Origin of the sequence: Methanobrevibacter millerae (assembly GCF_900103415.1) — an archaeon.
Classification (GTDB): Archaea; Methanobacteriota; Methanobacteria; order Methanobacteriales; family Methanobacteriaceae; genus Methanocatella; species Methanocatella millerae.
This window is the reverse complement of the sequence record NZ_FMXB01000002.1, coordinates 82257-139927: the sequence shown is the minus strand read 5'-3', so window position 1 is coordinate 139927 and position 57671 is coordinate 82257. Positions and strand designations below refer to the sequence as shown.

62 protein-coding genes (1 of these 62 only partly in view) are annotated in these 57671 nt (G+C 36.7%); 41 read left to right on the top strand and 21 right to left on the bottom strand.

The features are described 5' to 3' along the window. From F3G70_RS01865 to F3G70_RS01835, 7 genes are all read left to right on the top strand, one after another. Positions 1-341, top strand: partial view of an Ig-like domain repeat protein gene (locus F3G70_RS01865; protein WP_149731014.1) — the 3' end only. It extends 1861 nt beyond the left edge of the window; 341 of the gene's 2202 nt are visible here — the last part of the coding sequence; its start codon lies off the left edge, out of view; it ends in the stop codon at positions 339-341. 146 nt (positions 342-487) lie between these two features. Beyond that, on the top strand, positions 488-2137 hold the full coding sequence (gene thsA / locus F3G70_RS01860) for a thermosome subunit alpha (protein WP_149731013.1): 1650 nt from the start codon (positions 488-490) through the stop codon (positions 2135-2137). Positions 2138-2530: 393 nt separating this feature from the next. Beyond that, the gene (locus tag F3G70_RS01855; RefSeq protein WP_149731012.1) at positions 2531-7027 is read left to right on the top strand and encodes a transglutaminase domain-containing protein; all 4497 of its coding nucleotides are present in this window, start codon (positions 2531-2533) and stop codon (positions 7025-7027) included. 152 nt (positions 7028-7179) lie between these two features. After that, positions 7180-7884, top strand: coding sequence for a metal-dependent transcriptional regulator (locus tag F3G70_RS01850; protein WP_149731011.1), 705 nt, complete (start codon positions 7180-7182; stop codon positions 7882-7884). A 94-nt stretch (positions 7885-7978) separates the two neighbouring features. After that, on the top strand, positions 7979-8494 hold the full coding sequence (gene endA / locus F3G70_RS01845) for a tRNA-intron lyase (protein WP_149731010.1): 516 nt from the start codon (positions 7979-7981) through the stop codon (positions 8492-8494). A gap of 106 nt (positions 8495-8600) precedes the next feature. Beyond that, on the top strand, positions 8601-9689 hold the full coding sequence (locus tag F3G70_RS01840; protein WP_149731009.1) for a tryptophan--tRNA ligase: 1089 nt from the start codon (positions 8601-8603) through the stop codon (positions 9687-9689). Positions 9690-9708: 19 nt separating this feature from the next. Then, entirely contained in the window at positions 9709-10284 is a 576-nt protein-coding gene (locus F3G70_RS01835) for a stage II sporulation protein M (RefSeq protein WP_223165980.1), read from the top strand. On the opposite strand, the gene F3G70_RS12215 is transcribed toward F3G70_RS01835, so the two are convergent. Together F3G70_RS12215 and F3G70_RS01825 are read right to left on the bottom strand one after the other, a co-directional pair. Then, the gene (locus F3G70_RS12215; RefSeq protein WP_149731007.1) at positions 10279-10500 is read right to left on the bottom strand and encodes a hypothetical protein; all 222 of its coding nucleotides are present in this window, start codon (positions 10498-10500) and stop codon (positions 10279-10281) included. The genes F3G70_RS01835 and F3G70_RS12215 overlap by 6 nt on opposite strands. 18 nt (positions 10501-10518) lie before the next feature. Beyond that, entirely contained in the window at positions 10519-11277 is a 759-nt protein-coding gene (locus F3G70_RS01825) for a hypothetical protein (protein WP_149731006.1), read from the bottom strand. Positions 11278-11828: 551 nt separating this feature from the next. Here F3G70_RS01825 and thrC point away from each other — a divergent pair. From thrC to argH, 16 genes are all read left to right on the top strand, one after another. Next, positions 11829-13025 (top strand): threonine synthase, encoded by a 1197-nt coding sequence (gene thrC / locus F3G70_RS01820; protein WP_149731005.1) that lies wholly within the window; start codon positions 11829-11831, stop codon positions 13023-13025. A gap of 229 nt (positions 13026-13254) precedes the next feature. Next, on the top strand, positions 13255-13452 hold the full coding sequence (locus tag F3G70_RS01815; RefSeq protein WP_058738942.1) for a histone family protein: 198 nt from the start codon (positions 13255-13257) through the stop codon (positions 13450-13452). 465 nt (positions 13453-13917) lie between these two features. Then, positions 13918-14289 carry a 50S ribosomal protein L7Ae gene (gene rpl7ae / locus F3G70_RS01810; protein WP_149731072.1) on the top strand — a complete coding sequence of 124 codons (372 nt, stop codon included), beginning with the start codon at positions 13918-13920 and terminating at the stop codon, positions 14287-14289. Positions 14290-14323: 34 nt separating this feature from the next. Beyond that, the gene (locus tag F3G70_RS01805) at positions 14324-14530 is read left to right on the top strand and encodes a 30S ribosomal protein S28e (RefSeq protein ID WP_149731071.1); all 207 of its coding nucleotides are present in this window, start codon (positions 14324-14326) and stop codon (positions 14528-14530) included. A 14-nt stretch (positions 14531-14544) separates the two neighbouring features. Beyond that, positions 14545-14706 (top strand): 50S ribosomal protein L24e, encoded by a 162-nt coding sequence (locus tag F3G70_RS01800; RefSeq protein ID WP_149731004.1) that lies wholly within the window; start codon positions 14545-14547, stop codon positions 14704-14706. Next, the gene (gene ndk, locus F3G70_RS01795; protein WP_149731003.1) at positions 14703-15155 is read left to right on the top strand and encodes a nucleoside-diphosphate kinase; all 453 of its coding nucleotides are present in this window, start codon (positions 14703-14705) and stop codon (positions 15153-15155) included. Before F3G70_RS01800 ends, ndk begins: the two co-directional genes overlap by 4 nt. A 30-nt stretch (positions 15156-15185) precedes the next feature. Beyond that, positions 15186-16976, top strand: coding sequence for a translation initiation factor IF-2 (gene infB, locus F3G70_RS01790; protein WP_149731002.1), 1791 nt, complete (start codon positions 15186-15188; stop codon positions 16974-16976). 42 nt (positions 16977-17018) lie between these two features. After that, positions 17019-17402: a 30S ribosomal protein S6e gene (locus F3G70_RS01785; protein ID WP_149731001.1), complete on the top strand. Its 384-nt coding sequence runs from the start codon at positions 17019-17021 to the stop codon at positions 17400-17402. Between the two features lie 65 nt (positions 17403-17467). Next, on the top strand, positions 17468-18682 hold the full coding sequence (locus F3G70_RS01780) for a translation initiation factor IF-2 subunit gamma (protein WP_149731000.1): 1215 nt from the start codon (positions 17468-17470) through the stop codon (positions 18680-18682). 15 nt (positions 18683-18697) lie between these two features. Then, positions 18698-19090 (top strand): type II toxin-antitoxin system VapC family toxin, encoded by a 393-nt coding sequence (locus tag F3G70_RS01775; protein ID WP_149730999.1) that lies wholly within the window; start codon positions 18698-18700, stop codon positions 19088-19090. A 66-nt stretch (positions 19091-19156) separates the two neighbouring features. Next, positions 19157-19717 (top strand): DNA-directed RNA polymerase, encoded by a 561-nt coding sequence (locus F3G70_RS01770; protein ID WP_149730998.1) that lies wholly within the window; start codon positions 19157-19159, stop codon positions 19715-19717. 2 nt (positions 19718-19719) lie between these two features. After that, positions 19720-19896, top strand: a complete 177-nt coding sequence (gene spt4 / locus F3G70_RS01765; RefSeq protein ID WP_149730997.1) for a transcription elongation factor subunit Spt4 — start codon at positions 19720-19722, stop codon at positions 19894-19896. Positions 19897-19903: 7 nt separating this feature from the next. Then, positions 19904-20413 (top strand): GTP-dependent dephospho-CoA kinase family protein, encoded by a 510-nt coding sequence (locus F3G70_RS01760; RefSeq protein WP_149730996.1) that lies wholly within the window; start codon positions 19904-19906, stop codon positions 20411-20413. 20 nt (positions 20414-20433) lie between these two features. Beyond that, entirely contained in the window at positions 20434-20742 is a 309-nt protein-coding gene (locus tag F3G70_RS01755) for a 30S ribosomal protein S24e (protein ID WP_149730995.1), read from the top strand. An 8-nt stretch (positions 20743-20750) separates the two neighbouring features. Continuing rightward, positions 20751-20903, top strand: coding sequence for a 30S ribosomal protein S27ae (locus F3G70_RS01750; protein ID WP_149730994.1), 153 nt, complete (start codon positions 20751-20753; stop codon positions 20901-20903). Positions 20904-20958: 55 nt separating this feature from the next. Then, positions 20959-22380, top strand: coding sequence for an argininosuccinate lyase (argH, locus tag F3G70_RS01745; protein ID WP_223165978.1), 1422 nt, complete (start codon positions 20959-20961; stop codon positions 22378-22380). A gap of 170 nt (positions 22381-22550) precedes the next feature. Here argH and F3G70_RS01740 read toward each other — a convergent pair whose 3' ends face one another. Then, complete coding sequence (locus F3G70_RS01740; RefSeq protein WP_149730993.1) at positions 22551-22778, bottom strand: hypothetical protein; 228 nt, start codon at positions 22776-22778, stop codon at positions 22551-22553. A gap of 1 nt (position 22779) precedes the next feature. After that, positions 22780-23799: an ATPase gene (locus tag F3G70_RS01735; protein WP_149730992.1), complete on the bottom strand. Its 1020-nt coding sequence runs from the start codon at positions 23797-23799 to the stop codon at positions 22780-22782. A gap of 83 nt (positions 23800-23882) precedes the next feature. Here F3G70_RS01735 and F3G70_RS01730 point away from each other — a divergent pair, with 83 nt between their 5' ends. Then, the gene (locus tag F3G70_RS01730) at positions 23883-24452 is read left to right on the top strand and encodes a phosphatase PAP2 family protein (protein WP_149730991.1); all 570 of its coding nucleotides are present in this window, start codon (positions 23883-23885) and stop codon (positions 24450-24452) included. Here F3G70_RS01730 and F3G70_RS01725 read toward each other — a convergent pair. Then, positions 24441-24731: a hypothetical protein gene (locus F3G70_RS01725; RefSeq protein WP_149730990.1), complete on the bottom strand. Its 291-nt coding sequence runs from the start codon at positions 24729-24731 to the stop codon at positions 24441-24443. The two genes, F3G70_RS01730 and F3G70_RS01725, sit on opposite strands and share 12 nt — an antisense overlap. 121 nt (positions 24732-24852) lie before the next feature. On the opposite strand from F3G70_RS01725, the gene F3G70_RS01720 reads away from it, so the two are divergent. The 5 genes from F3G70_RS01720 to F3G70_RS12370 all read left to right on the top strand — a co-directional run bounded on the left by F3G70_RS01720 (position 24853) and on the right by F3G70_RS12370 (position 29769). Next, positions 24853-28317: a DEAD/DEAH box helicase gene (locus tag F3G70_RS01720; RefSeq protein WP_149730989.1), complete on the top strand. Its 3465-nt coding sequence runs from the start codon at positions 24853-24855 to the stop codon at positions 28315-28317. Between the two features lie 287 nt (positions 28318-28604). Continuing rightward, a complete protein-coding gene (locus F3G70_RS01715; protein WP_149731069.1) occupies positions 28605-29195 on the top strand; it encodes an acyltransferase in 591 nt (196 codons plus the stop codon). A 75-nt stretch (positions 29196-29270) separates the two neighbouring features. Then, on the top strand, positions 29271-29432 hold the full coding sequence (locus F3G70_RS01710; protein ID WP_149730988.1) for a rubredoxin: 162 nt from the start codon (positions 29271-29273) through the stop codon (positions 29430-29432). A gap of 76 nt (positions 29433-29508) precedes the next feature. Further along, entirely contained in the window at positions 29509-29646 is a 138-nt protein-coding gene (locus tag F3G70_RS12375) for a rubredoxin (protein WP_149730987.1), read from the top strand. A 12-nt stretch (positions 29647-29658) separates the two neighbouring features. Beyond that, positions 29659-29769 carry a rubredoxin-like domain-containing protein gene (locus F3G70_RS12370; protein WP_149730986.1) on the top strand — a complete coding sequence of 37 codons (111 nt, stop codon included), beginning with the start codon at positions 29659-29661 and terminating at the stop codon, positions 29767-29769. Positions 29770-29799: 30 nt separating this feature from the next. On the opposite strand, the gene F3G70_RS01695 is transcribed toward F3G70_RS12370, so the two are convergent. Then, positions 29800-30396, bottom strand: a complete 597-nt coding sequence (locus F3G70_RS01695) for a YigZ family protein (RefSeq protein WP_149730985.1) — start codon at positions 30394-30396, stop codon at positions 29800-29802. A 71-nt stretch (positions 30397-30467) separates the two neighbouring features. Here F3G70_RS01695 and F3G70_RS01690 point away from each other — a divergent pair, with 71 nt between their 5' ends. Beyond that, complete coding sequence (locus F3G70_RS01690; protein ID WP_149730984.1) at positions 30468-30866, top strand: hypothetical protein; 399 nt, start codon at positions 30468-30470, stop codon at positions 30864-30866. Between the two features lie 5 nt (positions 30867-30871). On the opposite strand, the gene arfB is transcribed toward F3G70_RS01690, so the two are convergent. Genes arfB through F3G70_RS01675 form a run of 3 tightly spaced genes read right to left on the bottom strand, consistent with a single transcriptional unit; the run spans position 30872 to position 32599 of the window. After that, entirely contained in the window at positions 30872-31564 is a 693-nt protein-coding gene (arfB, locus tag F3G70_RS01685; RefSeq protein WP_149730983.1) for a 2-amino-5-formylamino-6-ribosylaminopyrimidin-4(3H)-one 5'-monophosphate deformylase, read from the bottom strand. Between the two features lie 10 nt (positions 31565-31574). Next, the gene (locus F3G70_RS01680) at positions 31575-32057 is read right to left on the bottom strand and encodes an RNA-binding protein (protein ID WP_149730982.1); all 483 of its coding nucleotides are present in this window, start codon (positions 32055-32057) and stop codon (positions 31575-31577) included. A gap of 38 nt (positions 32058-32095) precedes the next feature. Continuing rightward, complete coding sequence (locus tag F3G70_RS01675; RefSeq protein WP_149730981.1) at positions 32096-32599, bottom strand: type II toxin-antitoxin system antitoxin SocA domain-containing protein; 504 nt, start codon at positions 32597-32599, stop codon at positions 32096-32098. Between the two features lie 252 nt (positions 32600-32851). Here F3G70_RS01675 and F3G70_RS01670 point away from each other — a divergent pair, with 252 nt between their 5' ends. The 4 genes from F3G70_RS01670 (at position 32852) to F3G70_RS01655 (ending at position 34269) form a co-directional block, all read left to right on the top strand. Then, complete coding sequence (locus F3G70_RS01670; RefSeq protein WP_149730980.1) at positions 32852-33082, top strand: LSm family protein; 231 nt, start codon at positions 32852-32854, stop codon at positions 33080-33082. Between the two features lie 61 nt (positions 33083-33143). Beyond that, on the top strand, positions 33144-33332 hold the full coding sequence (locus F3G70_RS01665; RefSeq protein WP_149730979.1) for a 50S ribosomal protein L37e: 189 nt from the start codon (positions 33144-33146) through the stop codon (positions 33330-33332). 136 nt (positions 33333-33468) lie between these two features. Further along, a complete protein-coding gene (locus tag F3G70_RS01660) occupies positions 33469-33879 on the top strand; it encodes a hypothetical protein (RefSeq protein WP_149730978.1) in 411 nt (136 codons plus the stop codon). Positions 33880-33894: 15 nt separating this feature from the next. After that, positions 33895-34269 carry a hypothetical protein gene (locus F3G70_RS01655; protein ID WP_149730977.1) on the top strand — a complete coding sequence of 125 codons (375 nt, stop codon included), beginning with the start codon at positions 33895-33897 and terminating at the stop codon, positions 34267-34269. Here F3G70_RS01655 and F3G70_RS01650 read toward each other — a convergent pair. Continuing rightward, positions 34266-34613: a hypothetical protein gene (locus F3G70_RS01650; protein WP_149730976.1), complete on the bottom strand. Its 348-nt coding sequence runs from the start codon at positions 34611-34613 to the stop codon at positions 34266-34268. The two genes, F3G70_RS01655 and F3G70_RS01650, sit on opposite strands and share 4 nt — an antisense overlap. Positions 34614-34777: 164 nt before the next feature. Between F3G70_RS01650 and rnc the strand changes: the two genes are divergently transcribed. After that, the gene (rnc, locus tag F3G70_RS01645) at positions 34778-35446 is read left to right on the top strand and encodes a ribonuclease III (protein ID WP_149730975.1); all 669 of its coding nucleotides are present in this window, start codon (positions 34778-34780) and stop codon (positions 35444-35446) included. Between the two features lie 5 nt (positions 35447-35451). Further along, positions 35452-36927 carry a homoserine O-acetyltransferase MetX gene (gene metX, locus F3G70_RS01640; RefSeq protein WP_149730974.1) on the top strand — a complete coding sequence of 492 codons (1476 nt, stop codon included), beginning with the start codon at positions 35452-35454 and terminating at the stop codon, positions 36925-36927. Positions 36928-36941: 14 nt separating this feature from the next. On the opposite strand, the gene F3G70_RS01635 is transcribed toward metX, so the two are convergent. The 3 genes from F3G70_RS01635 to F3G70_RS01625 form a co-directional block, all read right to left on the bottom strand. Next, positions 36942-38222, bottom strand: coding sequence for an O-acetylhomoserine aminocarboxypropyltransferase/cysteine synthase family protein (locus F3G70_RS01635; RefSeq protein WP_262492204.1), 1281 nt, complete (start codon positions 38220-38222; stop codon positions 36942-36944). 59 nt (positions 38223-38281) lie between these two features. Beyond that, the gene (locus F3G70_RS01630; RefSeq protein ID WP_149730973.1) at positions 38282-38683 is read right to left on the bottom strand and encodes a hypothetical protein; all 402 of its coding nucleotides are present in this window, start codon (positions 38681-38683) and stop codon (positions 38282-38284) included. 198 nt (positions 38684-38881) lie between these two features. Further along, positions 38882-39826 carry a hypothetical protein gene (locus tag F3G70_RS01625; protein WP_149730972.1) on the bottom strand — a complete coding sequence of 315 codons (945 nt, stop codon included), beginning with the start codon at positions 39824-39826 and terminating at the stop codon, positions 38882-38884. A gap of 233 nt (positions 39827-40059) precedes the next feature. Here F3G70_RS01625 and F3G70_RS01620 point away from each other — a divergent pair, with 233 nt between their 5' ends. Further along, complete coding sequence (locus tag F3G70_RS01620) at positions 40060-41505, top strand: DUF7411 family protein (protein ID WP_149730971.1); 1446 nt, start codon at positions 40060-40062, stop codon at positions 41503-41505. Here F3G70_RS01620 and F3G70_RS01615 read toward each other — a convergent pair. Continuing rightward, positions 41498-42280, bottom strand: coding sequence for an NAD(+)/NADH kinase (locus F3G70_RS01615; RefSeq protein ID WP_188118024.1), 783 nt, complete (start codon positions 42278-42280; stop codon positions 41498-41500). The genes F3G70_RS01620 and F3G70_RS01615 overlap by 8 nt on opposite strands. Positions 42281-42395: 115 nt before the next feature. Between F3G70_RS01615 and F3G70_RS01610 the strand changes: the two genes are divergently transcribed. From F3G70_RS01610 to F3G70_RS01600, 3 genes are all read left to right on the top strand, one after another. After that, on the top strand, positions 42396-43151 hold the full coding sequence (locus F3G70_RS01610) for a HesA/MoeB/ThiF family protein (protein ID WP_149730969.1): 756 nt from the start codon (positions 42396-42398) through the stop codon (positions 43149-43151). Between the two features lie 233 nt (positions 43152-43384). Next, positions 43385-46486 (top strand): lectin like domain-containing protein, encoded by a 3102-nt coding sequence (locus F3G70_RS01605; RefSeq protein WP_188118023.1) that lies wholly within the window; start codon positions 43385-43387, stop codon positions 46484-46486. A gap of 373 nt (positions 46487-46859) precedes the next feature. Further along, positions 46860-47474: a class I SAM-dependent methyltransferase gene (locus tag F3G70_RS01600; RefSeq protein ID WP_149730967.1), complete on the top strand. Its 615-nt coding sequence runs from the start codon at positions 46860-46862 to the stop codon at positions 47472-47474. 2 nt (positions 47475-47476) lie between these two features. On the opposite strand, the gene fdhD is transcribed toward F3G70_RS01600, so the two are convergent. The 6 genes from fdhD to F3G70_RS01570 form a co-directional block, all read right to left on the bottom strand. Then, positions 47477-48307, bottom strand: coding sequence for a formate dehydrogenase accessory sulfurtransferase FdhD (fdhD, locus tag F3G70_RS01595; RefSeq protein WP_149730966.1), 831 nt, complete (start codon positions 48305-48307; stop codon positions 47477-47479). Between the two features lies 1 nt (position 48308). Further along, positions 48309-49697, bottom strand: a complete 1389-nt coding sequence (locus F3G70_RS01590) for a glutamate--cysteine ligase (RefSeq protein WP_149730965.1) — start codon at positions 49695-49697, stop codon at positions 48309-48311. Between the two features lie 22 nt (positions 49698-49719). Next, entirely contained in the window at positions 49720-51117 is a 1398-nt protein-coding gene (locus F3G70_RS01585; protein ID WP_149730964.1) for a glutamylcysteine synthetase, read from the bottom strand. Further along, on the bottom strand, positions 51095-51898 hold the full coding sequence (locus tag F3G70_RS01580; RefSeq protein WP_149730963.1) for a class II glutamine amidotransferase: 804 nt from the start codon (positions 51896-51898) through the stop codon (positions 51095-51097). Before F3G70_RS01580 ends, F3G70_RS01585 begins: the two co-directional genes overlap by 23 nt. Positions 51899-51974: 76 nt before the next feature. Continuing rightward, on the bottom strand, positions 51975-52544 hold the full coding sequence (locus F3G70_RS01575) for a class I SAM-dependent methyltransferase (protein WP_188118022.1): 570 nt from the start codon (positions 52542-52544) through the stop codon (positions 51975-51977). Continuing rightward, complete coding sequence (locus F3G70_RS01570; protein ID WP_149730961.1) at positions 52531-54933, bottom strand: DEAD/DEAH box helicase family protein; 2403 nt, start codon at positions 54931-54933, stop codon at positions 52531-52533. Before F3G70_RS01570 ends, F3G70_RS01575 begins: the two co-directional genes overlap by 14 nt. 262 nt (positions 54934-55195) lie before the next feature. On the opposite strand from F3G70_RS01570, the gene F3G70_RS01565 reads away from it, so the two are divergent. After that, a complete protein-coding gene (locus tag F3G70_RS01565) occupies positions 55196-56425 on the top strand; it encodes a restriction endonuclease subunit S (protein ID WP_149730960.1) in 1230 nt (409 codons plus the stop codon). A gap of 155 nt (positions 56426-56580) precedes the next feature. On the opposite strand, the gene xerA is transcribed toward F3G70_RS01565, so the two are convergent. Next, entirely contained in the window at positions 56581-57567 is a 987-nt protein-coding gene (xerA, locus tag F3G70_RS01560) for a site-specific tyrosine recombinase/integron integrase (protein WP_149730959.1), read from the bottom strand. Positions 57568-57671 lie beyond the last annotated feature (104 nt).

Here is a 57671-nt window from a genome sequence, read left to right as displayed (position 1 = left end):
TTATAACTGTCTATAACGGTTTCTGTGCCGGAACCATAAGGGAACTGGCTTCAAGCTATATTCAGAATGTATTGAGGTCTAAAAACTGTGTCTGTGTTCCTGTCTGGGACAGTATCGATTGGACAAATCCTAATGGAATGGGACCGTATCGTTACGGTGACTTCAGCGGATATTCCGCAAAAAGGGCATGGGACGATAACTTCAGCATAACTGATCCTTCAATTTCCAATGTTGCCCAGTATCTGGCAGCAAACAACATTAAATATTGTACTTACCCTACAACTGAAGGAATCATGTATCAGTTTGCAAATGGCGGTTTTTCAACTTCCATGATTAGATAATATCATAAAACAAGCCTTTTTAGGCTTTGTTTATTTTTTTTCTTTTTAGGTAATATTTTTATATTATCACAAATCAATATATTTAATGTATAAAAAATTCTAATTTTTATATCGTATTATAAATTAATTTTAAAGGTGAAAATAGTATGGCAAATCAACCAATATTTATTCTTCCTGAAGGGACTGAAAGATATTCTAAAAGAGATGCTTTAAGAATGAATATTACGGCCGCTAAAGTATTGGCAGGCATTGTAAGAACTACTCTTGGTCCTAAAGGAATGGACAAAATGTTAGTTAGTGGTATGGGAGATATTACCGTAACTAATGATGGTGCAACTATAATGAGAGAAATGGATATTGCACAGCCGGCTGCACGTATGCTTGTAGAAACAGCTAAAAAGCAAGAAGAAATTGTCGGAGACGGAACCACTTCTGTCGTTGTTATTGCTGGTGAATTATTAGCTAAAGCTGAAGAATTATTAGAAGATGGAATCGCAACTTCCGTTGTCGTTAAAGGATTTAGAAACGCAACCGCAAAAGCTGTTGAATTATTGAATGAAATTGCAATCGATGCTGACGATAAGGAAACCCTTCAGCATGTTGCAGTCACTGCAATGAGTGGTAAAGGATCAGATTATGCAAAAGAACATCTTGCAAACCTTGTTGTAGAAGCAGCTTTAAGAATCGAAGAGGACGGTGTATCTGAAATCGACAACATCAACATTCAAAGGGTTTCCGGAGATTCCGTGGAAGATTCATTCTTATGTGAAGGCATTGTCATTGACAAGACTCCGGTTTCAAAAAACATGCCTGAAGTCGTTGAAGATGCAAAAATTGCAATCATGAAATATCCTATTGAGTTAAAAGACCTCAATACCGATACTAAAATCGACATTACCTCTCCTGATCAGTTTGCGGCATTTCTGGACAATGAAGAGCAGATGATTAGGGACTTGGTTGACAAAATCGTCGATTCAGGCGCAAACGTATTCTTCTGTCAGAAAGGAATCGATGACCTGGCTGAACATTATCTTAAAAAGGCAGGCATCATGACCTATAAGAGAGTTAAAAAATCTGATATTGAAAGAATCTCAAAAGCAACCGGTGCAAAACTTGTAACAGACATTGAAGACCTGTCCGAAGACAAGTTAGGTCATGCAGGCAAAGTTTACCTTGAAAAGGTCTTCGACCACAAATTGACTTTCATTGAAGAATGTGAAAATCCGAAAGCATCCTCCATTGTACTTAGGGGAAGTACCCGTTACGTAACCGAGCAAATCGCAAGAGCTCTTGACGATGCTTTAGGAGTAGTTGCTGCCACTATCGAAGAAGGAAAAGTCCTCATCGGCGGAGGAGCATGTGAAATCGATTTGGTAAAACAGTTAAGGGATTATGGTGAATCCGTAAGCGGAAGGGAACAGTTAGCTATCTTAAAATACGCTGAAGCTTTGGAAGTCATTCCAAGAACCCTGATTGAAAACGCAGGTTTGGACACCATTAACTTAATTGCTGATTTGAAGGCTGCTCATGAAGACTCCAACGCAATCGGTATCAACGTATTCACAGGTGAAGTCGTCGACATGAAGGATGCCGGAGTAATTGAACCTTTAAGGGTTAAAGTTCAGGCTCTTCAGTCTGCAGGCGAAGCTGCTGAAATGATTTTACGTATCGATGACATGATTGCAGCAAGAAACGCACTCAACTCAACCGGTGCTGACGAGTCAGGAAATGATGACAGCGGTATGCCTCCAATGCCTGGTATGGGCGGAATGGGCGGTATGCCTCCAATGATGTAAACTCAATCTACATCATTTATTTTTTTATTTTTTAAGTTAACGTTATTAATTTTTATCAAATATTCATCTAAAATTTTTATTTTTGATTTTACTTGATGTTTATCCATCAAATCGCATTTAATAGCTATTATACTCATTTTTTAACATTTCATAAAGTGCCTTATCCTTGATTATAAAATCGATTGTTTTTAGCTTTTTAAGTTAATATTAACATATATTTTTGCTTTATTCATTATTTTCACTTATTTTAAGTATTAATTTTAATGATTCCTCTTGTTTTAGAGGTTTAATTAAATAAATAACTTTATATAAGATATTCTTAATATAGTATAAACATAATGGAAATTTTAATTTCCCTTTGTTGTAAAATACGTTATAAGGAGGTAAAGTATTTTGAAAAAACGAATATTTTTAGCATTGTTATTGCTAATCGCTGTTCTATCGATTGGTTTTGTCAGTGCAGGTGAAATAGATGTTAATGATACCTACGCAGTACAGGATTCAAATACTGATTTCTTGGCTGTTGACCAAGGGGGTGTAGGATCAGATAATTCAAATAATTTATCAATTAACAACGTTGATACAATCTTAGATGAAAGTATTATTGGTGCAAGTGAAGATTCAGCAAAGAAAGCTGTCACGATTGATGCACCTGATGTTAATTTATATTACAGGAATGGAACAAGATTTATAGCTACTTTAAGTGATGTTGATGGAAACAAGTTAGCTAATCAGACTTTATTATTTACAATTTCTGGAGTTGATTATGCGAGAACCACTGACGTGAACGGTTCTGCTTCAATTGCGATTAACTTAATTCCAGGAACTTATGATTTTATTACATATTATAATGGTAGCGACGCTTACTCAAGCAATAAGGTAACTTCAAAAGTTACTGTTTATCCTACCGTTTCCGGTAATGACATAGTTAAATATTATAAGAACGCTACACAATATTATGCAACGTTTTTAAATGCTTCCGGCTCTCCATTGGCCAATGCAAACGTTACTTTTAATATTAATGGTGTTTTCTATACTCGCGTTACAAATGCAAGTGGTGTTGCAAGACTGAATATTAACTTGCCGCCTAATGATTATGTATTGACTGCAATTCACCCGGATACCGGGTACATGTACTCAAATAATGTTACTGTATTATACACCATATATGCCGATAATTTAACTAAGGTATATAGGGATTCAAACCAGTATTATGCAGAGTTTGTGGATGGTACAGGTTCTCCTTTAGCCAATACCAATGTTACATATAACATTAATGGAGTATTTTATAGCCGTATGACTAATGCAAGTGGTGTTGCAAGACTTAATATAAACCTGCTTGAAGGTACTTATGTATTGACTGCATACCATCCTGGTGATGAATCAAGATTATCCAATACTATTAAAGTATTAGGTACATCAGAGACCAGTATTACTACTAGTGACTATAGCTATATGATAGGTGATACTCAGTATATTGAGGCTACATTGTATAATGAACTTGGTTATACTGTTGCTAATCAGACTATTGTGATTAATATTGGCAGTACTTCTAATACTGCTGTTACTGATGCAAATGGTAAGGCTACTATAAAAGCCAATATGCCTGTCGGTGTTTATAATGTAACTTATACTTATAATGGTATTGCTCCATATAAATCATCAAGTGCAACGGGTACCCTTAAGATTAGGGATAAGTATGATACAACATTTGTTGTCAACAATACTGTTATATATTATAACAAGAAGGAAACATTTGACGTTACCGTATTGACTGACAATAATGTTCCTGTTGTCAATCAGCCTGTGTACCTTTCAATCAATGGTGCTTCATATACAAGGATCACTGATGAAACGGGCACTGCAAGGTTGACTATCAACTTATATCCTGGAGTCTATGACATTTCATATAAATTTAATAGCACGAAATTTAAAGAATTAACAGAGTCTTCACTACTTATGGTAATCGACACCAATACATCTATACTAAGTGCTCAAGATACGACAGTTGGTGAAGGTGCAGGTGAAAAATTCCCAATTCTTTTGACAGTCGATGACTTTGGAATGCCGTACAGGGATGTTATAATAAACATCAATGGCGTAAACTATACCCGTACAACAAATGATTTCGGTGTGGCTGAAATCACTATCAACCTTGCAGCAGGAAAGTATCCTGTTAAGTATTATTATCTTGGTGAATCAAGGGTAGAGCCTTCAAGCGGACAGGCTTACATTACCGTAAAGCCAAGAACCGCAACTTCAATGAAATGGCTGTCTTCCACCACATTCATATCAGGCATTACTGCCGATTTGAAAGTCTCTCTGGTTGATTCATCAAATAAGCCGCTTGCATCCAAGGATGTTGTATTTACAATATCTTCAAAAGAATATCCTGTTAAAACTGATTCCTCAGGTATAGCTACCTTATCCAGAAGCCTCTTTTCAGGAACGTATGTGGTTACGGCTTCCTTTGCTGGAGATGGAGATTATATTCAATCTGAAGTATCAACAGTAATTACTGTAGCTTCCGCACATGATTCAAGCGGATACGGCTATTGGGTTTTCGGAAGGGATATGGAAAACGTTAACCTCTCTCAGTTAGCTTCACTTGGAACAACAGACATATTCCTGAACTTCTACTCATTATCCTTACATGGCCAATCTAAAGTCACTTCATGGATTCAGTCTGCTAAATCATACGGCATTAACGTCCATATCTGGATGCAATGTTTCTATGATGGAGAATGGCTTAATCCTGTATCTGGAAGATCCATAAATCAGGCATTATTCAATGAGTTAATCGATGAGGCTAAATCTTATGCTACTATACCTGGCGTTGCAGGTGTTCATCTTGATTACCTGAGATATCCTGGAAATGCATATAAAACCACAGGCGGAACTGAAGCCATTACGGAATTTGTAAAACAGGTTACTGCTGCTTGCCGTGCCGTAAATCCTAGCATTATAATGTCTGCTTCAATCATGCCTGAAACTACCAATGACATTTATTATTACGGTCAGGACATTTCTGCCATCAGCCAGTATCTGGACGTAATCGTTCTGATGCAGTATAAAGGAAATTATAATGCCGGAACAGACTGGCTTGCTTCAACAACCAGATGGTATGTACAGAACTCACAGGGCGCTGAGGTCTGGTCAGGACTGCAGGCATATCTGTCTGATGACAATCCGACCAAATTAACATACACGGAACTTTTCGGTGATGCACAGACTGTTGTTGACAATGGTGCTGATGGAGTAATGTTATTCAGATTCGGCATATCCAACTTCCTGAACTTCAAAGACTTGGAGGATCCATCATATGATGATGTGGTTTCCCTTTCAGATGTCCTGGATGCAGCTTCTGACTTGAAATTGTATATTGAGAAGAATTGGACATTGCCTTCGAAAGTCTATGTCGGCGATGGCGCATACACAGTTCCTCAATTCCTGGCATTAATGAATCAGGCCTTATTGATGATTGAAGGCGTTTATACTGGCGATATCGTTTCATTCCTTGTGGCCGAACCGGAAAAGAATCGCGGTGATGTCATTTATGACGTGCTGTTTGATGAGGAATATCTGGAGATTAACCATGTGGTTTACGCATATTGCGTTTCAAACAATCAGGCTCCGGACAATGCCACATCTTCAGTTGGAGACATCAAGTATGAAACCTTGGTTTACATGTATTCAAGGATTTTAGACTTTTATGCAACAGAATCAGTATTGCCTGCATTCGTACTGGTCAACAATTTCCTTGATAACCCAACATTAACGGTTAACATGCTTCCGAGCTATTCAACTACCGATTATCAGTATGTAAACTACACTACAACCTGGCTCAACTACTGTCCGATTTGTGAACATTACGGTACATTGCTTATTAATCCTAAAGGCACTGTTGAAGGCGAACTGACCTGTTATTATTGTGATGCTGATTTCTGCGGCGTTACAGGTCATGATAAAATTTTAAATTCAACTTATGAATTGGTAAGACTGTCCGAATCCGTTCCTGTAGCTGAAGGAAAAGTCGGCGATAAGATTGCATTGTCAAGCATCATTGCCGGTGCCAGCTATTTGGCAGCATATTTCAAGGAAAATGAGGATTTCCCAGATTATATTGTACTTAAAGAAGGTAAATATTCCTTGCAGGACTTCCTATACATGATGAGCAGAGCTATCGTTCAGATTGATGCGTCAAATACCAATCCGGTAACCCTTATTGAAATCGGCGGTCCTTCCACTCCGTCCGGTGACGTTATTGACGGAACCTTATCAAAAACGGATTATATGGATGTTGTGAATAGGGTTGCAAACTTCATTTCATCAAACAACTGGATTCCGAATTACGCTTCATCAACCTTGGGTAAGATTGCATACTCAGAATTGCTGGATTCATTCTCACGCATTCTGGATTATTATTCCAATCATGGAGCGCTGCCTACTTCAGTCCATATTATCTACAAGAGCGGATCTTCAAAATCAATATCCGAGCTTGCCCAGTCACTTATCAAGGGATTGACTTCCGATAGGGACAAGGCAGTCGCATTGTATAACTATGTGAGAGATTCCATCTCTTATTCATTCTATTACAATACCCAAAAAGGTGCTGAAGGTACCCTGGCTGCCGGAACAGGTAACTGCTGTGACCAGGCACAACTCTTAGTTGCAATGGCAAGGGCGGTCGGATTGACGGCGAGATTTGCAACCGGATACTGTACGTTCTCAAGCGGTTCCACATATGGACACGTATGGGCTCAATTCAATATCGGCGGAAGCTGGATTAATGCAGACCCTACAAGTACAAGAAACTCCTTCGGTGTAATCAACAACTGGAATACAGCGTCATATACTAACAGGGGAACTTTCGACGTCTTGCCTTATTAGGTTCAAAAACGAATTAAACTGGTTAATAATTAATTTTATTAACTATTTTTCTATTTTTTTTAAAAAACCCGCCAAATATTTAGGTTAACCAAAACTTTTTTATACTCTTAAAATAAATATATTATTATTTGTATGTAAAAGGTGGATTTTTCATGGCTGATGATAAAATTAGTGAAAATATTGAAGAATACTTGGAAGTTCTTTATAGAAACGGAAGCAATAAAGAACAGGTATCAACTACTACTCTTTCCAATGAGTTGGGCATTGCGCCTGGAAGCGTTACCCAAATGCTTAAAAAATTGGAAGCTTTAGGTTATATTAATTACACTCCTTACAGAGGTGCTTCTTTAACCGACGAAGGAATGAAAATAGCTCAAAAAATCACAAGAAAGCACAGAATTCTGGAGAAATTCCTCCTGGAGGTCTTGAAGGTAAAGCATGAAAACGTGCATGAACAGGCCTGCGAAATGGAACATACTCTGTCCGATGAAGCGGAAAGGGCACTGTGCAACATGCTCCAGCATCCTGATTTATGTCCCGACGACAACGTCATTCCTGCATGCGATTTGGATTTCGGAAGCTGTCAGGAATGTTTCTCAGTAAAGGATTTTGATGACGTAATCAACAGGCAATTCAATCTGCTTTCAATTTCCGAATTGAATCCCGAATCCGAAGGTATCATTTCATTCATCCGTGGAAATGATGATTTGCTGGACGATATAGCCAATTTGGGAATAGCAGTCGGCGATAAGCTCCATTATTATAATAATGACGGCAATGAATTTTCCCTCAACATTGAAGATGAGGATTTCATCATTTCAAGGGAAATGGCCAACAACATTTTCATTAGGGTCTAAACCCCTAAATCTCTCTTTTTTTAATATAAAACAAATGTTTTATATAACATCAATATCATAATTAATTATAACTCTTTTCTTTTTAGGTGTTTTAATGCGTGGAAATTTATCTAATGAAATAGTATCAGTTAAAATAGAAGAAGGCAGCAAAAGGCCTATAGCCTTGCATGAAAAAAGCTTTTTCGGTAAAATCGAAGAGGACACGTTAAACCTCTCATTAATTGAGGCATGTTATCTTCTGGAAAAGGACCGTTTGGACATTTATGAAGACGATGTTAAATGCAGCCTGTCCTATTTCATTGATTTATTGAAGGAAAGGGAATTATATGGAAAATATGTCGTTTATCGTGATTTAAAAGATAGGGGATATGTCATTAAAACCGGTTTTAAATACGGCTCCGATTTCAGATTATATGATCGTGGAAGGTCTCCGGGAAAAGGCCATTCAGACTTTTTGGTTAAAATCGTTTATGAGAATTTCGACATCAACGTTTTGGATTTTGCAAGCTATGTCCGGGTTTCCCACGGAGTCAACAAGAAGCTTCTTTTGGCGATTGTCGACGATGACTTTGACATAACATACTATAATGTGGAATGGACAAGGCCATAATTTAATCAAAGAAAGCTATTATATTTTGATAAGTTAATGTTATTACTATTATGATTATCAATAGGTTATTTAATTTAATGTAGTTATATGGGATAAGGTGAAGAATATGATTGATCCATGGACATCAACAAGCGTAGATTATGACAAGTTAATCAATGAATTTGGAATAAAGAAAATTTCAGACATTTTGGATGACATTAAGGAACCTCAAAGGCTGATGAAAAGGGGTGTGGTCTTTGGACACAGGGAATTTAATGAAATCAATGATTTAATCAATAAAAAGGAAGACTTTGCAGTCGTCACTGGCATGATGCCGAGCGGCCAGATGCACATAGGCCACAAGATGGTGGTTGACCAATTGATTTGGTATCAGCAGAAGGGAGCCATGTTATCTTTGCCGATAGCAGATCTGGAGTCCTATGCAGCAAGGGACATGAGCTTTGAGAAAGGAAGAAAGATAGCTATTGAAGAATATCTCACAAACTGGATAGCATTAGGGCTTGACCTGGAAAGGGATAATGTCAACGTTTATCTTCAGTCCCAGAACAAGTCACTCTTTGATTTGGAATTCAAGGCTTCCCGTAAAACCAACTTTTCCCAATTGAACGCAATCTACGGATTTGACAAGTCAACCAATATCGCTCACGTTCAGGCGCCATTAATGCAGGTGGCCGATATATTGCTTCCGCAAATCGAGGAATTCGGAGGCCCGAAAAAGGTTGTAGTTCCCGTTGGAGTCGACCAGGATCCTCATATCAGACTTACAAGAGATATTGCCCACAGGTTAAACGAGGAATTGGGCTTTATTCCTCCGGCATCCACCTATCACAGGTTTTTAACCGGCTTGACAGGGGATAAGATGAGCAGTTCAAAGCCGAACACTGCAATCTATTTGAATGAAGCTCCTGAAGTTGCAGCCAAAAAGGTAAAGACCGCCAAAACAGGTGGAAGGGAAACCCTCAAGGAACAGGAGGAACTTGGCGGAGAAGTGGACAAATGCGTAATTTATGAAATGCTTCTCTATCATTTAATTGATGATGACAGCGAACTTGAAAAGATTCGTGAAGAATGCTTAAGCGGTACTTTGCGCTGCGGAGACTGTAAGGCAAAAACTGCAGAGTTGATGCAGGAATACTTTGATGATTTAAAGGATAAACAGGTTGAGGCAGCAGAAATTGCTCAAACAATTCTATAGGGAAGTTAAATTTGCTTTTTTGGAAAACAAATTAGCTATTTATCTTTCTTTAATTATTCTTATTTTATCTTTAATTTCAGGATACATTTTCGAATCTTATTTTTCTAGCTATCTGCAGCCTGCCGTTGACGATTTGACACAAAAGGTCGAAACGGGAGTGGTGCAGCTTACTTTTAAGGATATTTTTCTCAATAACATTGCCATAATTTTCCAGATGTTTATTTATGGGATATTATTTTGCTTATCTGTCTTTCTTCTGGCATATAACGGATTTTTCGTAGGATATTATGTAGCCATTCAGGATGATTTCTTCAGGGTGGTATTAATGCTTCTTCCCCACGGGATATTTGAACTCACGTCATGTTTTCTGGCATGTTCATCAGGTCTGGTTTTATTTAATTTCCTTTTCAACTTCTTTAAAAGCTATCTGATAGTGGATTTGTCATTAACTGATTCATTTCATGATAATTCCATTAAATTAAAGCAGGCAGTTTTGATATTTTTCATTTCCGTAATCCTCATGATAATTGCAGGTTTTGTTGAAGTGTATCTGACTGTTCCCATAGCCCGTTTTGTTTTAGGGTTTTTTTCATAAATAATGAAATAAGATACCAATAATGATAAAAAGGAAATCCAGTCCAAATAACGCTAATGCGCTTTTAAAGTATTTATTTCCTGATTTAACGTATAAATAATAGGTTATGGTGGAAAATATTATTAAAAGAGGAATTGTTATGAAAATTGAAATATATCTTTTTAAGATGAAAATGGCTATTGGCGTAATGAGAATTACTATTTCCTTTGCATTCATTTCAATTCTCCCTTATTTTCACTCGATGAATCCCATCACTTTTACGAAGGGCACCGTAGTGAATTGACTAAGCAATATGAAAAACACGATTAGTGCAATGGCTAGATATAATGCCTCGCCCTTTTTTGTCCTGTTTTCAAAGGGTATGATTTTGTTAAACTTGTCAGGAAATACTATCCAGATAAAACAAAAGGTTGTTGACAATATTAAAGCAATAGTATTTATTTGGGATGTTTCGAAAAATCCCTGTATATAACCCAAATAACAGCAGATGGCGAGCACAGGAAAATAATAATTAGGCTCATAGCCAGCATCAAAGACTATTTCCCCGTTTTCTTCCAGACTGCTGTCATTAAATGTTTTAAATCTAAGGCCAATTGCTAAAAATGGTAATGCAAAGATAATTGCGATTAAAATTGATTTTACAGTATTAATTTCAGCACACAGGCATATTAGAAGTACGGATAAGGATGTTGTTGAATATCCAAGAAAAGTAAACGCTCCAATTTGTCTGGAGTATCCCCTTAAATTATTGAAGTTATAAAGGCCGTATTTTTCGTCAAGTTCATCACTGTAATACTCCACCAGATATATTCCTCCAAATGCAAACAGAAGCAGGAAGAAGAATAAAAATCCAAATAGCGTAAAGCTTGACATGACTATTGCAAGTATCAGCAATATTCCAAATATCTTTATGAACCGCTTTTTCACGGTTTCTTTGTCTTGAAAGTACTTTCCGTCAATATCTAAATCAAATAAACCAAAGATTTTCATTATTTAATCTCCTAAGGTATAGGGACTCCAGTAAAAATGGAAATTATGTTTTTTTTTTGTATTTAATTTTATTTAAATTTTTAATTTAAATTTACATTTGAAATCATACTTTTTTTTATTTATTTATCTAAACTAATAAATTAAACAATTAAAAATTCATTGATTTCTAGCATGTAAGTGTTGGTGATATTATGGATTTCCATTTTGAAGTTAAAGATAAGAGATTAAGATATATGCTTGAAAAAAGGCTAAAGAAAATCATATAACTGTTGATCAGCAAATTTGGGCTTACATTAATCGTGGATTAATGGGTGATGGCTGGAATGAGGATGTTTTCAAGAAATTACATTCCGAAAAATTCTTAAATGATGTTAGTGAAGCATTAGGCTTTGATTAACATTATTTTTTTTACTTTTTTAGCAATTAAATCTAAAATACTAGTAATTTAAAATTTTTAAAAATAAATCTACATTTCTTTTTGTTTTAGGATAATTTTTTATATCATTTAATTTAAATTTATTAATATAGAATTTTAATTTATTTTAGTGATATTTATGATACGTTGTGTTTCATGTGGAGCAGAATATGACGACGACGAAGTAATCTACACCTGTGAGAAATGCGGTAGCGTTCTTGAGCTCGTCTGTGATATTGATGTTTCCAAAGATATATTTGATGGCAGAAGAGATAATTTGTGGAAATTTAAGGAATGCATTCCGGTAGACGATTCAAAAATCGTTTCTCTTGATGAAGGAGGAACTCCATTCTGCAAATGTGACAAGTTAGGCGATGAACTGGGCGTTAACCTATACGTTAAGGTTGAAGGATCAAACCCTACCGGAAGCTTTAAGGACCGTGGAATGACTGTAGGTATGACAAAGGCAATGGAACTGGGCGTCAGTACCGTAGGATGCGCATCAACAGGTAACACCTCAGCATCACTTGCGGCTTATGCTGCCCGTGCCGGACTGCGCTGTATCGTGTTTTTACCTTCAGGAAAGGTTGCACTGGGAAAACTGGCTCAGGCAATGTTTCACGGCGCTGAAGTAATGTCCATTAACGGTAACTTTGATGAAGCACTCGAAGCGATGACTGCCCTTGCTTTGGAAAAGCATCTTTACCTATTGAATTCAATCAACCCTTACAGGCTTGAAGGCCAAAAGACAATCGGTTATGAAATTTTAAGGGACCTTGGCTGGGAGTCTCCGGACAGGATCATCTTGCCTGTCGGCAATGCCGGTAACATCTCAGCAATCTGGAAAGGAATATCTGAGTTTTACAATGCAGGATTTGTTAAGGATGTGCCTATGATGACTGGTATTCAGGCAGAAGGCGCATGTCCTGTTACAAATGCGTTTAAAAAGGGCGAAAGAAGAGTGGTGCCTGTTGAAAACCCTGAAACGATTGCAACAGCTATCCGTATAGGCGCACCTGTAAGTGACATCAAGGCCTTGAATGCAATTTACGATTCAAACGGATACTCTGAAACGGTTACAGACGAAGAGATCCTCGATGCTCAAAAACTTCTTGCAAGAACCGAAGGTATCGGTGTCGAGCCGGCCTCAGCAGCTTCAATTGCCGGTCTTAAGAAACTGGTCGATCAGGGCGTAATCGACAAAGGAGAAACCATTACCTGTGTCGTAACCGGACACTTGCTTAAAGATCCAAATACTGCAATTGATGCATGTACTCAGCCAACGCAGGTCGATGCAGACATTGACACTTTAAGGAAAATATTAATGGGAGAATAATTTTTCATCTCTCATATTTAATCTTTATTCTTTAGTTTTTTGAAATTTTTTTTCTAGTTTTTAGTATAACTTACTTATTGAATAATATATTATGTTTCAATTATTGACTTATGAATGTTTGAAAAGTTTAGTATAGTGGAGTGAATTTATCAAAATTTAGCCATTTTTTACCAATAGATTTATATATGGGAAAGTTTAAAGTATTAGTATAAAAAAATGAGGTGAAAATATGGAATTACCAATTGCTCCTGTCGGAAGAATCTTAAAAAACGCTGGTGCAGCTAGAGTAAGCGACGACGCTAAAGAAGCATTAGCAGAAGCAATCGAAGATTACGGTAACGAAATCGCAGCAAAAGCTGTCGGATTCGCACGCCACGCTGGCAGAAAAACTGTAAAAGCAGAAGATATCAAATTAGCAATTAAATAGATATATTCTGTATTTAAGAGTGGATAGTAATTTTATAATTACTATCTTTTTTCTTAAAATCTTTTTTTTTAAAAACTTTTTTTTAACCATTTTTGACGCTTTTTTTAATAACATTTATATGTAATGAAAACATAAAATAATAAATGTCTAGTTCTCTAGAATATATTTCATTAATTACTAAATTTTTATTTTTAGTTTTGCTAAAAATTATATAAAAATTCAGAAGTATTTGTATTGAAAGTTTAACTCCTCTTGTTTTTTCTAATGGAGTTATATTTAGTGATATATGAATTATTCAAGAATTAGTATTATTAAAACTATTAGATTATTCGTTATTTGAATAATTTGAGTAATTTTATAGTTAAAAAAAAATAATATGACTATATAATTACAATTATTATAATTCAATGAATTATAGTAAGCCGATGGATGGGCTTAATGCCCGATGAAAAAGGAGGTTTATTTATGGCAAAAGCAATTTATGTAAAATTTGATACACCTGAAGAATTAGCTAACCAAGCTGAAGAAGCATTACAAATCGCACAAGAAAGCGGTAAAGTAGCAAAAGGAACTAACGAAGTAACTAAATTTATCGAAAGAGGAGACGCAGCTCTCGTTGTTATCGCAGAAGATGTTGATCCTGCTGAAATCGTTGCTCACATTCCTGTTCTCGCTGAAGAAAAAGAAATTCCATACGTCTACTTACCTACCAAAGAACAAGTCGGTGGAGCTGCAGGTTTAACTGTTGGTACCGCATCCGCTTGTATTGTAGACGCTGGTGATGCTGAAGCTGCTGTTAACGAAATTGTTGAAAAAGTTGCTGAATTAAAAGAATAGATAAATTCTTTTAATCGATCATACGGTGATTTACATGGAAGAAGGAACTCCTGCTGAAGTCATTCAGGTCTTAAAAAGAACCGGTATGACTGGTGAGGTTATGCAAATCAAATGCAGAATCCTCGATGGTAGAGATAAAGGAAGAATTTTAACAAGAAACATTATGGGTCCTGTAAGAGAAGGCGACATTTTAATGTTACTTGATACAATCAGAGAAGCTAAGGAAATTAGAACTCCTTAAGAAGGTGTAAGAACATGAGAACTTGTTCATTCTGTCATAAAGAAATAGAAGAAGGTACTGGAAAGATGTACGTCAAAAGAGACGGTTCAATTTATTTCTTTTGTAGCAGCAAATGTGAAAAGAATATGATTAAACTCGGAAGAGTTCCAAGAAAAGTTAAATGGGTTAAAGAATGATTCAAAAAAGTTTTGTAATGATGAAACCAGACGCTGTCCAAAGACGTCTTATGGGTAAGATAATGTCCCGTTTTGAAGAAAAAGGTCTTCAAATTGTAGCTGTTAAATTAATGCAAATTGATGAAGAATTAGCAAAAACTCATTATGGAGAACATGCTGATAAACCATTTTTCCCAAGTTTAGTGGAATATATCACTTCTTCACCAGCTCTTGCAATGGTAATTGAAGGGGAAGAAGCTATTACTACTATCAGGAAATTAGTTGGCGCAACTAATCCTTTAGAAGCAGATCTTGGAACAATCAGAGGAGATTACGGTATGAATACTGGAAGAAACATTATTCACGCTTCAGACTCTCCGGCTTCTGCAGAAAGAGAAATTGGTCTTTTCTTTAATGAAGATGAAATTTGCGATTATCAGATTGTTGATAACGATTTAATTTACGAATAAATTTAAAATTTTATTGTTTAGAAAGATATTATGAAAATCAGATCCCCTATTGTATCCGTTTTAGGACATGTAGACCATGGAAAAACTACATTGTTAGATTATATCAGAGGCAGTACTATCGCCGATAAGGAAGCGGGCGGTATCACTCAGCATATCGGGGCTACTGAAATTCCGAACGATACAATAGATGAAATTTGTGGAAGCTTCATTTCTGCATTGACAATTAAGGACCTTATTCCAGGTTTGTTTTTCATTGACACTCCAGGACACGCCGCTTTCACCAGCCTGAGAAAACGTGGTGGAGCGCTGGCTGACTTGGCCGTTTTAATTGTCGACATTAATGATGGATTTAAACCACAAACTTATGAGGCTTTAAACATTCTTAAGATGTATAGGACTCCATTCATTGTCGTAGCCAACAAAATCGATATGATTTTTGGATGGGAAACCCATGAAGGCGCTTCATTTAAGGAATCCTTTAATCAGCAGGCGCAAAGCGTCAAGCAGGCTCTGGACACCAAGGTCTATGAGATTGTAGGCACGCTTCACAAGGAAGGTTTCCAGTCCGAAAGGTTTGATAGGATCAGCGATTTCGCTTCACAGATTACGATAATTCCAATCAGTGCGAAATCAGGCGAAGGAATCATTGAGGTTCTGGCCATGCTCTTGGGTCTTGCTCAGGAATACCTGACCGAACAGCTCGAAATAAATGAGGACGCTCCGGCAAAAGGTACCGTTTTAGAGATTAAGGAAGAAACGGGACTAGGATTAACTGTCGACAGCATCATTTATGACGGCGTTTTAAGAACCAATGATGAAATAGCTTTGATGACTTCTTCAAACGAAGTTTTGACTACCAAAATCAGGTCCATTTTAAGACCTCTTCCTTTAGAGGAAATGAGAGACTCCAAAAAGAAATTCCAAAAGTTCGATGAGGTTGTTGCGGCTGCAGGTATCAAGATAGCTGCCCCTAATCTGGACGATGTTGTTTCCGGTTCTCCTTTAAGGGTTTTAAACGATAAGGAAAACGTGGAAGAGGAAATCTTAAAGGAAATTGAGGACATTACAATAAGCACTGATGATGAAGGAATTCTTGTCAAGGCCGATACTCTCGGTTCACTTGAAGCTATCGTCAAACTGCTGAAAGAGTTGGACATTCCTATCAGGGAAGCGGACATCGGTGATGTAAACCGCAGGGATATCATCAATTCTTCAATCGCTTTAAAGGAAGACGACGCACACGGCGCAATCATAGCATTTAATGTGGGCGTTCATCCGAATTCGCTTGAGGATTTGAACAATTCCGAAGTTGAACTCTTTGAAGGTGACGTCATTTATCAAATCATAGAGGATTACGAAGAATGGATCAAAGAGAAAGAGGAAGCCCGTAAGAAAGCGTTTTACGATGCGATTATCAAGCCGGCTAAATTCATGTCCCTTCCTAAGCTTGTTTTCCGTCAAAGCAAACCGGCAATTATCGGTGTTGAAGCTTTAAGCGGAACGGTCAAGCAGGGAAGAAATGTTATCAATAAGAACGGGGATTTCGTTGGCGTTATTGCAAGTATGGAAGACAAGGGCGAAACATTACCTGATATTTCAAGGGGTCAAAGGGTTGCTATGGCAATCGACAATGCCGTAGTCGGAAAGGATTTCGATGAAGGTGACGAACTGTTCATTGACATTCCGGAAAAGCATTACAAGTTCATTGAAAGGGAGTTTAAGGATAAGCTGACCGAAGATGAATTTGAAACCTTATACGAATTTGTGGAAATCAAACGTAAAAAGGACCCTGATTGGGGACGTTTTGGTCTTTTTGAATAATAATTAGGATTATGGAATATATAAAAAATAAGGAGGAATACCATGGCATTCAAAGTAGTTGTTTCTAATAAAGCAGAAACTTATCAAATGGAAGTCGACGACACTAAAGCTTTAAACGGTTTAGTTATCGGTGACGAATTTGATGGTGGACTTGTTGGTTTAGATGGTTATACTTTAAAAATCACTGGCGGCAGTGATAAGAATGGTTTTACCATGAAAAAAGATGTTCCTGGTACTAGAAGAATCAAAAGTTTATTGACCGGTGGTATCGGATATCACCCTAAAGCTGATGGTGTAAAAAGAAGAAAAACCGTAAGGGGTAACACCATTGCTGATGATATAGTACAGATTAACAGCGTTGTTGTTAATGAAGGAGCAAAACCAATAGCTGAAATTCTTGGTGCTGGTGAAGAAGAGGAAGAATAGTTCTACTATTTTTCTAACTTTTACTTTTATGTTGAATTAAATTTATTAAAAAAAGGTGGTTATCTGTGAAAGTACAATCAGAGGTTAACATAGGTTTGGTCGGTCACGTAGACCACGGTAAGACTACTCTTACCAAGGCATTGTCCGGAGTATGGACAGATACTCACAGTGAGGAAACCAAAAGGGGTATTTCAATCCGTTTGGGTTATGCGGACATCGAATTCAAGAAATGTCCAAAATGCGATGAGCCTGAATGCTTTACCACTTCAGACGTTTGTGAAATCTGTGGTAGCGAAACTGAATTAATTAGAAAGGTCTCTTTCGTTGATGCTCCAGGTCACGAGACTTTAATGGCTACTATGTTATCTGGTGCTGCTATAATGGATGGAGCAGTCTTGGTTATTGCTGCAAACGAACATTGTCCACAACCACAAACAAAAGAACATTTAATGGCACTTGATGTTATTGGTGTTAAAGACGTTATCGTAGTTCAAAATAAAATCGATATCGTTTCAAAAGAAAGAGCTATTGAAAGCTATAATGAAATTAAGGAGTTTGTTAAAGGTACTTGTGCCGAAGACGCTTTAATAATACCTGTATCTGCTCAGCAAGGAGCTAACATGGATATATTAATTGAAGCTATGTATGAGAATATCGAACCTCCTGAAAGAAAGCTTGACGGCAGCGCTTTAATGCACGTTGCAAGATCCTTTGATATCAACAAGCCGGGTTCCGGCGCTGATAAAATCAAGGGAGGAGTTATCGGCGGAACCGTTGTTCAGGGTAAGTTGAAGCTTGGCGACACCATTGAAATCAGGCCGGGAATCAACAACAATAATCAGAGAATCTATCTGACCTCAGAGATTATTGGTCTTGAAGCAAACGGCAAGCAGGTTGAAGAGATTGGTCCGGGCGGACTTGTCGGTATCGCAACCAAATTGGATCCGTCTTTAACCAAGTCAGATTCACTTTCAGGTTCAGTTGCCGGTGAGGAAGGTACTTTGCCGGACGTTCTGGATAGCTTTACCATGGAATCCCATTTGCTTGACAGGGTAGTAGGTACCAAAGAGGAACGTGAAGTTGCTCCGATTAAAATCAAAGAGCCTTTAATGATTAATTGTGGTACCACAACAACAATAGGCGTTGTGACTGCAGCTAAAAAAGGCGATGTCGAAGTTGACCTCAAATTGCCTGTATGCGCTAGTCCGGGCGATAGGGTTGCATTGTCCCGTCGTGTAGGTGCACGTTGGAGATTAATCGGTTACGGTATTATTAAATAATGTTTGAGGGCAATAATGAGCATAAAAGAAGTTGTAATTGATACCAATTTTTTTATGGTTCCTTTTCAGTTCAATGTCGATATAATCGATGAACTGGAAAAAGTATTACCTTCTTACAAATTAACTACTCCAAGCTTTGTTATCAATGAATTGAAGGGTTTGAAAAGAAATAACAAAGGTAAAATACGTTTAAATGCTAATTTGGCCTTAAAGTTAGCTAATTCTTCAAAAGTTGAAATAAAGGATATTTCATTGCTTGAAAACGAAACTGTGGATGATGCGTTACTGAGAGTTTCAGAAGTTTTAGCTACAAATGATATAGAATTGAAAAAACGTGCAAAGGCCAAGGGAATTACAGTTGTTTATTTAAGGCAAAAAAATTATATAACTGTTGACGGCAAGATATAAGATTATATTAAACTTATTAAATTAATGAAAATTCATAAAGAATATATAAGAAAATGAGGGATTGTTTTGTACTACAAGATCAAAATTGAAGACACGGTAAGAATACCTCCTCGCAGATTCGATGAAGATCGCATTAAAGTTGCTATAGAAACTTTAAATGAGACCTACAACGGTCGTCTTGACAAGAATCTGGGTTTATTCATCTGTGTCAATGAAATTGAAGAACTTGGTGAAGGTAAGCTCATTATGGGTGACGGTGCTTCATACCATAATGTAGTTTTTAATTCAATATTCTTCAAGCCTGAACAGCAGGAGATTATTGACGGTGAAGTTATTGAAATAGCTGAGTTCGGCGCTTTTGTTAGGATTGGTCCTATGGACGGTTTAGTCCACGTGTCACAAGTAACCGATGACTACATTACTTATGACGCGAAAAGGGGAGCTCTTCTCGCAAAGGAATCTAATAAAAGTTTAGATGAAGGAGACTTGGTTAGAACAAGAACTGTAGCTATCAGTCTTAAGGACAATTCTGTTAAAGATACTAAAATTGGTCTTACCATGAGACAAAATAATTTAGGTAAATTTGAATGGATTGAAGATGCTAAACGAAAAAGTAAGAAGGCTTAAAAATGAAAGCGTGTACTGTTTGTAAAATGTTATCAAGTAAAGATCGTTGTCCGTCATGTGGTAATCCGACTTCAGACAACTGGAGCGGCCTTTTGATTATCACTGATCCTGAAGAATCCGAATTGGCTCGTGAATTGAATATCCAAATTCCTGGAGAATACTGTTTAAGAGTTAGGTAGTGGTTAAGTGTTACGTTTAGATGCAGAATTAAACAAAGATATAATTGCGGAACTTAAAAAACCTTTAGGTCAGTTATATCCGGATTTTGAAGATGCTATTGAAAGAATAAAATCTTCCGAATTTTTAATTTCTGTAGGTGATGCGACTTTTACCAATCTCATCAATCATGATATTTATCCTAATTTGGGAATTATAGATAACTTGGTTCAGAGAAAAAATTATGATCATGATGTTATACATACGGAAAACATTTTAAAAGCCAATAATCCTGCCGGAACCATTACGGAGGATCTATGGGAAACCATAGGCAAGGCTCTTCGATTGTGTGACAGTGGCGAATGTTACGTGATTGATGTAGCGGGGGAAGAAGATCTTGCAGTTCTTCCTTGTATCCTGATGGCCAGAGAGGATGCGACCATCTTGTATGGTCAGCCTAACGAGGGCCTGGTTGTTTTAAATGTTTCCGATAATATTATAAAAGCTCAAAAGATTATTGATGCATTTATTGAAGAATAAAAATTAAGTGAGGCTTAATTATGGAAATTGACATTTTTGAAGAAAAAGAAAACAAATTGTTTAATAGAAAGGAAATCAAATTCTATGTTGATTATGATGGAGAAGCTACTCCTAAAGTCTTAGACGTTAAATCCAAATTAGTAGCTTTATTAAACACTAAAAAAGATTTAATCGTTGTAGACAATGTACAACCACACTACGGTGAACCTAAAGCATTAGGATACGCCAAGGTTTACGATACCGTAGAAGATTTGGAATACATTGAAACCAAACATGTGATTGCTAAGAATACTGAAGTTGTTGAAGAAACTGAAGATGAAGAAGAATAGGTGATTTTATGGTAAGAAAATCTGATCTTTACAAAGTGGATGGAGACAAAATTGAAAGGAAAAACCAAATTTGTCCTCGTTGCGGTGAAGGTGTATTCATGGCAGACCATGGTGACAGGGTAGCTTGTGGTAAATGCGGATACACTGAAATGAAAAAATAAGATTTTTAACTAAATCTTTTTTCTTTTTTTTAATTTTTTTTAAGTTGTGATTCTTGTGGATAATATAAGAAACGGCAGATTTAAAACAGGAATGACTGATGAGGCTGCTGAGTATACCTCTTCTCTGGAAGCTGACAAGGAGATTTTTGAAGCTGACATTAAAACTAATTTTGCGCACACTTCAATGCTCAAGCATACGGGAATAATCGATGCGGACATTGCAGACAATATCTTAAGCGCCCTTGATGAACTTAAGGATGAAGGATACGGTGCTTTAGTATTTGATCCGTCAGTTGAAGACGTTCACATGGCAATCGAAAACTATGTGACCTCCAAAATCGGACCTCAGGCCGGATACATGCACACTGCAAAATCACGTAACGACCAGGTGGCAACCGATATCAGGCTTGTTTTAAGGGAGCGAATCATCGGAATCCAGATAGGAATTCTGGAGTTCATTGAAGGCATTGTTGAAATGGCGGGCGAACACTTGGAAGACGTTTTCATCGGATTCACTCACCTGCAGCATGCGCAGCCGATTACGATAGCACATCATCTGATGGCTCACGCTCAGGCTCTTAAAAGGGATTATGAACGTTTGGAAGACACTTACAAGCGCGTTAATTTAAATCCTTTGGGTTGTGCAGCTATGGCTACCACCAGCTTTCCGATTGACAGGGAATTGACCACCAAATTACTGGGCTTTGACGCTTATCTTGAAAACTCAATGGACGGCGTTTCAGCAAGAGATTTTATTGCGGAAACTGTTTTCGATTTAACCAGTTTATGTACCACATTATCCAAAATCTGTGAAGAGCTGATATTGTGGAGCACATACGAGTTCGGTGTTATAGAAATGGCTGATGAGTATTCATCCACTTCATCCATCATGCCTCAGAAGAAAAACCCTGACGTTGCAGAGCTGGCACGTGGAAAATCAACCATAGTCAATGGGGAACTCGTAACCATTTTAACAATTCTCAAGGCCATTCCCTATACTTACAACAGGGATTTGCAGGAAATCACTCCTCATTTATGGAATGCCCTTAAGGTAAGTGAAGACACATTGTCAATTGTCACCAGAATGCTTCTTTCCGTTGAATTCAACACCGAAAGATGCGCCGAGCTGGCAGGCCGCAATTTTGCAACTGCCACAGATCTGGCAGACATCATGGTCAGGGAAAGGAATATTCCGTTCAGGACAGCACATAAAATCGTTGGCCGTATAGTTAACGAAGCCACTGCAAGCGACATGGCTGAAGAGGACATCACTTCACAGTTCATCGACGACATTGCAGTTGAACTGGGCTTTGATAAACTTGAACTGGATGATGAGTTAATTCAAAACGCTTTAAATCCTAGGGAAAACGTTAAAATCAGACGTGTTCTTGGCGGACCGGCTCCGGAAATGGTTGAACTGGCTAGGGATAATATCAAAATATTTTTAAACGAAGAATTCGAGAAAAAAGGAATTTAAATTCCTTTAACTTATTTTTTTAGGTTTACCTAAACTTTATATATTAATTATTACAAAAATAGTATTGGCATTGTTATGCTAAGATTGGTTAGTAATTATTCTGAATTAACGGAATTACTTGAATCTGATTCAAGTAAGGCTCAGCTTCCGTTGATACTGATTATTACTAATTAATCCAATTCATCTAAATCGTCATCATCTTCAAAATCTTCTTCTTCTGGAATTTCCTCATAATCTCCGTTGACGTATGCTTCATGGATTTCGGCTGAAAGTTCCTCATCGCCTTCGATGATAGGGCCTGTGTAATCGCAGTCAAAGCATTGCCAGGTTGACCAGTTTTGAGGAATAATCCATTTCACTTTTCTGGAGCCGCATCTTGGGCACATTTTGAATATCATGTTATTTTGTTTTGTAGAAACTCCATATTAAATCTAATGCCTCGCCGGGTTCAAGTGCCTGGGAACGGGTTTCTCTTAGGATTCTTTGTATGGAATATTTCTTCATTGAAGGATATTTTCTGTGAACCTCATAAAGAAGCGGACATCCGAATCCTTTAAACTCTCTTAAATCATACTTTCTGATTAAGGATTTTATCTCTTGCTTGCCTGCTGATAAACTTGCTGGAAGGTTCAAGCGATATAATGAATCGTCCTGTTTATTTATGCATTGTGTACCTGTTGCAAGCATATCTCCGAATATAATTATTGGGATTTCGTTTTCAATTGCGTAATTCTTTACAATCTGTGAAGTGTTTTTGGAACACCTTCCGCAGGGATGCAGCTTGCCTTCCAAGGATTCCCGGATAACGTCTGCGTAATCCGCCTTTAAATATTCATGCTTTACGTTCAGAGATTCCGTTATCGTTTTAATGTTTATTTTATACTGGTTCGGAAGGATAATCGTTCCCGGATCGACCGTAACCGCTATCGGATTGAATCCTAATGATTTGGCTAAAATAAGTGAAAAGCTGCTGTCGACGCCGCCTGACAATGCAACAACGGCATCGGTGCTTTCGGACTGCTTGAAATGGTTGTTATTAAGGTAATTTTCAAAGTTGAAGCTATAAATATTTTTTAATTTATCCTCAATAGCTTCAGATAAGTTATTAATGCCGATTAAATCCAAATCAAGGTTATTGATTGTCTTCAGGGATAATTTCAATTTGTATTCCTTTTGAAGAAAATCACCGTAGCTTTCGACATGAATGCTTTCAAGACCAAGTTTTTCCTTTAATTTGCCGACAACCCAACCTCCCTTTCCGATGATGGCGGACTTGTCAGGTCTGTCTTCGGTTATTATCCACATTTCATTTGTATTTTCATCAAAGTAAATCTCTTCTATGTAGATGTTGACTTCGTCATGGCCTATTTCACGCCTGATGGCATTAACTTCACTCAATATAAATTCCTTGTCGTACAATCTCTCACCAAAATCATATCTGTTTCTTTTCTGTTATAAATTTAAATATCATGAAGTATTAACTTTAATATGAGGTTTTTAATTTGTCCAGCATTAACGTCGATTTATTTTATTTTATTAATCACAGTCTGCAGAATCCATTATTTGACAGTGTAATGCCTTTCGTAACTGAGCTTGGAAGCTTTGTTGCAATGCTTGCGATTTGCGTTATTGTAATCATACTGTCAATTGTTTTCAAAAAGCAGACTATTAAAAGAATAGCTCTGATGTGTCTGCTTTCACTTCTGATTGCTGACGGCATTGCTTTAGTTTTAAAAACCCTTATATTTGAGCCAAGGCCATTCATCACCTTTGGCGATGTTCATCTGCTTGTGGTGGAAGACGATCCATTTTCATTCCCATCAGGCCATGCCACATCAACCTTTGCCGTTGTGGGATTTCTTGTATTTAAGTTAAGAAATAAGCTATGGAGCGTTATATTAATATTATTCGCTCTTATCATAGGATTTTCAAGAATCTACGTTGGAGTCCACTATCCTCTCGACGTTATAGCGGGAATGATTCTTGGAGTATTGACCGCTTATCTTGTCTATAAATATGAAGATAAGATATTTGATTTGTTGGTGAGGGTTAAGGAAATTTTAGTCCCTTAAGTCGCTGATTTTTCCGATGTATTCGAAGTCATCCTTGTTGTCAAGGTATTTGACGCCTATTTCCTTTCCGTCGGGATAACGGGTTATTATAGACATTCCGTCATCAACGTCAATTGTGATTCTTTTAATGTTGTCTCCGCTTTCTGCTTCGATTACTGTAACGTCTCCGTTTTCAACGAGCTTTCCATCTTCAAAGTCATTGCTGATATCTGTTGAGTACCAGTGCTGCGGCAGTTTCAGCCTTAAGTCCAAATCGTCAAGTAATTCTTTCAAATGCATAATTAACACCTTCGTTAATATTAGTTTGAATTGAAAGTTATTTAAAGATTTTGTAACTTTTCAAGGGTTACTCGGGTGCAACCTTATTTCTTATTATAAAGAAAATTCATATATTAATGTAATGAGTTCGGAGTTTGCAGACATCTGGCTGGAAAGCATTAAGAAATTGGATAATAAAAATCACCTCAAACACGGTGAAATCTATTCCAAGGACGGAAGCGTCAGGGATTTCAGGATTGATGACAATATGGTTGAGGCCCGTGTTGAAGGAATCCCTGGGGATTTTTTCAAGGTCAAAATCGAATTCAAAAAGCTGTCCCCTAGAGATAAGGGAAAATTAAACAAATTGATTAAGGATAATCGTCAGTTGCAGACAATCATTTTAAATGATGGCCTTCCAAGGGATTTGTTTTTAAGTGATGTTAAAATCATTCCGGATTCATTGAGTGACTTTAAAATGTCATGTGACTGCAAAAATACTGGTTTGTTCTGTAAACATAAGGCTGCTGTATTTCATTATCTTTCAAGAGAGATAGATAAGAATCCCTATTTATTGCTGACATTAAGGGATTATCATGTAGATAAGTTATTTGAATCCGGAAAGAATCCGATTGCCTCAATAGATGACCTTTTATCCGAGAACAGGAAATTCACGATGCATGATTACATTGACGCCGATGACGTTCCGCTTTTGATTAACGACCTGAAATTCCGGTTAAATAATCATGCAGGATTCTTTTCAAGCAATACGGTATCATTTAAGGAAATTTTAATCGACACCTTAAAGACTTTCGGCATTCTGGTGCAGAGAGTCAATAATTTTCATGTTTTCCATTCCACTTATGTTCACTACATTAACTTCGGAGATTCCTTCAAGCTCAGGACAGATGACTTAGATTACATTTTCCGGAAAAAATGGCATCATCCTGAAAATTGGGAGAAATTCCACATTAACCTTGACGGCAATTACAATCCCACCAATTTTGAAACGGGTAGGGCACTGAATTTCAGATTAAAAAACCTCAAGCATGCGCTTTTTGCGCTCTTTGCCGAATTCAAATACAGCGATATTAATTACTACAATTCCGATTTGAAGTTTCTTTATGAGATATATCTTTTAACGTCAAGATTAATATCCAAAAATGCACTGATACCTCAGTTTTTCAAGCTTAAAAACGGTGAATATGCCATACGCTGGATACCATCATTCAATGACACGGTTTCACAGCTGATTGACAATCTTGCATACAAATGCCCTGATGATTTGATATCCTATGAAGGCAAGCCTTTAGGCAAATACGAACAGGTTGTCGTAGCCATTTCATTGTTTTTCAGCGGATTTGCAGCTTATGCATCGTATAACGCAAAGTCCTCATTAATGGATTCCATGAAAAGCAATATCTATTATCAGCTGTTTTTCTTCAAAAGCCAGGTATTTCACGTTAAGGGTGATGAAAAGGCAATAAGCAACTGGCTTGCGCCTTTATATGAAAATGAATCAGACTTCAAGTTCCTTCTGGAGGTCACGCAGGAAGATGAAATGTTTTTAATCACTCCAAAAGTCATCATTGACGATGAAATGTTCATTTTAAGTGATATCCTTGAATCCGGCGGATACCCGAACATTGTCAGAAGCTCCAGAATAATCACTGACATTTTCACTAGATATCGGTGGGATGTTGATTTAACTGATGAAATAAAGATGGACATTGCCGACTTTACCTTTTTCAACTCAACAGTTGTTTACGGGTTCAGGAACATGGGCATCGAAGTTGTATTGCCGGATGAGCTTACAGTCACCAAAAGTGCAAAATTATCTCTGGTAAGCGATGAAAACATATCCTCCAAAACCTCACTGACCCTTGATGATTTAAACAGGTTTGACTGGAAGGTAGCAATCGGTGATGAAAGCTTCTCATTATCCGAATTTGAGGATTTATCCCAAAATTACAATGGCCTTGTAAAGTTAAATAACAAGTACGTCAGAATAAATCCTGATGATTTAAGAGCCATTGACAGACAGACTGATTTGATACCGGTCAACCCTACCCAGAATGACCTGATGCATTTCATACTGAGCGGAGATATCGAAAAACTCGATATAGGTATTAACGATAAGCTCTCTGAAATGATAGATGATTTGCTGGAGTTCAAGGACGTTGATGTGCCGGATTCGCTTAACGGAGAGCTGAGGAATTATCAGAAGGTCGGATTTTCATGGCTCTATCAGAATATGAAAATAGGATTCGGATCCATCTTGGCCGATGATATGGGGCTTGGAAAAACGATACAGGTTCTTGCAACGGTATTATACCTTAAGGAAAATGATTTGCTTGATGGAGATGTTCTGGTAATAGCTCCCACGAGCCTTCTTACAAACTGGCAAAAGGAAATTGAGAAATTCACACCGTCCCTTACCTCATTCATATACCACGGACCAAACAGGAATCTTCCAGATGATGACGTGGACATATTATTGACATCATATGGCATTGCACGCCAGGATTTTGACCTTTTAAAGGATTTGGACATATATTTATGTGTCGTTGACGAGGCCCAAAACATTAAAAATCCAAGCGCAAAACAGACAAAGGCCATCAAGGCACTTGAAGCCAAACACAAAATCGCCCTGTCAGGAACTCCAATCGAAAATCGCCTCGCCGAGTACTGGTCAATATTCGACTTCATTAATAGGGGTTATCTCTACAGCTTAAACATGTTCAATGAACGCTTCATAAAGCCTATTGAGAACTATCATGACCAGGAGGCTCTTGATACATTCAAAAAGATTACTTCCCCATTCATTTTAAGGCGTCACAAAACCGATAAGGACATCATAAAGGACCTTCCGGACAAGTTCGTCAATGACATCTACTGCAATCTGACCCTAAAGCAGGCTGCAATGTATGAGGAGACTTTAAACGTATTATTAAGAGATGTTGAAGACAGCGAGGGAATAGCCAGAAAAGGACTTGTCTTAAAGCTAATAACCTCCCTTAAACAGATTTGCAACCATCCGGCGCAGTTTTCCAAATCGAAAAAGATGTCTGTTGGCGAATCGGGCAAGATGGAAGTCCTCGTCAACATTCTGGAAAACATTTTAGATAATGATGAAAAAGTGTTAATATTCAGCCAATACGTCCAGATGGGTGAAATACTCAAGGAACTGATAGAAAGGCACTTCGATGAGGAGGTGCTGTTCTTCCACGGACAGCTGTCACGCAAGAAACGGGACGAAATGATCGACAAGTTCCAGAACGGCGATGAAAACCGGATAATGGTATTGTCCCTTAAGGCCGGAGGAACGGGACTTAATCTGACAGCCGCCCAAAACGTCATCCATTATGATTTGTGGTGGAATCCTGCAGTTGAAAACCAGGCAACCGACCGTGCATACAGGATAGGCCAGAAAAACAATGTCATGGTATACAGGTTCATCACGACGGGAACCTTTGAGGAGAGAATTAACCAGATACTTTCCGAAAAGATAGAGCTGGCTGAAGTCGCAATCGATTCAAAAGAGTCATTCATCACCGAAATGAACAATGATGATTTGAAGGAAATGCTGAAACTTCGAAGATTTTGATGAATCTGAACCAATTAATATATATACTAATGAACGATATAAATTAAATCATTAACATAGTCAATTAAATTACATAAAGGTTTGATATTATGGTAAGATTTTCATCATCACTTGAGGATAAACCAACGGAGAGGAGAGAAAAACAAATTCCAGATAACTTCGAATTGGAGTATTCAAGGTTAGCTGAAAGACAATCTCAAAGGCCGGTATATCAACAGGAACCGCCACGCTACGTTGAAAGGCAGCCTCAGGTAATCGAAAGGTCAAATGACTACGATACATTGATTATGGATGAAAAACCACAGGTAAGAGAACCTTTACAGTTCAATCCCAGGGATAACATCCACTTCGGCGTTGAATACGCACCCGATTCCAAGCCTCCGGTAATCGGAAACAATTACACGATAAGGTCAAACTCAATTATCTATAATGACGTGGTTATCGGGGACAATTTCAGAACCGGACACAATGTGGTGATTAGGGAAAACACCAACATCGGAGACGACGTCTTAATCGGAACCAACACCGTAATCGAAGGTGACGTAATCATAGGAAACGACGTAAGCATCCAGTCCAACGTATACATCCCGACCAACTCCGTTATTGAGGATAACGTGTTTATAGGCCCATGCGCCTGTTTTACAAATGACAAGTATCCTGTCAGAATAAATTATGAGCTTCAGGGACCTCGCATAAGAAGAGGTGCTTCAATCGGAGGAAACACTACTTTCCTATCAAACGTCGAGATTGGTGAAGGATCAATCGTTGCAGCCGGAGCTATTGTAATTCATAGCGTTCCGCCGTTTTATCTGGCCATTGGAACTCCGGCACGTATCAAGCCGCTTCCGGACCATTTGAAGGTTCCAAACAAATTATAATCTTTTTTTCTATTAACTATTTATACCATCTTTTTTAAAGATATAACTATATCAAAACAAAGGAGACTGTTTTTTATGGCTAAATGGAAATGTAAACTTTGCGGATTTGAATATGATGAAGATGAAGGATTACCTGATCGTGGAATTGATGCTGGAACTCCATTTTCTGAAATTTCTGACGCATTTAAATGCCCAAAATGTGGTGTTGGTAAAAAAATGTTCAAGCAAGTAGAATAGTTTATATAGGAATTATACTATAAATTAAATTACTGAAAAACAAAAATGATATATTATTATTAAAGGAGATGATATCATGGCTAAATGGAAATGTAATATGTGTGGATACGTATATGACGATGATGCAGAAGGAACTGCTTTTGAAGACCTTCCAGATGACTACAAATGTCCAATGTGCGGTGCTTCCAAAGATATGTTCTCTAAAGTAGAATAAGGAGGCTAATAAATGGCATTTGTTTGTAAAGTATGCGGATACGTTCATGAAGCAGATGAATTACCAGAAGATTTCACCTGCCCAATGTGTGGCGTTGACGCAAGCAATTTCGAAGAACAATAGATTTTGTTCTTCAATCTAATTTTTTTTTAATTACTTAACCAGAACCTCTTTGTCCTTGAATTCAATGATGATTTTATCGCCGTATTTTTCAAATATCTTTTCAATGTCCCTGTTGTCCTTGGAAACGACATCATAGATGACCTTGTCTGAATACTCCTTGTTAATGACTTCCAGCTGGTTGTTTCTCACTTCACCGTCAATAGTTTTGATTTCTGAGTATTCGAAAACTAATGTATAGACATCATACAAATCCACTTCAAGGATTTCGGCTTCATTAATTGCTTCAAGAACAGATTTGGAATATGCTCTTACAAGCCCTCCCGCTCCAAGCTTGATTCCGCCGAAATAACGTGTAACGACAGCGGTCACATTATGCAGTTCGTTTTTTCTCAAGACATTGATCATAGGTTTTCCGGCCGTTCCGCCAGGCTCGCCGTCATCGTCAAAGCCTTCGCCGTCAGTAACGATATAGGCCGTACAGTTATGGGTGGCATCGTTATACTTCTCATTGACCTTCAATATTATTTCCTTGCTTTCCTTTTTGGTTTTGGTTGGAAACAAATGGCATATGAACTGTGATTTCTTGACATTTATTTCACTTTGAACCGCTTTTGCTATCGTTTTCATAATAATCCTATAACTTTATATAAATGGTTATACATATTATTGTTATTAATTTTTTTCTAAAGGTGTTAAAAATGACAAGTCGTCCTGCGGTTGTTTTAGTTGTTCTGGCAGTAGCCCTCATTGCATTTTGCTTTGCGGGAGTTTTTGCATCAATGACTGGAACATATCACTTAAATCTAGATTTTGGAAACAATAATAGTAGTGAAAGTGGATTCTTTGGGAATTTAACGGAGTTCAATGGCGGCGGTAATGCTCCAAGCTCAGGCAGCGGTTCCGTTCAGACCTATGAGGATACAAGCTCCAGTTCAAGTTCCGAGTCCAGCAGTTCCCAGGACAGTGCTCAGCAGCAGTCTGGTGAGGCTAATCCTCCTGAAAGTGGTGGTTCATCTGATGGTGGCCAATCCCAAGAGGGTGGTAGTAATGGTGGCGGTAGTAGCAGTGATGGCCCAGTAGTCACAACATCCGGTTAATTAACCTAAAAATCAAGCAGCTTTTCAACGTCAAAGATTACCGTATCGATTGCAAGGTTAAAGAGCTGCTGTCCGTATTCTTCATCGACATAGACGCCGTTTTCCTCAACGTCCCTTGCGCCTTCTTCGATGTTCGGATCATTTTCACGTGCCTGTTTAAATCCGTGCAGACCCACTTCAACGTATTTGTTCACGTCGGCCTGGTTTTTAAGTTCATCTTCATTTAAAATGCCTAAAACCTTCCCCATTGACAGCTCGCCGCTTCCGGCATGAGGGCCTTCGGTTGATATTATTTTATTGTTGAATATTATTGATAAATCGGTTTTGTCCTCAATTTCCCATAATTCGGTCATTAACGGCAGGTTTCCACCATGTGAATTTACAATTACGACCTTTTCAATGTCTAAAAACTTTTTAGCTGAGTTCAATGTTTCGATAACGTTCTCTTTCAGTGTGTCAAGGGAAACGTGCACTCCATGGTCAATTTCGTCCAGTTCGTATGCAGGAAATATGACTCCCAAAAATTTGGCTCCGCACCTGAGTGACGCCTGAAATGCGATGTGTGCGCCTATCTTTGCGTCTGTATCAATCGGCAGTGCCGGGCCATGGTTTTCAAGGTGTGATCCGAGGGCAATTATTCCAATCTTGTGGACTCCGGGATTTCTGACATTTCCTGCCCTATATCTTAATTCAGCCATCAAATCACCTTCACACTTCAAAGTTCCAGATGTCGTCTCCAACGTAGTGCTTGGTTTCAACAGCCTTTCCGGAATCGTTTTCAACCATTTCTTCGCCGGTTATAAGGCTGACTCCAACGGCCAGGGGCTTGCCGTGAGTTTCATCAATGATTAAAACGATGTCGCCCGGTTCGATTCCGTCATCTGCAGCTACTATTCCTGGACTCATGATGTCTGCGCCGTTAGTTACAAAGCGTATGGCTCCCATGTCCACGGTAACCTTTTTCCCGTCTATTTCATTGGCAAGAGCTGCCTTGAGTGTTGGAAATGCCTTGTCATCAATCATTATGATGTAAGGTTCACCGTCGACCAGAATGAATGAATTTGGTTCGGCTTCAAGGATTTCTACTTTTTTCTTGTTTTCAAGCAATCCTCCATATTCTCCCAGTTCGCTTTTTATCTGCTTTATTTTTTTCTTTTTTAGAAAATTTCTTTTTTTCACTTTAATTGCCATGATTTTCCCTGTTAGTTTTATTAATTAATACTATGGATTTATAAATTAATAAGTTTTTTTCTAATCGAATATCTCGAATTCCTGAAATATACATAATTGTAATCTATTTCGTCGTTGAAATCAGCTATTTTAAATGGAGGATCCTTGCTTACGTATTTCAGTAGTGTTGTTGCGTTTTTTGTGATTATGTGTCTGATGCTTAAATCAATCAGCTCCTCCTTCTTTTTTGGGAACTTGACGTCGGGAAGCTGGGTCAGATAGTATTTGTGCAGCGTGGTGTTGTAGTATGCCTGCTTTTTGAAGTGTATTTTCCTTTTTTCTATCAGCTCTTCGGTAATCTTGGAGAAGTGCTTGGACTGAATACCTTTTTTTGACTTGATGTAGGATTCATGAGTGAGGGAATGGCCGTATATCTCATAATAATTGAAATCTATGAAATATAGGGATGTTATTATCACGGTTTTTCCTACATGGGGCTTGTCGTAGCAGTTCGCCAGTATGTAAATCAGGAGTTTTTTGTATTCGGATTCGTTGAAACGCATAGCATTTTTAATCTATTAATCCGAATAATATATAAGGAAATTGTAAGAGAGCGTGTGATAACTATTTTTTTCCTTTGAAAATAACAACCTTTATATATTAGTTTGATTATATAATTTATTATTAGTTTTAATTAGGTTTTGTCTTATCTAAACTTGATTATATTATTTCTAATACATGTAATTGTTCAAAAAACGATTACTTTTTTAAAAAATTTATAAAAAATACAATTAATGGTAATATAAGGTGATATAATGAGCGGACAAAATGTTCAAAGACCACTCGATGCATTAGGCAAATCTATCGATGCTCCAGTTTTAATCAAACTCAAAGGAGACCGTGAATTCAGAGGTATACTCAAAAGCTTCGACTTACACATGAACCTGGTTCTCAACGACGCTGAAGAGTTACAGGACGGAGAAATCAAAAAGAGATTAGGTGTTGTTCTCATCAGAGGAGACAATATTGTTTATATTTCACCATAAATATTATTCAATAATTGTTTAAGATAACTGCAATATTTTAAAATGATTAGGAGGTGTATCAATGTCCAAGGGAACTCCATCAATGGGTAAGAAGAATAAAAAGACCCATATTAGATGCAGAAGATGTGGTAGAAATACTTACCACGTACGTAAGAAAGTCTGTGCTTCTTGTGGATTCGGTAGATCCAGCAAATTAAGAAGATACAGCTGGCAAAATAAAAAACCAACTACCAGACAAAGATTGGTTTAAGTTGGTATAAAGTTATTGGAGATTATTAAATTAATCTTCATTCAAACCCACTTTTTTTAATTATCACAAAAGATTTCCATCAATACTTAACGTTTATATACTTATTTTTTCAAAATTAGCTTTGAGGGTGTTTTTAATGTCAGAATTAAACGATTTAGCTTTAAAGGAAAACATTAATTTGGAAGAATGCATTGTCTTTACAAAAGACGGCGGGGACAATCTGGCCGTCAATATTGATTTTGTAGGCATCAAGCAAAGACAGGACAAGATGATGGGCGTTAATTTCGCAATGTCTCCAGCACAGGTAAAGCAGCTGGACGAATTCTTCTCCGATGTCAAAACCGGTGAATTATTGTATTATGACATTTCCCAGACTGGTTTCATTCCGGTCAACTACAGGGGGATGTCCAACATCACAAGAAAGCCCAGCACAGAGTCCGATGCGATTTTTGAAGTTACTCTGTTGATTGAGCCTGCACAGAGCATTCCGAAGGACAATTACTTCGATCCGACCTGCGCATGCTGCAGCCTTCATCACATATACTAAAAGGGGGATTTCACTATGCAGTTCGGCGATGAGCACTATATCAAGATATCAAAAAAAGATGGTGGGGAATCCATTGAAATCCATGAAGATTACGTCAGAATACGTGAAAACGAAAAGAAACTGATGGTTTTCAATATCAAGGCTCCTATTTTTGAAACCGAAGATATCGAAAGGTTTTTTGATGGATTTAATGCTTCTGAAAGGTTAATGGTTAATATCTGTGATACGGGTAACTTTGAGGTTAAATTCAGGGGACTTATTGACGGAAAGGAAAAGAACTTCTCCCAAAATTTGGACCACAAGCTATTGCTGCTTGAGGAAGCCCGCTGTCAGATTAAAAGGGAATTTAAAAGGGTATCTAAGTGCAAACCTCGAAAGACTTCCGATTAATACTCCTTTTCAATTTCATCTTCAACGGCGTCCCAGAATACCTGTGCCCAGCCGTTTTGAGCGTCGATTACCAAGTCAAGCAGCCTTACCTTACCGTCTCTGAATCTGAATAGTCTGTAGTCTGTCTGCGGCTTTTTGGCGGTGCCTTCCTTGTTGCAGTCAAGATATATTCCTTCGCTGTATTCTCCTTCAAAGTCTCCGGCTTTTATGAAGTCTCCAACAAGGGAAAATCCATTGGTTACACTTTTATCAAGCTCTTCTACTGTTTTCAGCCAGCCGCCCTGGGCTCTGAATTTTATGTCTGGGTCGATGTTTGTTATTTCTTCTTTCCAGTTTAATATCATAATTACCAAATCCTTTAGTTGCTTTTTTAATTTTCCTTATATATAAGCAAAGAGTAAGAGCGTCTGATAAGTAATATTATCACAATTGTTATATATGATGAAGTTTATATAAATTAAAAGTCATAATTATTATATAATATTTAAATGATAATTAAGGCTTTAACATGAATTTATTTGAAAAATTTTCTATTGAACCGAATAATAAAGATTATTACAAAATGGCGTTTACTCACGGTTCCTATGCGACAGTGCATGGACTCAAGTACGATTACGAACGTTTGGAGTTTTTAGGGGATTCAATCCTTAACATGCTTGTTTCCGAGTATCTCTACAAGAAGTACCCGAAATACGGTGAAGGCAAGCTGACGAAACTCAGGGCAAACTTCGTATGCCAATCAGCTTTGATTCAATACTCTCATGAACTAGGTTTAAAGGATTATTTGAAAGTATCTGTGGATGAAATGAAATTAACGGACAATGAAGTGGTTTCAATAACATCAGATCTCTTCGAGTCATTTCTGGGAGCGCTGTTCCTGGATCAGGGTTTAGCATTTACAAAAAGGTTTGTCGCTAAAATAATATTCAGATATATCGATGAAGAAAAGATATTCTTCTATGACTATAAATCATCAATAAAAGAGTTCTGTGACGCTCAGGAAACCAAAATCCACTATGAACTCCTTGAAGAGCATGGAGTTCCTCATGACAAGACATTTGTAATGGCAATATATCTTGACGACATCAAGATGGGTGAAGGAATAGGAAAGAACAAGAAAGAGGCCGAGCAGGCGGCTGCAAAAATAGCTATGAAAAATTTACATTTGATTAGGTGATTTTAATGGATAAGGATTCTGTCGGTATTGTTGAAACGCAATATTTTGATATTGATGAACCTTTTATATTGGAAAGCGGCAAAACGTTGGAAAACATCACCGTAGCATATGAGACATATGGTGAGCTCAACAGCGATAAGAGCAATGCAATACTGATATGTCATGCATTGACCGGAGACTCCCACGCTGCAGGCTGGCATAAAGGAGCAGACAAGCCCGGCTGGTGGGAAATAGTCATAGGTCCCGGAAAGATACTGGACAGCGAAAAGTACTTTTTAATCTGTTCCAACGTTCTTGGAGGATGTAAGGGAACTACCGGCCCGAGTTCAATCAATCCAAAAACAGGCCATGAATACGGCATTGATTTTCCTGTAATCACTATTAAAGACATGGTTGACGTTCAAAAGGTGCTTGTCGACTCATTTGGCATCAGGCAGTTATATGCGGTTATCGGAGGCTCAATGGGAGGAATGCAGGTAATACAATGGGCCATCAGCTATCCAGACATGATGAAAAAGGCAATTCCGATAGCCACGACCGCAAGATCATCCCCTCAGCAGATTGCGTTCAATGAGGTCGGCCGTCAGGCCATATTTTCAGATCCTTGCTGGAACGGCGGAAACTATTACGGCACGGGAAAGATTCCCAGAAACGGATTGTCCCTGGCGCGCATGATTGCCCACATCACTTATCTGAGCGACGAATCAATGTATCTCAAATTCGGCCGTGACCTTCAGGACAAGGATGAAATCAGCTATGACTTTTCACTGGATTTCCAGGTTGAAAGTTACCTCCACCATCAGGGGGAAAGCTTTGTAAAGCGATTTGACGCAAACAGCTATCTCTACATTACAAAAGCGGTTGACCTGTTTGACGTTGCCGTCAACAATTCGGTCGTTGAAGGATTCAAGGATGTCAAAGCCAAAATAGAGGTTATTTCCGTTGACTCAGACTGGCTCTATCCGACCGAACAGAGTACTGAAATCGTTGCAGCCCTTAACGCAAATGACGTTGAAGTTTCATTTTCCGAAATAAAATCCAGCTATGGACATGACGCGTTTCTGCTTGAAAAAGGTCAGCTGCATTACCTGTTGTCAAAATTCCTGTCCGATACCATCGTTGAGGATTTAATGACTGAAGATGTCCCAACAATCAGGGAAGAGGACAGCATTAAAAAAGCAGCCATTCTGATGCTTGATAAAAATGTGACCCATATTCCTATTGTTACCGATGACAACAAACTGATAGGTATTGTTACCAGCTGGGACGTATCAAAATCAATCGCAATCAACAGTGAAAAGCTGAGCGACATAATGACTACAACGGTCAAGTACTGTCACGCTTCCGATTCTATTGAGGACGTTTCCGTATTGATGAGGAAACATGACATTTCCTGTTTGCCTGTAGTTGATGATGATTTCGTTGTAAGGGGAATGATTACTTCAGATCAGGTTAACAATCCATATTATGATATTAAATAGAGGTTAAAAAACCTCTAATCAATAGCTTTTTTTAGTGCCTGGTCAATGTCTTCTATTAAATCATTAACGTCTTCAATTCCAACAGACATTCTTATGAAATCCGGCGTTATTCCGCTTGACAGCTGTTCTTCTTCGGTCATGTTGGAATGTGTTGTGCTTGCAGGGTGAATGACAAGGGTCTTGGCGTCTGCGATATTTGCGACGTGGCTTAAAAGCTCAACGCTTTCAATGAATTTTTTTCCTTCCTCGATTCCGCCCTTAATGCCGAAACTCACGATGCAGCCGTAATTGCCGTTCAGATACTTTTCAGCCATTTCATGGTTTTCATTATCTTCAAGTCCGGGATAATTCACCCATGAGACCGCTTCATGATTTTTAAGGAATTCAGCTATTTTCAATGCGTTTGCGCAGTGCTGGTTGACCCTAAGTGATAGCGTCATGCAGCTTTGAATAATGAGAAATGCGTTAATCGGACTCATCACCGTTCCCAGATCCTTCATTAGATGGGCTCTTGCCTTCATGATGTATGCCTTTTCGCCGAAGGCTTCTGAATAGACAAGTCCGTGATATGATTCGTCCGGTTCGGTAAACATAGGGAACTTGCCGTTTGTCCAGTCGAATTTTCCTCCGTCAACGATGATTCCGCCCATGCTTGTGCCGTTTCCGGAGAGGAATTTGGTTGCTGAGTGAACGACAATGTCTGCACCATGATCCAATGGCTTTACCATTGTAATGGCTGAGGTATTGTCAACGATTAGGGGAATGCCGTTTTCATGTGCAATATCGGCTATCGCTTCAAAATCCGGAATGTCAAGCTGAGGATTTCCGATTGATTCACAGTATATCGCCTTTGTTTTTTCTGTGATTGCGTTTCTGTATGCGTCCAAATCATGGGTGTCTACGAAATTAACCTTGATTCCCCAGTTGGGCATCGTATTTTTAAATAATGTGTAGGTTCCTCCGTATAGATTGTTTGATGATATAATCTCATCGCCGTTACCTGCAATATTGAGTATAGCCACCAGTATTGCGCTCATTCCTGTTGACTGCGCCAGCGCTCCAACGCCGTTTTCGATGGCGGCCACACGTTTTTCCAGAACTTCAGAGGTCGGATTGGAAATCCTTGTGTAGATATGTCCTTCCTCTTCTAAAGCGTATAGTTTCTTGGCTTTATCGGCACTTTCGAATGCGTATGAACTTGTATGATAAATTGGAGTTGCTCTTGCGCCCGTTACGGGATCCGGCATTTCGCCCGCATGAACTTCCAACGTTCTTTGTCTGTATTCTCTTTTCATATTAATTACCCGTTGTATATTTGTATACAATAATTTTTTTAAGTCATTGTTATATTTATTTATTGGTGATTTTTTAATTGGAATTTTAATTCTTTGATTTCTTTATCTAACTGGATAATTTCTTTATTTAGTTGGATAATTTCTATGTCCAGTTGTGCTATTTCTTTATTTAGTTGGGTGATTTCTTTGTCCAGTTGTGCTATTTCTTTATCATTTTTTGAGATTTTTTTATTTTCTTTTATTATTTTTTTATCTTCTTTAAAGATTATTTTCTCTTGTAGTTTTTTTTCTTTATAGTTTTTTAAATCTTCTTTGTTTAATTTTATGAGTTCTTTATTTTTTATATAGATAATTCTATCTCTATTGGCAATAATCTCATCTTTTATTCGTATTTCTTCTTCCATTATTCTGAAAATATTATTTAATCCATTCTGCTCTTTTTTCTCTGTATTTTTTGTCATTTTATCACTTTAAAAATATCATTAATTGTTTCTAGGTTTATTTTATTTTGAATTTAATCGGGTTTTAAAACAAAAATAATTAATTTTCAATATTGTTGATTTAATATTATTTAATGAGAGATATAATTGTTTAAATGGTTCAATGTTTAATATGGGGGTTAATTTTTTTAAAAAATTAAAATAAGGATAAAATAAGATTTATCCTCCGGTGTTTTGATTTTTTAATTGAAGCTTTAATTCTTCATTTTCTTTACGCAAATTGGAGAGTTCTTCATGTAAGTCTGAGATTTCATTGTTCTTATTGAATATGATATTTATATTATTGTCATTAATCTCATCCTTCACCCTTATTTCCTCTGCCATTCGTTCGAAAATGCTTAATTTGGAATAGTCTTCTTTATTTAATCCTTGTGTTATCATAGTCAACAGCTCGCGTGTTTTTTCTTCATCATCCTTAAAAGTTGCTTTAATCATAACTTTAAGAACGTGATGGGTGTTTAACCGAAGATTATGATCCCTTATTTCAATTTCTTTGAAAATATGGGATAGTTCTTCCATTACTTTTTTTCTTATGTGGGGTTTTACGAAAATAGCGATATATGAGAAATATAATCCTTCTATTTCGGAAATTTCTTCTTCACTTTCAATTTTGTTTTTCAAGATATTTATTTTTTTTCGAACATCCTCTTCTTCGCCTTTGCCAATGTGAAGAACATTGAATATATTATTGCGGGATTCATAGCATTTCATCTTCTTTCCTCTTTCGAGATTTGATATGACTACTGAAAGGGAAGGCAAATTGGTTTTGTGGATTAGATAAAGTTTATAATCAAAGATTGCATCTATTTTCCCTCTTTCGAGAGGTGTTGTTTGATATTCAACATTAATTGTTGATTTTTGAGTAATGAAATCATCAGGACCTACTAATTCGGCTACATCCAATTCCAATTCAGTTCCGTCTTCTCTGTAGACTTTTCTCCCGTATTTGTCGAGAAATATTCCTGGATGTTCAAATAATATATGAATTGATTCGGGGTATTGTGAATATATGAAATTGCTGCAGTAATCGGTGGGGTTATGAATGGATTCTTCCACCATTATTTCAACCAATTCTTTTATTTCTTCATAATTTTCTTCTTTCATTCCTTTTTACCCCCTATCCTATTTTTTATCAAATCTTTCAGATTATCATAAAAAAATGATAGACACTATAATATTGATTTTACTGGTTTATAAATTCTTTGTTATTAATTCAGACAATTTTAATTCCTTTTTAGAATAAAACAAAAGCAGAGTAAAATTTTAATGGGTGAGTAAAATTGTCCCGACTCAGAAAAACGAATATTTTTTTACTAATCATTTTTATATTTATTATTATGTGTTCAATTGTTGGTCTTCAAGGCAATTTTAAAGGAAATGATTTGATTAATATGTTGAAGGTGTCTAAAAGTCGTGGACCCGATTCATCAGGCCTTTATTTAAATGAAATAAATTTAAACATAGATTTGGATACTTTCAGTGACGATAATGAATATGATTTCGGTTTTGGCCATAACCTGCTTTCTATTTATGACATGTACGACAGGATTTCAGTCTCTCAGCCGGTAAAAAGCGAAAATCTGGTTTTAGTCTTCAATGGGGAGCTCTATAATTTCAGCACAATAAGAAACTTCCTCTCAAAGGTAGGTGTCGGGGCTGAAATAAAATCCGACAGTGAGGCTCTTCTTCATCTGATTGACTTTTACAATAAAGGCGACTTGCTTAAAGCTGTTCAGTCAGCATTGCGTCTTATTGACGGAGATTACGCTTTTGCGGTTTGGGACGGTGAGAATCTGGCTATTGCACGTGACCCTCTTGGCGTAAAGCCTCTGTTTTTTGCAGTAAGCGATGATTTGTGCGGTTTCGCCTCCTCCCGTGACAGTTTGTATGAAGTCGGATTTACCGAAATCCTCACGTTAAAGCCCGAACACATACTTTTTAACTGGGATGATGTAGCTCCGGTGCAGGCAATATATGAAAAGATTATGGAAGTCGACGCATCTAAGCTGGCCAAGCTTTTAAAGTTAAGCGTTTCCAAAAGGGTTGAAGGATTAGACGAGCTCGGCGTAATATTTTCAGGGGGTGTTGACAGTTCGATTTTAGCAGCCCTTCTTCAGGAAATATCCCTCAACAAAAAGCTGGATATAACGTTGTACGCCGTCGGTGTTGAAGGCTCAAAGGACCTTGAAGGCGCAAGATATGCTGCAGAATACATGGATTTGCCTTTGAAGGTTCAAGTTTTAACCGAAGACCTGATTAAGGAACATATCGGCCGTGTAGTTCATGCAATTGGAGACGATAACCTTATGAAGGTCGGCGTCGGACTTACAACGTATTTTGCAACAAGAATGATTCACGAGGACGGATTGAAGGTAGCCATTTCAGGCCAGGGCGCAGACGAGCTTTTTGGAGGATACAACAGGTATCTTAAAAGCTATGAAACGGGCGACCTGCAGTGGGAACTGAGACAGGACATCTCCAACATGTATCACGTCAATCTGGAACGTGACGACGCCTGCGCAATGCTCAACAGCGTTGAAGTGAGACTTCCTTTCCTTGACAAGAGTCTGGTTGAATATGCAATCAACCTGCCGGTTAAAAACAAGATTTCAGGTCCTGGTGATGTCTTGCGTAAAAACGTCTTGAGGAAATTCGCATTCAATGAAGGGCTTGACACGGAAATCGCCTACAGGCCAAAAAAGGCAGCCCAGTACGGAACGGGAATAGATAAAATTTTAAGAAAAAGGATAATAAATGAAATGGATTTGAAAGAGTTTATTTAATATTTTCACGAATATTGTCGATAAAGCTTCTCTCTTCCAGCTTGATTATTTTGGTGATTTTATCTGATTTTTTAATCCTTACAGTATCTCCACTGAATACTTCAATGGCTTTTCCGTCATAGAGGACATGTGAGGTGGTATTCTCCCTGAGTTCAGTTATCCTGATTTCAACAGTCGAATCGTCTGAAAGGATTACGCTTCGGTTTAGTATGGTGTGCGGAGCAATCGGCGTTAATGTCATGATTTGTGCTGTGGGATCCACTATCGGTCCGCCGCAGGACAGGTTGTATGCGGTTGAGCCCGTTGGTGTGCATACCAATATGCCGTCTGCCGTATATGAATTGATTACTTTTCCGTTAATTATTGCATCGAATCTGACAACTCCTATGGTGTTTTTGGATATGGTTATTTCGTTGAGGCTTTCCGGTATTTCAATTCTTTCTCCAGTTTCTTTAATTATTTCGCCTTCCAGCATCATTCTATTTTCAATTTCATAGTTTCCCTCTGAAATCTTTTGGAGTGCCTTTTTGATGTTTTCAGGTGAAACTTCAGTTAAAAAGCCTAACGTTCCGGTATTAATTCCTAAAATCGGCTTGCCTTCAGAAAGTCTTGCTGATTTCAGAAATGTTCCGTCACCTCCGATTGAAATTACAATGTCCGCATCGTTAATGTTATCGGTTATTTCAATTTTCAGCTCTTCTGTGATTTCAATCAGTTTTTCTTTTGTCTGTGAAGCTTCTTTTCTGTAAGTGTCATGAAAAATGATTAATTTCATGATATGATTTAAGTTGCTTTTTGTTTTAAAGTTTTGCTTTTCAAAAAGCTTATATATCATTGGGTATTAATATTATTTGTAGAAAAAATAACTATTGTTATATTAAGGTGAAAAGATGCCGACAAGATTTATTGGAGATGGATATTGGGAAATAGCTTCCCGTCAAATGAGTATAGTTACAAGAAGCGAGCAGGAAAGATTTAAAGACGCAAAGATAACCGTTATTGGCTGTGGAGGAATCGGCGGTGAAACTATAGAAATGCTTGCAAGAATGGGTATCGGTGAGCTGGTTTTAGTCGATAAGGATGCTTTTGACTTATCAAATTTAAACAGACAGACATTGGCTTCAATAGCCGATTTAGGTCTTGACAAAAGTGCTGTTGCCAAGGAGAAAGTTAGATTAATCAATCCTTACGTCAAGGTCACGACATTCAATGAACATGTTGACCGGACCAACATCGATAAGGTCATCGGTGATTCGGATATGGTGATTGACGCTTTGGATAACGTACTGACCAGGGTTATCGTATCAAGAAAGGCCAAGGAAAAGAATATTCCATATATTCACGGCGCAATCCACGGAACCATGGGCCAGATTACCGTGTTCCTGCCGAACAGCGACAAGACATATGAGGAGATGTTTAATCTCCCTTCACTGGGCAAGGAATTAGATGATGATGTCATTGAAGCTTTGAAAAATGTTACTTCAGGCGTTCCTCCGGTAATCGGACCGACTCCAAATTTAATCGGCTGTCTTGAAGCTTTCGAGGCCTATAAGATACTGACGGGTGTCGGAAAGGTTACTGTGGCCCCTAAGATTCTAACCTTTGACCTGCTGGATTTGGGTTCTTTTTCCGTGGAGGAACTCTAATTTTCCTTCATTTATTTTACATTTTTGATTAATTAAAATGTAACATAAATTAATAACCCTCATAATTATTAGATGAATTTTTTATTTAATTAATTCAATGGATTAATTTCATTGATGGGGATTCGTTAATGTAGATGCGGTATCTTAAATTTGCTCTTTTACAGATTTTTTTACAAAAATTTATATTCAATCTAAACAAAATTATAAATATAATTTCTATTGGAGGGACTATTTTGCTTAAAAAAAGATATTTACTTTTGATTCTACTTTTCTCTTTTCTTATCATTTCATGCGCAAGTGCAGCGGAAAATGAGAATGAAACCATTACCTCACAAATAATCGTCGAAGAACATGATTTGGCCAGTGCAGAAACTAACGAATGGTACGTTAATGCCAGTGCCACAGGAGTGGAAAACGGTTCAATAAAAAATCCCTACAGCAACTTGCAAAAAGCACTGGACAGTGCAAATGATGGGGACAGAATATTTATTGCACCTGGAAGATATGTTGATGAAGGAAATGTATATCTGGCTATTGAAAAATCTGTCAGAATTGAAGCCCAAGGTCCTGATGTGATATTTGATGGTGAAAATACAAGTCAGATATTTGAAATTTATGCTTCAAATGTCCTCATCAGAGGATTGACATTTAAAAACGGAAATTCAATTTCAGGCAGTGCAGCATCTCTTAAAAGCGCATTAAATGTTTCTTTTATTGACTGTAAATTTATAGACAATACCGCTGGGACTTTGGGCGGAGCCATTAACACACAATTATCCTCTGTAAGCATTATAAACTGTTCTTTTACGGGCAATTCTGCAATTCATGGAGGTTCAGCACATATTGGAAGTTCAATTGCCCAATTTGTCAATACAACATTCATCAATAACAAAGCAACTAATGCTTCAGGCGCAATCCACAGTGCAGTTTCAATGAATTCAATTGACAACTGTGACTTTATCAATAATCTGGTCAGCGGAAAGACCCCTTATGGTGGAGCGGTTACTTTTTATCAATATGAAAACAATATAAGCAATTCAAGATTCATCAACAACTCAATCAATGGGGAATACGGTTATGGAAGTTCAATTTTCAATTACGGTATTTTAAACATAAACAACACCACAATAGCCAACAACAGACAGAATACCAAAAACAAAATTGACAATAGTGTTTACACAATAATCGGAAAGACCAATATTGAAAACACAATTATTGAAAATAATACCTGCAGCGGTGATGAGGATATAATTTATGCTCTATTCTGGCCTATGGTATTTGACAAGGTACTGGATGAAAACATAATCATTCCCGCAAAATATGATTTGAGAAACATTACTTTAGAAAACGGCAGCAGCATATCCTACATCTCCCCAATTAAAGATCAAAAGGATTCAGGTTCCTGCTGGGCTTTTGCCGCAATCGGTGCTATGGAATCATACTTATTAATAAATGAAAATAAACTATATGACTTTTCAGAAAATAATCAGAAAAATGTAATGGGTTCATATACAAAGGACGGATGGGCACTTGACCCGAACAGAGGTGGAGGAACAGGTAAAACTCTTGCATACTGGGCGCGCTGGTCCGGGCCGATTAATGAAAGCGATGATCCGTATAATGATAAATCCATCATATCTCCAACCAATTTAACTGCCGTTAAGCATGTACAGGACGTCGTATATTTGCCTGTAATGGATAATACCCAATTAAAGCTCGCAATATTAAAATATGGCTCTGTTGTTATGGGATATAAATATTTTGACCCTGAACAATTTGAAATTAATGGAACAACATTTGGAAGTGAAATTTCACCGATAAATATGATTCCGAGATATTCCTCCCATGTGGTTGACATTATCGGATGGGATGACAATTATCCGGGTTACACATTTGGTGAAGACATTCCTGATGGAGCATTCATAATGAAAAACAGTTTTGGTGAAAGTTATTATGATGAAAAACTAAATAAAACCGTATATCGTGAAGTCAATGGTTTTAACTACATTTCATATTATGACGTGACGCTTTCAAAAGAAAACGTTCCCTTTGCAATAGTAAATGTGGAGGATGTTGACAATTACAATAAGAATTATTATTATGACCCTACAGGAACACTTGTTAATTTAGGCTTTAACAATGAGACTGCATGGTTTTTCAACCAGTTCATTTCAAACAACAGCTCCCGTCTCGCCGCATTTAGCCTATATTCATTTGGAGTCGATTCAGCATATGATGCATATATTTATGTGAATGACAGGCTTGCCCTCACACAAAGCGGAGTTATCCACAATCCGGGTTACAATACAATCCGCTTAAGCAATTATGTTAATTTGAATGAAAATGATGTCTTTAAGATAATCATCAAATTAACTACCCCTAACTGCACATATCCGATTCCTGTTGCCTGTGATGTTGACGGCTGGATTGCCAACGTACATTCATCCCCAAATCAGTCTTTCATAAGTCCTGACGGAGTTAACTGGATAGATTTATATTATGCCCATGAAAATCTATATCAAAAAGATGGATTTGTGACCTACAATAAATTTTCAAATGTCAGTGTTTGTCTAAAAGCGTTTACTGTCGATTTGGACATATATGCAGAAGATATGGTTAAAATCTATAAAAATGATTCCAAGTTTGAAGCCAATATCGGCAAAAGCAATGAATTCGTGTCTTTTGAAGTTAACGGCATTAATTATGCTCGTTTAAGCGATGAAAACGGAACAGCTAAACTAAACATCAATTTAAACCCTGGAAACTACACCATTAAAACTTCATACGGTAACAGAAGCATTGAAAATAATATTGAAGTTTTACCTACGCTGATTGGCAAAAATCTAGTTAAATACTACAGGAACGAATCACAATTCTTTATTTCATTGATTGACGGTGAAGGTAAATCAGTATCCGGCGTTAACATTACCATGAACGTCAATGGTGTTTTCTATAACAGAACAACCGATGAAAACGGAACGGCCAAGCTAAACATCAATTTAAACCCTGGCGAATATGTATTAACAGCTATTGATCCTTTAACAGGACTTCAGAGATCATATAACATTACAGTTCTGTCTGTTTTAACTGCTGAAGACATCACCATGAAATACCGGGACGGAACCCAATTTGTTGCTACACTCATTGATGGTGAAGGAAAAGCTTATGCAAAGCAAAACATTACTTTTAACGTTAACGGAGTATTCTACAACAGAACTACAGACAGTTCAGGACAGGCCAGGCTGAACATTAACCTGATGGCCGGTGAATACATAATAACATCAATGTATGAAAACGGTGCAGCAATTTCAAACAAAATAACCATAAGAAGTTGAGATTAATTTCTCAACTATTTTTTTCTTATACAAAGTCTTTATGTGCACCACAATTAGGACAAATTGGAACATCTTATTTAAATGCGTTATTTTCATCTAAAAATAGTTTTTGATTAGTATTTTCAAAATTAGGTGTTTTATTTACTCTTTCTGAAATTATTATTTGTCCTCACCCATTTAAGTAATTTACTATTTTTAAACCATTAAAATTAAAATTAAAGAAAAATTAGAACGAATTTTCATCGAAGTGAAATTTCAACTGTAAAAAATTTAAAATCAAATGGGCCTATAAAATTTTACAGACTCCATATTCGACAGGTATTTATCTGTCAAAATTAATACTTATATTAAGAAAAGTATTAAGGTAATAATCATGGAATCATATGAACCAGACCAGTACATGAAGCCTCACGGCGATGAAGGAATTCTAGTAATCGAGGAAATGAATGACGAACACAGGTACATCGGGGACTTTGCGCTTGAATGCGTTGACGTTGATGAAAAAGCGAAAGTGATTGACCTTGGATGCGGCGGAGGAGTTAACATCGAAAGGTTTCTTGAACTGACAAAAAACAATGTGGACGGCCTTGATTACTCCGACGTTGCGGTGGCGCAATCAATTAAAAGGAATCAGAATGCCGTAGATAACAATAAATGTAATGTTATCTGTGCAGACGTTACAGATATGCCCATTGAAGACGATTCATATGATTTGGCAACGGCATTTTCAACCATATTCTTCTGGCCAAATCTGACTGAAACCTTTAAGGAAGTATTAAGGATTGTCAAACCCGGAGGCGAGTTCATGATTGCCCAGGGAACCGACGGAACCAATCCTTTGGATGAGGAATGGATTGACACCATAAAAGGAATTAATGTCTACACGGCCGATGAACTGGAAAGTTACTTACTTGAAGCCGGATTTAAAAGCGTTGAAATATTTAAAAAAGAAGGCACCTATCTTTTGGTGGTAATAGGGAAAAAATAGGGTTATTTTTCCAAATCAACCCTTTCCGGTGCGGTATAAACAGTAAATCTGTTGTCCCTTACAAAACCAATCATTGTAATGTTTCCTGCAAGAGCCACGTCAATTCCTGAAGTGGCGGGAGCGGCGTTTGAAATTATTATTGGAATTCCAACCCTGATTACTTTAATAAGCATGTCTGCTGGCATTCTGCCACTGTATGAGATATAGCACTGGCTGAAGTCATAGCCTTCCTTTGAAGCAGCTCCAATCACCTTATCAACTGCAACGTGACGGCTTACGTCTTCCCGGATGATAATTTTGTCCTTGTATTTTAATTGTGCTACATGAACCCCTGCGGTTTTCTGCCATATTTTAGCCTCATCGGTTAAATGCCTGATGTCTTTTATTACTTGGGTGGCATTGATTTTCAAATCGGAATTGTTCGGCTCTATTGTCTTAAGCTCGGATCTGATTCCGCCCGCATTATCTGAATTAACGCCCTGATATTCAAGAAGCCTGCACACACATGCATGTTCACAGTCGCCTTTTCGCTCCTGAACGATTCCATCCTGCTCCAGATCCTCATGAGGGTCATGTTTTAAGGTAGTGGAAACTAAAATCTGGTTTCCGTCCGTTTTAATATATTCAATATCTGAATAATCCTTTATCAGGCCTTCACCGAGGCAGTATCCTATTGCAAAATCCTCCAGATCCTGAGGATAGGTTGAAAACTTCCTCGCAGGCAGATAATCAATGAATAGATAAGTGTATTCATCGTTTACCGTATGCTCTTTAATTTTTTCAGATTCGCCGTCTTTCCATTGTATTACTTCAATTTCGTTTAAAAGTTCCATATTATTTCCCCGCAAGCGCAATGCTGAAGTATTTCTTATACTTCTCGCATTTCTTCATATCAATGTTTTTTATCTTTTCAATGCTGGTATTTTTATTGTTTTTTGATAATGTGATATGAGTATTAATGTAGCCGTTTTCCTTAATTAACATTAAAAGCCTTTTTCCGTAAGTAAATTCAGAATTTGCAATGCGTCTAAGCATCAGATTCAAGGTTTGGCTTTCATCTATCCTTAAAACTTCACTCATTCCATAAATTTCATTGATTATTTCTGCAGCCCAGCTTTTAAGCGTAACTTCCTCGCCATCCCTTAAAAGTCTCATTGAGTCTGTATATGCAAGCTCTGCAGTATTTTCCTCATTGATTTTAGCTTCCCTTTGCCAGTCGGCGTAATCCGTTTCGTCCTTGATTAAAAGATAAATCAAAAACAGGTGCAGGAACTTCATGTCATGCCTTACAAGGCCGCACTGATAGAATGGATTGATGTCCAAGGTTCTGATTTCAATATATTCGATTCCGTCTTCTTTTAGGGAGTTCAATAAATCCTTAGGGTTTTTAGGCTTCAGTCTGATTTGGGTGTAGAGCTCTTTGGCCTCTGACAAGTCCCCGTTTTCAATGAACTTCTCAACGTCTCTTGTGAACTCTTCAACGGAATCGTATGACGGGTACAAATCCTTTAAGTTCTTGTATCCGCAGGACGCGTTTCTAAATGAAGGGCCTCTTGTCGAATAATAGCTGCCGTAATCGTCCTTGGCATCCATGAGGTGAATGCAGTCGTTCGAGAATGTCTTGTGTGAGCCTATGGAACAGCCCGTCAGATAAATGATGAGCCAGCAGTATCTCAGGTAATTTCTGGTGATTTTAAGATAAACGTCATTTTTAAACTCCTTAAAGCTTTTATCACTATTTTCGAGCTCGTAAAGCTTTTTTAAGAAATTTTCGGAAAATGAAAAGTTGAAATGCACGCCTGAAATCATCTGTTTTTTGACCCCGTACTTTTTGGCCAGGTCTTCACGGTATTTCTGGGAGGATTTGCCCTCTTCCGGGTATTGGGCTATTGGAATCTGATCCCAGTACGGCAGGATACATGGAATTGACTGAAACCAGAGATATTCGTCATCGGGAAGTGATGAATTGACCAGGTCGGACAATATTGAAAATGTATCGAATGCCTCGTCAATTGTGTTGAACGTAGGAGTTATTATTTCAATCTGGCTTTCCGAGAAGTCCGTTGTAATCAGAGGGTTTGTAAACTTGTCTCCGAAGATTTCCGGATGGGGCGTTAATGAGAGCTCTCCGTCACCTTTTGCTCTCAGGCTTTCCCATTCGATTCCAAATGAACCTTCGAGGATTTCTTCTGTACTTAATTTGGATATATTTAATAAATTCATTTAAATTCTCCCCCTTCTTAAATTAAATATTTCCATAATCTTCAATTATCTCTTCTATGCTTATATTGTTGTTTGTCAGTTTTATTATTTCCTTTCCGGGATTGGTCCTGTTTTTAATGCGTTCATATAATGGCTTTAGGAAAATTTCCTCTCCGATTCCTCTGTCTTTAAGGCCTTCACTGGCCAAATCAACAATGTCTTTTGATAGTTTACATATGTCGTTTTTGTCAATGAATGAAGGTATTTCCTCTTTTATCAGGAGTTTTCTAAGTTCGCTTGCAGTGTATCCCTTATGATATATTACATCATCATTGCTAATCAGTTCATCCAGTTCGTTCAGTCTGTTTTTAAGGCCCAGATGGAATGCCGCAACAGACATTGAATCCTTAATCGGCTGGGTGCAAACGCTTCTAAACTCAACCGTTCCCCTGAATGTCAGGTTAATGAATTTGAAGGGTCTTAAATAGTCAATATCGTCGATTGATGGCTTGACGCTGATTTTCTTGTATTCCCCTCCGCAGTAGACCTCGCCTTCAACTGAGTCCGTGCCGAAGTATTCAAACAGGTTCATGGACGGGAAGTTGATATAGGCTCCGTCACGCATTACGCAGTAGATGTTCAATGATTCCAGATATGCCTGCAGGTCATTGATGTCTTCAAATTCCACATTATACATTCCGATGTTGTGCGGATTGACTCCGTGGGTTGAGTATTCCCACAAAATGTCTCTGAAGCATGTAATGTTGTCGTTTTCATCAATCAGGACTGAATTGGAGAAGAGTAAAGCTTTGATAGGCTCTATTTTTGAGAAAACGTTAATCGTTTTTACAAGATCCTCCTTTGCAACGTCCAGCTGAACCTGTGAGGCTGATGAAAACATTCCGTATTCGGGATATTCGTGAAAGCGCATCGGAACGTTTTCGTAATCGTCAGTTGATTTCAAATGATGATAAAGCATTAAATATCTCTCTGACGGAATGGGTACGTTTTTGTTGTATTTCCTGTATGGATTGATTCCCATTCCCGTTAATGTATGGTTATATTCTTCAAAGCATTCCTTTGTGAATTTGTAGTACTCTGTAAAGCGGTCGTTTATTGAGAATAAATCCTTTTCACGGCCCATTGCAAATTCGATGTTGTTGTAGGAGCAGTCATAGCAGACGATATCTTCCGTTTTATTATTTTCCATGGAAAAGACGTTGCCCTCATAGTCTATTCCCTCCGCCTTGAAATCACCGAACTGCTTGCGGAACTGGTCCGTGACTTTATGGACAACGCTGAAATCCACAGCTTCCTTTTCAAGGTTAATGATTGGAATTTCGATTTCAACGCCGATGAAGTTCTTTTCCTTATCGGTGGGTTTAATAAATTCCTCATATAATCTGTTTCTTATCTTTTCATAGCTTATCATCGGATTCATCCCTCTTAATTGAGTATTGATATTCTTCAATTGCCCTTTCATGCTCGCTTGTCAAAATAAATTCATTATCGTGCTCTTCGCTTTCAAAAATGATATTTCCGTCAATCAGTCCGAACAGCTTGTTGAGCTCAACCGGCTTCCAGTTTTCGTCATCGGTTAATGGAGTGGTTGCAACCAGAAAGCCCTCTTCGTTTTTCAGATAATACAAAGAGTTTTTCATGTTGGAGTGGATGTATGTTAAATCTCCATCGTAAATCATTAAATTAAGCTTGTTGTTTTTAGCTAAATCGGTTATTATTCCATTTAAAAGGTTAAATCGCTCTTTTATCGTTGAAACGGATCCCTTTTTAGCTTCAAACTCATTGACCTTGTCTATAATGTAAAATAGTATTCGCTCTGAATCGGTATCTCCATGCTCTTTTTGCTTGTATTCATCGAGTTCGGGATAATCAAAGATGGTTCCGTTGTGAATCAGCATCCAGGAACGGTTATTGTCATCCGCTTCAATGAATGGATGGCAATTCGGAGATATTATTTCGCCGACGGTAGCCAGTCTGATATGGGCGAAAACGTTCTTTCCGATTACTGGGTTTGATAATATATCTTTTAAATGCGGGCTACATGATGCTTTTACAGGTTCTTTATCTATCATAAATTTGTTGTTTTCCATATTTGCAAGTCCCCAGCCATCAGGATGCATTTCGGAGTGATTGTAAAAACATTCCAGACATTCGTTAACTTCTTTTGGTTGATTTGAGTTAAAACAAAATATTTCGCACATATTACCTTTCCCATATTTTAATAACAATTGTTATATATTTTATTATATATAAATATTTTTGAAAAGTAATACTCCATTATTTTCTTACAAGGATATTAACCCATTTTTCATTTTCACGGCCTTTTCTGGAATCGCTGGTAATCCATGTATCAATTACCTTAAAATCAGCTTTTTTGAATAGTTCTATTGCAGTTTTTTCGGTTAAGTCATTGAAAAATCTGCCGTTTCTCATTCCTTCAAAGTCACCGTATTTGAATGAGGCATAAAGCACGCCGCTGTCTTTCATGGAATCTTTCAATCGGGTCAATACCATTTCAATTTCATCGCTTGGAACATGAAGAAGTGATGCTGATGCCCATATTCCATCAAAAATAGATTCGAATTCAATTTCCTGAAATTGCATGTGTAAAACTTCAGTTTTCGCATATTCACTTGCCAGCCTGCACATTTCGACAGACCCGTCAATGGAAGTCACTTCAAAACCGAGAGATTTAAACATTAACGTGTCTCTTCCGGAACCGCAGCCCGCATCCAGGATATGGCCGTTTTCAGGAATATATTTAATGAATTTTTCGTGGTGTGAACTCATATCTGCATCAACTGTTCCATCAAAGAATTCCTGAGCATTTTTATCATAATAATTCATTTTCACTACCTTTTTTCTCAAATCTATCTTTGTAATAAGACAAGGTTTTATATTCAATTATATCTTCAAAATGCTTTTTAAAACTATCTAAATTAATATAATTTTTTAAATCATCATTCAGTGATAAAGCATAACCGTCTTTTTCCTGGAAAAATTCGCCAGCCGATTTTTGAAGAAAACGTATTGGATTTCTTTTAGCCAGTGAAAGGTATTTCTTCTTATCCCAAGATAAATAATCTTTAGTAGTTTTATGTCGAATCATGTCCACTCCATTGGATTTATACTCATAAAATTCCTTCATGGATTTATAAACGTCATCATCGGTAATGGTCATCTTAATGTCACCATCATTATAGAATGCTTTCAAAATCGGCATCTTATATGATTTGGTCATGTTTGTTGTCTCTATGGTATTTAAGAAGTCATGTGCTACACTATCAACCAATGAGTTTTCTTCTTTTGTCAATTCATTATTTTCATTTAAAAATCCAATGTAATCCCTGAACACGTTAATTTTTGCAGATTGTTTCATTGCAGTATAAACAGTATCATCCATACGCAGGAATAAATCCAGTCTTGTCGGGCGATGATTTATGTCTTCCTTAATCGAATTATATTCCAAAATAATCCTATCTTTAACTTTCAATTCATTTCTTGCCTGATATTTAAACAAATCAATTAACTGAAAATCAAAATCAATAAAACAGTCTTGAGGGTATTCAAACTCTAAAACTGACTCATTAATAAGCGTTTTAGTATCATAAGTATTATCGCTCAATAAAAATGGAACTAAATTGGCTTTTTTATAATTGCCAATAAAATCAAGAACAGTTAAATATTTCTTGTTTTCACTGATTCTCAGGCCTCTACCCAATTGCTGTAAAAATATCGTTGGGGATTGTGTTGGTCTTAAAAAGAGCACCATATCGACGGAAGGAATATCCAACCCTTCATTGAACATGTCGACTGTGAATAATATTTTTAATTCGTTATTTTTTAATTTTTCAATAGCTTCGGATCTTTCCTGTGTAAATTCACCCTGTTCTCCACTGTAAACGGCAGCTGATGGGATATTGTTTTCATTGAAGAATTTAGCCATATATTCGGCATGATTTCTGGATGCACAAAATCCGATGGTGGTGCTTGATTTATACTTCAAATAATGATTATAAACTAATTCCGCCCTATGATTAATCATCAGCTTTTCTTCCAAATCCTTTTCATCATACCTGCCGTTACGCATGGTTACGGTTGAATAATCAATCGTATCGTCAAAAATTCCATAATATCTAAATGGTGCCAGGAATCCTTTGTTAATTGCTTCCTTAAGCCTTATTTCATACACATTATTGTAATCACACAATGCAAAAACGTCTTTTGCATCTAGTCTCTCAGGTGTTGCGGTTAATCCCAGCAGGAATTCTGGCTTAAAATAATATAGAATATTTCTATAATTGTTTGCAACGGCATGGTGAAACTCGTCAATAATGATATAGTCAAAATAATCCTTTTTAAAGTAATTCTCGTTAAGGTATTGTTTTTTTCCGAGAGTCTGAACCAATGCAAAGGTAATGTCTTTATCGGTTTCTTTATGTGAACCGTAGAAAAATCCAATTGATTTATCTGGATTAACATTTTTAAAGCTTTCAGCAGCCTGTTTAATAATTTCCTCTCTGTGGGCAACGAACAAAATATTTTTATAGTTTTTTGAGTCAAATGCTGCAAGATATGTTTTCCCAACACCTGTAGCCGCAACAACCAAAGCCTTGTCAAAACCTTCCTCACGGCTATTGTCCAAAGCGTATAACGCTTCAATTTGAGGGCCTCGAGGTTCAAAATCTTTCTGTGGTTTGAATTCATGCATTTTTGCATATTTCGGCCTAATCCATGATTTTGAGTACTGTCTTAAGACTTCATCCGTTACTGTTACTGCCTGATTATAGAAAAGGTCTTGAAAATTATTGTAAAAGTGATAAAAGTCATTTTCTTTTTCAGATTTGGTGAAATGGTAATTCCACTCTATAGAATCGGTTAAGGCTCCTTTTGAAAGATTGGAAGATCCAATGTAGATTTCACTGTCTTCATTATTGTGGAAAATATAGGCTTTGGGGTGAAAACTTTTATGTGAAACATTATAAAATCTTAAATCCAGTTTGCCTTTTAATTCATTTTTCAGTAAATAAAGAGCCTCAGGTTGTGTGATGTTTAGGTAATTTCCCGTTAGAATACGAATTTTACAATCCGTGTTTTTTAAATCATTAATGATTAGTTTAACACCAGATTCCATCAGAAATGAAACAATAATGTCTATGCTTGTGGCATTATCAATACTTTCTTTGATATTATTATAGAAATCTTTGTTATTTCCTGTAAAAGCATTTTGTTTCATTAAACTTATTTTGTTGTAATTTTGTTATAAATTTAACTTAATAAATTAATTAATATTGATAGAATATTTTGTATTAAATCTCTTTTTAATTCATTATTATTTATTGATTGTATGTCTTTTAATTTATAAATTCTTAATAGAATCAACTCAATAATGATTAATTTGATAAAATATATGTCTTTTGATGTAAAGAATAATTTTATTTCAATAATTATCAGAATAATGCATATTAAAATTTTACATAATAAACTCAAATTTAAATTTGAGTTTAGAATGGTCTAGTAGAACAATAGATGATGTATGTTCAAAAGTTTCAAGTGGAGGAACACCAAAAAGTACAAATGAAGATTATTATGGTGGAGATATTCCTTGGTTAAATACAAAAGAAATTAATTTTAATAGAATATATGATACTGAAAAACATATAAGTGAATTAGGCTTTCAAAATAGTGCTGCTAAATGGGTTAAAAAGAATTCTGTAATAGTTGCAATGTATGGTGCAACAGCAGCAAAAGTTGCAATGAACATGGTTGATCTAACTACAAATCAAGCTTGCTGTAATTTAACCATTAATGAAGAAATTGCAAAGCCAAAATTTGTTTATTATCATCTATATAATAATTTTGAAAAATTAATGAATTTAGCATCAGGAGCAGCTCAACAAAATTTAAATTCACAGACAATAAAGGATTTTGAAATTAAAATACCTTCTTTAGAAATACAGGAAAAAATTATAAATATATTATCAACAATTGATGATAAAATTGAAACCAATATAAGAATAAATAAAAATTTAGATGATTTATTAGATTTATTATTTAAGGAGTATTTTATAAATAAATTTGACAATGCAGACACTAATTGGAAAATTAAAAAAATTGGCGAATTACCCTTAATTATCACAGATTATGTGGCAAATGGTAGTTTTGCATCATTAAAAGAAAATGTGTCTATTTTAGATTATGAAGATTATGCTTATTTTATAAGAAACACAGATTTAAAAGCCAAATGCTTTGAAAAATTTGTCAACAAGCATTCTTATGATTTTCTAAAGAAATCTTCATTATATGGTAATGAAATAATAATATCTAATGTGGGTGATGTTGGATCCGTATTCTTATGTCCTTTCTTAGATAAACCAATGACTTTGGGAAATAACATGATTTTAGTTAAATCTAATGATGATGCTATTTACCTTAATTTTTATTTGTTTTTATTATTTAGATCAAATTTTGGACAGTATTTAATAAGTACAATTACTGCAGGTTCTGTACAAAGTAAATTTAATAAAACTGAATTTAAATCATTAGAATTAATAATGCCTGATGATGAAGTGATAATTAAATTTAATGAGTTTATTTCACCAATATTTAATTATAAAAATAAAATATCTGATGAAATAACAAATTTGACTAAATTAAGAGATACATTACTGCCTAAGTTAATGTCTGGAGAGATTGATGTCTCAGAGATAAATTGTGATTTAGAATAGCAGTTTAACTGTTATTCTTCTTTTTATATTCTCAATTGAAAAATAGCTATTTGTTCTTATTTTTTGATTTTAACATTAATTTGGACTTTTTTTACTTAAATAATAACACTGTTATATTACTATTTTATAAAATTGTCACAAAACTAAACAAGAATTTATCCAATGAATTTTCTATGTGCTAGTTTTACATTGCTTTGGTTTACCATTGCATATTGCATTGTTGTGTCAATTTGCACATGACCTAATAATTTCTGTACTTGTTCTATCGGCATTCCCTTATCAATTGCATTTGTTGCCATAGTTCGTCTAAATTTATGTGGATGAACTTTATTTATATTGCATTTATTTCCGAGTTCTCTAAGTCTAGTTTCTACTCCACTAATTCCTAACCTATCATAAGGGCTATTTAGTGAAACAAATAAAGCAGGATTTTCATCTACTCTTGATTGTAAATATTCAATTAAATGTATTTTTGTTCTTGCATCAAAATATACCACCCTTTCACTTTCTCCTTTTCCAAATACTATGCATTCACGTTCATAGAAATTTATATCTTCTACATTTAGTCTTACTAATTCCCCAACCCGTATTCCTGTTGATATTAATATTTCAACCATTGCTAAATCCCTAATTTCTTCACAGTTATCTCTAAGGACTTCTAAATTTTCATCAGTCAATACCTCTTTAACTACACGACCAGTTTTAACTCTATGAATTCTTCTTACAGGATTTTTTATGATATAATCTTCATCCTCCAACCAAGAAAAAAAACTTGAAAAAATTCTTCTAATGTTGTCTATTGTTGTTTTTGAGGATTGTTTTTCATTTTTATGATCAAAAAGATATTTTCTTAAATCATCAGTACTGATGTTATAAACCTGTTTTTTAATTTTTTTCAGCATTTTTTCGATAGTGGATTTGTAATATTTGATTGTTTTCTCGGAACATCCTTCGACCTGTTTAGCAGATAAAAAAAGGTTTAGTAATTTAAAATTATCTACTTCATTTAATTCATTGTTATTATCAATAATATCTATATCTTGCAACGAATTTAATAAAGAGTTTGTTAATTTTATATATTGTCCTTGATTCAAGTAAGGTTTCATTTGATTTTGTATTTTAGAAATAATTTTAGTTTTCATATTAATACCTCCATTATGTTATTGTGAAATGTTAATGTAAAAATATTTATATAGGCTTGATGAATTATTAGATGCATGTCACAATTTATCTCTGAGACATCAAT

Coding starts and splice junctions, on each gene's coding strand:
- infB (WP_149731002.1), top strand. CDS start 15,186: ATGAAAATCAGATCCCCTATTGTATCCGTTTTAGGACATGTAGACCAT.
- F3G70_RS01630 (WP_149730973.1), bottom strand. CDS start 38,683: ATGACAAAAAATACAGAGAAAAAAGAGCAGAATGGATTAAATAATATT.
- F3G70_RS01670 (WP_149730980.1), top strand. CDS start 32,852: ATGAGCGGACAAAATGTTCAAAGACCACTCGATGCATTAGGCAAATCT.
- F3G70_RS01655 (WP_149730977.1), top strand. CDS start 33,895: ATGCAGTTCGGCGATGAGCACTATATCAAGATATCAAAAAAAGATGGT.
- F3G70_RS01695 (WP_149730985.1), bottom strand. CDS start 30,396: ATGAAAACGATAGCAAAAGCGGTTCAAAGTGAAATAAATGTCAAGAAA.
- F3G70_RS01850 (WP_149731011.1), top strand. CDS start 7,180: ATGGCTGATGATAAAATTAGTGAAAATATTGAAGAATACTTGGAAGTT.
- F3G70_RS01720 (WP_149730989.1), top strand. CDS start 24,853: ATGAGTTCGGAGTTTGCAGACATCTGGCTGGAAAGCATTAAGAAATTG.
- F3G70_RS12375 (WP_149730987.1), top strand. CDS start 29,509: ATGGCTAAATGGAAATGTAATATGTGTGGATACGTATATGACGATGAT.
- F3G70_RS01800 (WP_149731004.1), top strand. CDS start 14,545: ATGAGAACTTGTTCATTCTGTCATAAAGAAATAGAAGAAGGTACTGGA.
- fdhD (WP_149730966.1), bottom strand. CDS start 48,307: ATGGAACTTTTAAACGAAATTGAAGTAATACAATGGAAAGACGGCGAA.
- F3G70_RS01580 (WP_149730963.1), bottom strand. CDS start 51,898: ATGTGCGAAATATTTTGTTTTAACTCAAATCAACCAAAAGAAGTTAAC.
- F3G70_RS01625 (WP_149730972.1), bottom strand. CDS start 39,826: ATGAAAGAAGAAAATTATGAAGAAATAAAAGAATTGGTTGAAATAATG.
- F3G70_RS01635 (WP_262492204.1), bottom strand. CDS start 38,222: ATGAAAAGAGAATACAGACAAAGAACGTTGGAAGTTCATGCGGGCGAA.
- thrC (WP_149731005.1), top strand. CDS start 11,829: ATGATACGTTGTGTTTCATGTGGAGCAGAATATGACGACGACGAAGTA.
- F3G70_RS01650 (WP_149730976.1), bottom strand. CDS start 34,613: ATGATATTAAACTGGAAAGAAGAAATAACAAACATCGACCCAGACATA.
- F3G70_RS01610 (WP_149730969.1), top strand. CDS start 42,396: ATGCCGACAAGATTTATTGGAGATGGATATTGGGAAATAGCTTCCCGT.
- metX (WP_149730974.1), top strand. CDS start 35,452: ATGGATAAGGATTCTGTCGGTATTGTTGAAACGCAATATTTTGATATT.
- arfB (WP_149730983.1), bottom strand. CDS start 31,564: ATGGCTGAATTAAGATATAGGGCAGGAAATGTCAGAAATCCCGGAGTC.
- F3G70_RS01840 (WP_149731009.1), top strand. CDS start 8,601: ATGATTGATCCATGGACATCAACAAGCGTAGATTATGACAAGTTAATC.
- F3G70_RS01620 (WP_149730971.1), top strand. CDS start 40,060: ATGTGTTCAATTGTTGGTCTTCAAGGCAATTTTAAAGGAAATGATTTG.
- F3G70_RS01750 (WP_149730994.1), top strand. CDS start 20,751: ATGGTAAGAAAATCTGATCTTTACAAAGTGGATGGAGACAAAATTGAA.
- F3G70_RS01805 (WP_149731071.1), top strand. CDS start 14,324: ATGGAAGAAGGAACTCCTGCTGAAGTCATTCAGGTCTTAAAAAGAACC.
- F3G70_RS01665 (WP_149730979.1), top strand. CDS start 33,144: ATGTCCAAGGGAACTCCATCAATGGGTAAGAAGAATAAAAAGACCCAT.
- F3G70_RS01775 (WP_149730999.1), top strand. CDS start 18,698: ATGAGCATAAAAGAAGTTGTAATTGATACCAATTTTTTTATGGTTCCT.
- spt4 (WP_149730997.1), top strand. CDS start 19,720: ATGAAAGCGTGTACTGTTTGTAAAATGTTATCAAGTAAAGATCGTTGT.
- F3G70_RS01785 (WP_149731001.1), top strand. CDS start 17,019: ATGGCATTCAAAGTAGTTGTTTCTAATAAAGCAGAAACTTATCAAATG.
- F3G70_RS12370 (WP_149730986.1), top strand. CDS start 29,659: ATGGCATTTGTTTGTAAAGTATGCGGATACGTTCATGAAGCAGATGAA.
- F3G70_RS01755 (WP_149730995.1), top strand. CDS start 20,434: ATGGAAATTGACATTTTTGAAGAAAAAGAAAACAAATTGTTTAATAGA.
- F3G70_RS01740 (WP_149730993.1), bottom strand. CDS start 22,778: ATGATATTCAAAATGTGCCCAAGATGCGGCTCCAGAAAAGTGAAATGG.
- F3G70_RS01660 (WP_149730978.1), top strand. CDS start 33,469: ATGTCAGAATTAAACGATTTAGCTTTAAAGGAAAACATTAATTTGGAA.
- F3G70_RS01725 (WP_149730990.1), bottom strand. CDS start 24,731: ATGCATTTGAAAGAATTACTTGACGATTTGGACTTAAGGCTGAAACTG.
- F3G70_RS01585 (WP_149730964.1), bottom strand. CDS start 51,117: ATGAATCCGATGATAAGCTATGAAAAGATAAGAAACAGATTATATGAG.
- F3G70_RS01815 (WP_058738942.1), top strand. CDS start 13,255: ATGGAATTACCAATTGCTCCTGTCGGAAGAATCTTAAAAAACGCTGGT.
- F3G70_RS01600 (WP_149730967.1), top strand. CDS start 46,860: ATGGAATCATATGAACCAGACCAGTACATGAAGCCTCACGGCGATGAA.
- thsA (WP_149731013.1), top strand. CDS start 488: ATGGCAAATCAACCAATATTTATTCTTCCTGAAGGGACTGAAAGATAT.
- rpl7ae (WP_149731072.1), top strand. CDS start 13,918: ATGGCAAAAGCAATTTATGTAAAATTTGATACACCTGAAGAATTAGCT.
- ndk (WP_149731003.1), top strand. CDS start 14,703: ATGATTCAAAAAAGTTTTGTAATGATGAAACCAGACGCTGTCCAAAGA.
- F3G70_RS01570 (WP_149730961.1), bottom strand. CDS start 54,933: ATGAAACAAAATGCTTTTACAGGAAATAACAAAGATTTCTATAATAAT.
- F3G70_RS01615 (WP_188118024.1), bottom strand. CDS start 42,280: ATGAAATTAATCATTTTTCATGACACTTACAGAAAAGAAGCTTCACAG.
- F3G70_RS12215 (WP_149731007.1), bottom strand. CDS start 10,500: ATGAATGCAAAGGAAATAGTAATTCTCATTACGCCAATAGCCATTTTC.
- rnc (WP_149730975.1), top strand. CDS start 34,778: ATGAATTTATTTGAAAAATTTTCTATTGAACCGAATAATAAAGATTAT.
- F3G70_RS01575 (WP_188118022.1), bottom strand. CDS start 52,544: ATGAATTATTATGATAAAAATGCTCAGGAATTCTTTGATGGAACAGTT.
- F3G70_RS01675 (WP_149730981.1), bottom strand. CDS start 32,599: ATGCGTTTCAACGAATCCGAATACAAAAAACTCCTGATTTACATACTG.
- F3G70_RS01710 (WP_149730988.1), top strand. CDS start 29,271: ATGGCTAAATGGAAATGTAAACTTTGCGGATTTGAATATGATGAAGAT.
- F3G70_RS01590 (WP_149730965.1), bottom strand. CDS start 49,697: ATGAATTTATTAAATATATCCAAATTAAGTACAGAAGAAATCCTCGAA.
- endA (WP_149731010.1), top strand. CDS start 7,979: ATGCGTGGAAATTTATCTAATGAAATAGTATCAGTTAAAATAGAAGAA.
- F3G70_RS01680 (WP_149730982.1), bottom strand. CDS start 32,057: ATGGCAATTAAAGTGAAAAAAAGAAATTTTCTAAAAAAGAAAAAAATA.
- xerA (WP_149730959.1), bottom strand. CDS start 57,567: ATGAAAACTAAAATTATTTCTAAAATACAAAATCAAATGAAACCTTAC.
- F3G70_RS01690 (WP_149730984.1), top strand. CDS start 30,468: ATGACAAGTCGTCCTGCGGTTGTTTTAGTTGTTCTGGCAGTAGCCCTC.
- F3G70_RS01715 (WP_149731069.1), top strand. CDS start 28,605: ATGGATGAAAAACCACAGGTAAGAGAACCTTTACAGTTCAATCCCAGG.